The organism is Streptomyces sp. NPDC058086 (genome assembly GCF_042885015.1).
Taxonomy (GTDB): Bacteria; Actinomycetota; Actinomycetes; order Streptomycetales; family Streptomycetaceae; genus Streptomyces.
The window spans coordinates 56,385-113,744 of sequence record NZ_JBHVST010000027.1 but is presented as its reverse complement, the minus strand read 5'-3'; the positions used below and the strand labels follow the sequence as shown (position 1 = coordinate 113,744).

General features: G+C 68.9%; 47 protein-coding genes and 6 pseudogenes. 31 read left to right on the top strand and 22 right to left on the bottom strand.

Annotation, left to right across the window (positions count from 1 at the left end; translation table 11 throughout):
- Window positions 1-25 precede the first annotated feature (25 nt).
- From ACFVWD_RS22510 to ACFVWD_RS22495, 4 genes and pseudogenes are all read left to right on the top strand, one after another.
- Complete coding sequence (locus tag ACFVWD_RS22510) at window positions 26-1,039, top strand: NADP-dependent oxidoreductase (protein WP_389598374.1); 1,014 nt, start codon at window positions 26-28, stop codon at window positions 1,037-1,039.
- An 857-nt stretch (window positions 1,040-1,896) separates the two neighbouring features.
- A complete protein-coding gene (locus ACFVWD_RS22505) occupies window positions 1,897-3,072 on the top strand; it encodes a DUF6192 family protein (protein WP_389598372.1) in 1,176 nt (391 codons plus the stop codon).
- Between the two features lie 82 nt (window positions 3,073-3,154).
- Window positions 3,155-3,280, top strand: a complete 126-nt coding sequence (locus tag ACFVWD_RS22500) for a hypothetical protein (RefSeq protein ID WP_389598371.1) — start codon at window positions 3,155-3,157, stop codon at window positions 3,278-3,280.
- Window positions 3,281-3,379: 99 nt separating this feature from the next.
- A pseudogene (locus ACFVWD_RS22495) lies at window positions 3,380-4,306 on the top strand (IS5 family transposase).
- A gap of 120 nt (window positions 4,307-4,426) precedes the next feature.
- Here the strand turns inward: ACFVWD_RS22495 and ACFVWD_RS22490 are convergent.
- Together ACFVWD_RS22490 and ACFVWD_RS22485 are read right to left on the bottom strand one after the other, a co-directional pair.
- A complete protein-coding gene (locus ACFVWD_RS22490; RefSeq protein WP_389598369.1) occupies window positions 4,427-5,701 on the bottom strand; it encodes a M20 family metallo-hydrolase in 1,275 nt (424 codons plus the stop codon).
- 96 nt (window positions 5,702-5,797) lie between these two features.
- A complete protein-coding gene (locus ACFVWD_RS22485) occupies window positions 5,798-6,916 on the bottom strand; it encodes a diaminopropionate ammonia-lyase (RefSeq protein WP_389598367.1) in 1,119 nt (372 codons plus the stop codon).
- A 115-nt stretch (window positions 6,917-7,031) separates the two neighbouring features.
- Here ACFVWD_RS22485 and ACFVWD_RS22480 point away from each other — a divergent pair, with 115 nt between their 5' ends.
- Window positions 7,032-7,970, top strand: coding sequence for a LysR family transcriptional regulator (locus ACFVWD_RS22480; protein ID WP_389598365.1), 939 nt, complete (start codon window positions 7,032-7,034; stop codon window positions 7,968-7,970).
- Between the two features lie 80 nt (window positions 7,971-8,050).
- Here ACFVWD_RS22480 and ACFVWD_RS22475 read toward each other — a convergent pair whose 3' ends face one another.
- Genes ACFVWD_RS22475 through ACFVWD_RS22465 form a run of 3 tightly spaced genes read right to left on the bottom strand, consistent with a single transcriptional unit; the run spans window position 8,051 to window position 11,755 of the window.
- Complete coding sequence (locus ACFVWD_RS22475) at window positions 8,051-9,061, bottom strand: enoyl-CoA hydratase/isomerase family protein (protein ID WP_389598363.1); 1,011 nt, start codon at window positions 9,059-9,061, stop codon at window positions 8,051-8,053.
- Entirely contained in the window at window positions 9,054-10,571 is a 1,518-nt protein-coding gene (locus ACFVWD_RS22470; protein WP_389598361.1) for a CoA-acylating methylmalonate-semialdehyde dehydrogenase, read from the bottom strand. Before ACFVWD_RS22470 ends, ACFVWD_RS22475 begins: the two co-directional genes overlap by 8 nt.
- Before the next feature lie 23 nt (window positions 10,572-10,594).
- On the bottom strand, window positions 10,595-11,755 hold the full coding sequence (locus tag ACFVWD_RS22465; RefSeq protein ID WP_389598359.1) for an iron-containing alcohol dehydrogenase: 1,161 nt from the start codon (window positions 11,753-11,755) through the stop codon (window positions 10,595-10,597).
- 126 nt (window positions 11,756-11,881) lie between these two features.
- On the opposite strand from ACFVWD_RS22465, the gene ACFVWD_RS22460 reads away from it, so the two are divergent.
- From ACFVWD_RS22460 to ACFVWD_RS22430, 7 genes are all read left to right on the top strand, one after another.
- Complete coding sequence (locus ACFVWD_RS22460; protein WP_389598357.1) at window positions 11,882-12,844, top strand: LysR family transcriptional regulator; 963 nt, start codon at window positions 11,882-11,884, stop codon at window positions 12,842-12,844.
- A gap of 546 nt (window positions 12,845-13,390) precedes the next feature.
- The gene (locus tag ACFVWD_RS22455) at window positions 13,391-13,693 is read left to right on the top strand and encodes a DUF485 domain-containing protein (protein WP_389598356.1); all 303 of its coding nucleotides are present in this window, start codon (window positions 13,391-13,393) and stop codon (window positions 13,691-13,693) included.
- Between the two features lie 10 nt (window positions 13,694-13,703).
- On the top strand, window positions 13,704-15,341 hold the full coding sequence (locus ACFVWD_RS22450) for a transporter (RefSeq protein ID WP_389598354.1): 1,638 nt from the start codon (window positions 13,704-13,706) through the stop codon (window positions 15,339-15,341).
- Window positions 15,342-15,680: 339 nt separating this feature from the next.
- Window positions 15,681-16,592, top strand: a complete 912-nt coding sequence (locus tag ACFVWD_RS22445; RefSeq protein ID WP_389598352.1) for an alpha/beta hydrolase — start codon at window positions 15,681-15,683, stop codon at window positions 16,590-16,592.
- A 183-nt stretch (window positions 16,593-16,775) separates the two neighbouring features.
- Entirely contained in the window at window positions 16,776-18,668 is a 1,893-nt protein-coding gene (locus ACFVWD_RS22440; RefSeq protein WP_389598389.1) for a propionyl-CoA synthetase, read from the top strand.
- 294 nt (window positions 18,669-18,962) lie between these two features.
- On the top strand, window positions 18,963-20,030 hold the full coding sequence (locus ACFVWD_RS22435) for an alkene reductase (protein ID WP_389598351.1): 1,068 nt from the start codon (window positions 18,963-18,965) through the stop codon (window positions 20,028-20,030).
- Window positions 20,031-21,044: 1,014 nt separating this feature from the next.
- The gene (locus tag ACFVWD_RS22430) at window positions 21,045-21,617 is read left to right on the top strand and encodes a TetR/AcrR family transcriptional regulator (RefSeq protein ID WP_389598350.1); all 573 of its coding nucleotides are present in this window, start codon (window positions 21,045-21,047) and stop codon (window positions 21,615-21,617) included.
- Window positions 21,618-22,046: 429 nt separating this feature from the next.
- Here ACFVWD_RS22430 and ACFVWD_RS22425 read toward each other — a convergent pair whose 3' ends face one another.
- Window positions 22,047-22,916 (bottom strand): alpha/beta fold hydrolase, encoded by an 870-nt coding sequence (locus ACFVWD_RS22425; protein ID WP_389598348.1) that lies wholly within the window; start codon window positions 22,914-22,916, stop codon window positions 22,047-22,049.
- 690 nt (window positions 22,917-23,606) lie between these two features.
- Window positions 23,607-24,458 (bottom strand): alpha/beta hydrolase, encoded by an 852-nt coding sequence (locus ACFVWD_RS22420; protein WP_351426384.1) that lies wholly within the window; start codon window positions 24,456-24,458, stop codon window positions 23,607-23,609.
- 593 nt (window positions 24,459-25,051) lie between these two features.
- Here ACFVWD_RS22420 and ACFVWD_RS22415 point away from each other — a divergent pair.
- The 3 genes from ACFVWD_RS22415 to ACFVWD_RS22405 all read left to right on the top strand — a co-directional run bounded on the left by ACFVWD_RS22415 (window position 25,052) and on the right by ACFVWD_RS22405 (window position 28,047).
- Window positions 25,052-25,654, top strand: a complete 603-nt coding sequence (locus tag ACFVWD_RS22415; RefSeq protein ID WP_389598346.1) for a TetR family transcriptional regulator — start codon at window positions 25,052-25,054, stop codon at window positions 25,652-25,654.
- 416 nt (window positions 25,655-26,070) lie between these two features.
- Window positions 26,071-27,075, top strand: a complete 1,005-nt coding sequence (locus tag ACFVWD_RS22410) for an NADP-dependent oxidoreductase (RefSeq protein ID WP_389598344.1) — start codon at window positions 26,071-26,073, stop codon at window positions 27,073-27,075.
- A 102-nt stretch (window positions 27,076-27,177) separates the two neighbouring features.
- Window positions 27,178-28,047: an alpha/beta fold hydrolase gene (locus tag ACFVWD_RS22405; protein WP_389598343.1), complete on the top strand. Its 870-nt coding sequence runs from the start codon at window positions 27,178-27,180 to the stop codon at window positions 28,045-28,047.
- A gap of 888 nt (window positions 28,048-28,935) precedes the next feature.
- Here the strand turns inward: ACFVWD_RS22405 and ACFVWD_RS22400 are convergent.
- Window positions 28,936-29,505: a TetR/AcrR family transcriptional regulator gene (locus ACFVWD_RS22400; RefSeq protein ID WP_389598341.1), complete on the bottom strand. Its 570-nt coding sequence runs from the start codon at window positions 29,503-29,505 to the stop codon at window positions 28,936-28,938.
- Between the two features lie 457 nt (window positions 29,506-29,962).
- Here ACFVWD_RS22400 and ACFVWD_RS22395 point away from each other — a divergent pair.
- Window positions 29,963-30,714, top strand: a pseudogene (locus ACFVWD_RS22395) (transposase).
- Here ACFVWD_RS22395 and ACFVWD_RS22390 read toward each other — a convergent pair.
- Window positions 30,683-31,393 (bottom strand): annotated as a pseudogene (locus ACFVWD_RS22390) (3'-5' exonuclease); the annotation flags it as partial. The pseudogenes ACFVWD_RS22395 and ACFVWD_RS22390 sit on opposite strands and share 32 nt — an antisense overlap.
- A gap of 18 nt (window positions 31,394-31,411) precedes the next feature.
- On the opposite strand from ACFVWD_RS22390, the gene ACFVWD_RS22385 reads away from it, so the two are divergent.
- Window positions 31,412-31,615 (top strand): TetR/AcrR family transcriptional regulator C-terminal domain-containing protein, encoded by a 204-nt coding sequence (locus ACFVWD_RS22385; protein ID WP_389598340.1) that lies wholly within the window; start codon window positions 31,412-31,414, stop codon window positions 31,613-31,615.
- Window positions 31,616-32,108: 493 nt separating this feature from the next.
- Here the strand turns inward: ACFVWD_RS22385 and ACFVWD_RS22380 are convergent, their stop codons facing one another.
- Entirely contained in the window at window positions 32,109-32,837 is a 729-nt protein-coding gene (locus ACFVWD_RS22380) for a TetR/AcrR family transcriptional regulator C-terminal domain-containing protein (RefSeq protein ID WP_389598338.1), read from the bottom strand.
- Between the two features lie 111 nt (window positions 32,838-32,948).
- Here ACFVWD_RS22380 and ACFVWD_RS22375 point away from each other — a divergent pair, with 111 nt between their 5' ends.
- Entirely contained in the window at window positions 32,949-34,082 is a 1,134-nt protein-coding gene (locus ACFVWD_RS22375) for an FAD-dependent oxidoreductase (RefSeq protein WP_389598336.1), read from the top strand.
- A 52-nt stretch (window positions 34,083-34,134) separates the two neighbouring features.
- On the opposite strand, the pseudogene ACFVWD_RS22370 reads toward ACFVWD_RS22375, so the two are convergent.
- Window positions 34,135-34,518: pseudogene (locus ACFVWD_RS22370) on the bottom strand (phosphotransferase); the annotation flags it as partial.
- A gap of 111 nt (window positions 34,519-34,629) precedes the next feature.
- Here ACFVWD_RS22370 and ACFVWD_RS22365 point away from each other — a divergent pair.
- Window positions 34,630-35,511 (top strand): hypothetical protein, encoded by an 882-nt coding sequence (locus ACFVWD_RS22365; protein WP_389598334.1) that lies wholly within the window; start codon window positions 34,630-34,632, stop codon window positions 35,509-35,511.
- 92 nt (window positions 35,512-35,603) lie between these two features.
- Here the strand turns inward: ACFVWD_RS22365 and ACFVWD_RS22360 are convergent, their stop codons facing one another.
- Together ACFVWD_RS22360 and ACFVWD_RS22355 are read right to left on the bottom strand one after the other, a co-directional pair.
- Window positions 35,604-35,987, bottom strand: coding sequence for a hypothetical protein (locus tag ACFVWD_RS22360; RefSeq protein WP_389598333.1), 384 nt, complete (start codon window positions 35,985-35,987; stop codon window positions 35,604-35,606).
- A 144-nt stretch (window positions 35,988-36,131) separates the two neighbouring features.
- Window positions 36,132-36,397, bottom strand: a pseudogene (locus ACFVWD_RS22355) (LysR family transcriptional regulator); the annotation flags it as partial.
- A 139-nt stretch (window positions 36,398-36,536) separates the two neighbouring features.
- Here ACFVWD_RS22355 and ACFVWD_RS22350 point away from each other — a divergent pair.
- The 4 genes from ACFVWD_RS22350 (at window position 36,537) to ACFVWD_RS22335 (ending at window position 39,877) form a co-directional block, all read left to right on the top strand.
- A complete protein-coding gene (locus ACFVWD_RS22350; protein WP_389598331.1) occupies window positions 36,537-37,355 on the top strand; it encodes a 3'(2'),5'-bisphosphate nucleotidase CysQ in 819 nt (272 codons plus the stop codon).
- 42 nt (window positions 37,356-37,397) lie between these two features.
- Complete coding sequence (locus ACFVWD_RS22345) at window positions 37,398-37,994, top strand: NADPH-dependent F420 reductase (protein WP_389598329.1); 597 nt, start codon at window positions 37,398-37,400, stop codon at window positions 37,992-37,994.
- 840 nt (window positions 37,995-38,834) lie between these two features.
- On the top strand, window positions 38,835-39,404 hold the full coding sequence (locus ACFVWD_RS22340) for a TetR/AcrR family transcriptional regulator (RefSeq protein WP_389598327.1): 570 nt from the start codon (window positions 38,835-38,837) through the stop codon (window positions 39,402-39,404).
- Window positions 39,401-39,877, top strand: a complete 477-nt coding sequence (locus ACFVWD_RS22335) for an acyl-CoA thioesterase (protein WP_389598326.1) — start codon at window positions 39,401-39,403, stop codon at window positions 39,875-39,877. Before ACFVWD_RS22340 ends, ACFVWD_RS22335 begins: the two co-directional genes overlap by 4 nt.
- A 910-nt stretch (window positions 39,878-40,787) precedes the next feature.
- Here the strand turns inward: ACFVWD_RS22335 and ACFVWD_RS22330 are convergent.
- From ACFVWD_RS22330 to ACFVWD_RS22320, 3 genes are all read right to left on the bottom strand, one after another.
- Window positions 40,788-41,966: an acyl-CoA dehydrogenase family protein gene (locus tag ACFVWD_RS22330; RefSeq protein ID WP_212728019.1), complete on the bottom strand. Its 1,179-nt coding sequence runs from the start codon at window positions 41,964-41,966 to the stop codon at window positions 40,788-40,790.
- A 114-nt stretch (window positions 41,967-42,080) separates the two neighbouring features.
- Entirely contained in the window at window positions 42,081-42,863 is a 783-nt protein-coding gene (locus tag ACFVWD_RS22325) for a hypothetical protein (protein ID WP_389598325.1), read from the bottom strand.
- Window positions 42,864-42,939: 76 nt separating this feature from the next.
- A complete protein-coding gene (locus ACFVWD_RS22320) occupies window positions 42,940-43,311 on the bottom strand; it encodes a four-helix bundle copper-binding protein (RefSeq protein ID WP_389598323.1) in 372 nt (123 codons plus the stop codon).
- A 123-nt stretch (window positions 43,312-43,434) separates the two neighbouring features.
- Here ACFVWD_RS22320 and ACFVWD_RS22315 point away from each other — a divergent pair.
- Together ACFVWD_RS22315 and ACFVWD_RS22310 are read left to right on the top strand one after the other, a co-directional pair.
- Window positions 43,435-43,662 (top strand): annotated as a pseudogene (locus ACFVWD_RS22315) (DUF6479 family protein); the annotation flags it as partial.
- Window positions 43,663-43,664: 2 nt separating this feature from the next.
- Window positions 43,665-43,724 (top strand): hypothetical protein, encoded by a 60-nt coding sequence (locus tag ACFVWD_RS22310; RefSeq protein ID WP_389598387.1) that lies wholly within the window; start codon window positions 43,665-43,667, stop codon window positions 43,722-43,724.
- A 22-nt stretch (window positions 43,725-43,746) separates the two neighbouring features.
- Here ACFVWD_RS22310 and ACFVWD_RS22305 read toward each other — a convergent pair whose 3' ends face one another.
- Complete coding sequence (locus tag ACFVWD_RS22305; protein WP_389598321.1) at window positions 43,747-44,148, bottom strand: nuclear transport factor 2 family protein; 402 nt, start codon at window positions 44,146-44,148, stop codon at window positions 43,747-43,749.
- Between the two features lie 236 nt (window positions 44,149-44,384).
- On the opposite strand from ACFVWD_RS22305, the gene ACFVWD_RS22300 reads away from it, so the two are divergent.
- A complete protein-coding gene (locus ACFVWD_RS22300; protein ID WP_389598319.1) occupies window positions 44,385-45,080 on the top strand; it encodes a type 1 glutamine amidotransferase domain-containing protein in 696 nt (231 codons plus the stop codon).
- Between the two features lie 79 nt (window positions 45,081-45,159).
- Here the strand turns inward: ACFVWD_RS22300 and ACFVWD_RS22295 are convergent, their stop codons facing one another.
- From ACFVWD_RS22295 to ACFVWD_RS22280, 4 genes are read right to left on the bottom strand one after another with little or no spacing between them, the layout of a single operon-like run.
- Window positions 45,160-46,668, bottom strand: coding sequence for an ABC transporter ATP-binding protein (locus tag ACFVWD_RS22295; RefSeq protein ID WP_389598317.1), 1,509 nt, complete (start codon window positions 46,666-46,668; stop codon window positions 45,160-45,162).
- Window positions 46,665-47,504 carry an ABC transporter permease gene (locus ACFVWD_RS22290; protein ID WP_389598315.1) on the bottom strand — a complete coding sequence of 280 codons (840 nt, stop codon included), beginning with the start codon at window positions 47,502-47,504 and terminating at the stop codon, window positions 46,665-46,667. The genes ACFVWD_RS22295 and ACFVWD_RS22290 overlap by 4 nt, the downstream gene beginning before the upstream one ends.
- On the bottom strand, window positions 47,501-48,547 hold the full coding sequence (locus ACFVWD_RS22285; protein WP_389598313.1) for an ABC transporter permease: 1,047 nt from the start codon (window positions 48,545-48,547) through the stop codon (window positions 47,501-47,503). Before ACFVWD_RS22285 ends, ACFVWD_RS22290 begins: the two co-directional genes overlap by 4 nt.
- Window positions 48,535-50,082: an ABC transporter substrate-binding protein gene (locus tag ACFVWD_RS22280; RefSeq protein ID WP_389598311.1), complete on the bottom strand. Its 1,548-nt coding sequence runs from the start codon at window positions 50,080-50,082 to the stop codon at window positions 48,535-48,537. The genes ACFVWD_RS22285 and ACFVWD_RS22280 overlap by 13 nt, the downstream gene beginning before the upstream one ends.
- A gap of 277 nt (window positions 50,083-50,359) precedes the next feature.
- Between ACFVWD_RS22280 and ACFVWD_RS22275 the strand changes: the two genes are divergently transcribed.
- The 5 genes from ACFVWD_RS22275 to ACFVWD_RS22255 are packed head-to-tail and all read left to right on the top strand — an operon-like array spanning window position 50,360 to window position 56,298.
- A complete protein-coding gene (locus ACFVWD_RS22275) occupies window positions 50,360-51,382 on the top strand; it encodes a TauD/TfdA family dioxygenase (protein WP_389598309.1) in 1,023 nt (340 codons plus the stop codon).
- A gap of 46 nt (window positions 51,383-51,428) precedes the next feature.
- A complete protein-coding gene (locus ACFVWD_RS22270; RefSeq protein WP_389598307.1) occupies window positions 51,429-52,436 on the top strand; it encodes an ornithine cyclodeaminase family protein in 1,008 nt (335 codons plus the stop codon).
- Entirely contained in the window at window positions 52,427-53,812 is a 1,386-nt protein-coding gene (locus tag ACFVWD_RS22265; protein ID WP_389598305.1) for a Y4yA family PLP-dependent enzyme, read from the top strand. The genes ACFVWD_RS22270 and ACFVWD_RS22265 overlap by 10 nt, the downstream gene beginning before the upstream one ends.
- Before the next feature lie 54 nt (window positions 53,813-53,866).
- Window positions 53,867-54,898 carry a cysteine synthase family protein gene (locus ACFVWD_RS22260; RefSeq protein ID WP_389598303.1) on the top strand — a complete coding sequence of 344 codons (1,032 nt, stop codon included), beginning with the start codon at window positions 53,867-53,869 and terminating at the stop codon, window positions 54,896-54,898.
- A 5-nt stretch (window positions 54,899-54,903) separates the two neighbouring features.
- On the top strand, window positions 54,904-56,298 hold the full coding sequence (locus ACFVWD_RS22255; protein WP_389598302.1) for an MATE family efflux transporter: 1,395 nt from the start codon (window positions 54,904-54,906) through the stop codon (window positions 56,296-56,298).
- On the opposite strand, the gene ACFVWD_RS22250 is transcribed toward ACFVWD_RS22255, so the two are convergent.
- On the bottom strand, window positions 56,241-57,296 hold the full coding sequence (locus ACFVWD_RS22250; protein WP_389598385.1) for a LacI family DNA-binding transcriptional regulator: 1,056 nt from the start codon (window positions 57,294-57,296) through the stop codon (window positions 56,241-56,243). The two genes, ACFVWD_RS22255 and ACFVWD_RS22250, sit on opposite strands and share 58 nt — an antisense overlap.
- Between the last annotated feature and the right edge of the window lie 64 nt (window positions 57,297-57,360).

The following is a 57,360-nucleotide window of genomic DNA, read 5'->3' as shown; positions in this document are numbered from 1 at the left end:
AAGATCACGCAGAAGGGCAGCCGACATGAAGGCATTCGTCGTCGAGAAGTACGGCAAGGACGGCGCACGCGCCGCGCAGGTACCCGAACCCACTGTCGGGGACCGCGACGTCCTGGTCAGAGTGAGCGCCGCCAGCATCAACCCGCTGGACAAAATGGTCCGCAACGGGGAGTTCAAGCAACTCCTGAAGTACAAGCCTCCGTTCGTGCTCGGCCACGACCTGGCTGGCGTCGTGACGCGGGTCGGCTCCGCTGTACGCGGCTTCGAAGTCGGTGACGAGGTCTACGCCCGTCCGCGCGACCTGCGGGTAGGTGGCTTCGCGGAGTTCATCGCGATCGACCAGGACGATGTCGCGCCCAAGCCAGCCTCGCTCACCCTCGAAGAGGCGGCCGCGGTGCCGCTGGTGGCCTTGGCCGCCTGGCAGATCCTCGTCGACCGTGCCCGCGTGAAGCCGGGCCAGAAGGTGCTCATCCACGCCGGCGCCGGTGGCCTCGGGTCGACGGTCATCCAGCTCGCCAAGCACCTCGGCGCCACGGTGGCGACGACGACGGACACCAACACCGAGAAGTTGGTCAGGAGCCTCGGCGCCGATGTCGTCGTCGACTACACCAAGGAAGACTTCTCGAAGATGCTGTCCGGCTACGACCTGGTACTGGACTCCCTGGGCGGAGCGAACCTCGAGAAGTCTCTGACGGTGTTGAAGCCCGGCGGCCTGGCCATCGGTGTCGTCGGCCCGCCGGACGCCGGGTTCGCCAAGCAACTCGGCGCCCCCTCGTTCATGGGCGTGGTCATGAACACACTCAGTCGCAAGGTGCGCAAGCAGGCCAAGGCGCTTGACGTGCGCTACCAGTTCTTCTTCATGCAGGCCAACGGCTCCCAGCTGCGCAAGCTCAGTGCCCTCTACGACAGCGGGAAGCTCCGCCCGGTCATCGACAGGACCTTCCCGTTCGACCAGACGCTTGAGGCGATGGCGTACGTGGAGCAGGGCCGCACCAAGGCCGGCAAGGTCGTGGTCTCGATGGTGCCCGACAGCGACTGAGATCCGGGCTGCAGCAGGCCTTCCGCCCGGCGCGGTCAACGGAGGAGGCGACGACGCCGTCGGCGATCCAATGGCGACCACTTTCGTGGAGGGCCGCGCTGTATGGATTTCACCGCGTGGCCGACCGGGAGAGCGCAAGCCGACGACGAGGCGGTCAGTGGCGAGACCGCCCGAGCCGCGTAGGGCGAGACGGCATGGACAGCTCGCGGGGCTCGACGCCTATAACGTCTGCGCGGAGCGAACCGACGGAGCCTTCTACTCCGACTTCGAGTCCCAGCACGATCTCTTCGCTACGGCGATCGCCGAACAGCGTCACCAACAAAACGCAACGCGAGCGGCGTTGTCCGGGCTGTGGTGACTGGCTGAGGCCGGGTGCCGGGCCGCGGGCAGTGTTCTGCTCGGGCGTGTGTCGTTCCAGCCAGTGGCGTCGGCTGCGGCGGGTGAGGCTGCGGGTGGCCGCGCTGAAGCGGGACGAGGGCCGGCGGGTGTGCGGGGCGGTCTGGATGGCCGGGGTGGATCACCGCAGCAACACGGTGTACTGCTCGGCGAAATGTCGCCGGAGGGCCTGGGCGGCGCGGAAGGAACCGTTCGCCCAAGCGTCCGGATAGACGCTTCCGCGAACGGTTCATGTGTCCGATTTACTTTCGAGCAGTCATTTACTGCCATTGCTGGTGGTAGATCTAGAATGGATTGACTCTGGCTGGAGTTGGACCGGGGTGTTGTCGCCGGTGGTCCGGTCTGCCGGGCCCTTGCCCCTTGGGGGATGGTGACGGCCATGCCCACCACCGTGATCGGCCACATAACCCGCGAGCGCTACGAGCAGTTCATCGGCGCCGACCGGGAACTGGTCGGCGCCGATGCAGCGCATTCAGTTCACCATCGGGGACCACGCGCTGGAGATCGAACCGATGCAGCCGAACGGCGGCGCGCATCCGGCCGTCGGCGAGGACCTGGGCGGCGTCGATGCCTCGTTGCAGATCTACGCCGACGACCTCGGGCTGTCGCTGAGTACGGTCCGCAACTACCGGTTCGCCGCCCACCGCTGGCCCGGAGAGCGGCGTCGTCACGGCGTCTCCCACAAGGTCCACTGCATCCTCGCGTCCATCCCGGACGACACCGAGCGCTTCGAGACGATCTGCGCCCCGCCGCTGGATGAGCGCGCAAGGGTGCGGCGCTGGACGACGGACCTGGCCAAGAAGCACGTCGGGCAGCGCCCGGCCCATCCTGAGACGGTGCCGCAGAAGGTGGCGGCCATCCACCGCCTGGTCGACGACGACGAGGTCGCAGCCCAGGTGGCCGCGGACGTACTGCGCCGTCCGGCCGTGGCGGCCAAAGTCGTCGCGGACGACACCGCCCGGCACATGATCAACAAAGCGCAGACCACGCAGCACAAGACCGAGGTCGTCCACGACCTCATCGAGGACGACACGGTCGCGGCGCAGGTCGCCTCCGACGTGCTGCGCCGGCCGGACGGCGCGGCCAGAGTGGTCGCCGACAACACCGCCCGGCACGCGGTCAACCGAGCGCACACCGACCGTTTCCAACAGCAGGCGGACGACTTCCGCCGGGAGACACCGGACAGGCGGGCGGTGAAAAAGATCGAGCGGACCGAGGAGTTCCTGGACCTGGTCGGCGCCTGCCACCAGTTCGTGTCCGCCTGCGGGAAGACGGTTCCCCAACTGCGCGACCGGCAACTGTGGGACGACGAACGGGCCGTCCTCACGCAAAACGTTGCCCGATGCGGGGCCGTACTGGACTGGATCGAGACCGCCGCCGAGACCGGCGAGGTCGACGTGGACGAGGAACTCTCCCGCATCCTGCGGGCGAGTAACCGTGGCCAAGCGCTCCCCAGCAGCGGAGCGCCGCGCCGACCTGATACGCACCGCGCTGTTCGAGGTCGCGCCCGCCGGCATGGTGCTCACCCGGCTGATGGGTTCGTGCGAGCTCATCCGCTGCCAAATCAGACGGGGACTGGCCACCCTGCGCGACCTGTGCGCCGAACGCAGCTGGCCACCCGTTCTTTGGACCCGTGACCTGGGCTATCACTTCTGCGCGAGCGAGGCCGAGCTGGAGGAGCGGGCTTGGCTCAGCGAGAAGCTCACCCAGTTCCGCCGGATGATCACGGGCACGATCGGCCCGCACCTGGCCCTGTTCCCCAAGAGCACCTGGGCCGGCTACCTCAGCGACCAGATGAGGGCGATCGAGGCGAACCTCGCGATGGCCGCCCAGCCACCGCGCTGACCACCCTTCGCGGCCGGAACGCGCACCGCCACATCAGGAGACCGGGGTCCGGTCCACGCGTCCGCAGCGCTCCCCACACGGACCGGGCCCCACTCTCTGATGCGCGAACCCCGCTATCCCTCCGGCATGGCCGACGCCGAATGGGCCCTGATCGAGCCGCTGTTGCCCGTTCCCGCATGCCAGAAAGCGAGTAGCGGGCATCCCGAAGCCCACCCCTGGCGGGAGATCGTCGACGGCATCCGCTATCTGGTCGACAACGGCATAAAGTGATGCGCAATGCCCGCCGACCACCCTCCATGGCGGACGACTTACGGCTTTGCCCGGCGCTGGGCCGCTTCCAGGATCATCGGCATCCGCGACCAACTCCGTCGCAGGATCCGTCTCGCCAGCGGGAAGACACCCCGCGCGGCGTCGGCGATCGTCGACTCGCAGAGCATCAAGGGCTCCGAGACCGTCGGCAAGGACACCCGTGGATGGGACGAAGCCAACAGGATCAACGGCCGGAAGAGGCATCTGTTCTGCGACAACAGGGGCCTGGTGCTCCTAGTGATGGTCACCGCGCCCAACGTGACCGACCGCGAAGCGGCCAAGGAGCTGCTGTTCCGCGTCGCTCTCATGCACCCCGAGATCGCCATCGTCTGGGCCGACTCCGCCTACGCCGGGAAGCTGGTGACCTGGGCCAAGACCTACCTCGACATCACCACCAAGACAGTCCGCCGCCCACCGGACGCGAAGGGCTTCGTGGTCCTGCCGCGCAGGTGGGTGGTCGAGCAGTCGCGGTCGTGGATCATGAGGGCCCGCCGTCACTGCCGGGACCACGAACGCCTGCCCCAGGTGAGCGAAGCACTCATCACACGTAGGCAGCCATCACCCTGATGACAAGGCGCCTCACCCACCGCAAGGTCCGACCCGCCACCCGCCACGACATCAGCCCGTACTACCTGGTACAGGCCGCCTGACCCACGGCGGAGACAACCACGAGACGAACAGCAGCAACCTCCGCCCAGCCGCGTCGCTCCTGGCTGACCAACCAGAAGGGACAAACACTGACCTGCACAAGTCTCAGGGCAGGCACGGGCACACCTGATGCGGGGAGGGCCTGCTGGTCCTCCCCGCATCAGGTATGGGCCGCTCGGCCTTTGGCGGTCAGTTCTGGCCGGCCAGGCGGAGGAGAGTGGTCGCGAGGACGTTGACGCCGTGGGTGCATGCTTCGGGGGTGGAGTATTCGCGGGGGTTGTGGCTGATGCCGTCGTACTCACCGCGTACGAAGATCATGGCTGTGGGGCAGAGCGCGGCGATCTCCTGGGCGTCGTGCCCGGCGCCGGAGAGCAGGGAGATGTGCTCCAGACCGTGGTCGTCGGCGGCCTGAGCGATGACCTTCTGGACGCCTTCGTCGAAGGGGATACAGGAGGTCTGGGCCATTCGCCGGGTATGGAGGGACAGTCCTGGCTGGCTGTCTTCCAGGGTCCGCAGGAAGGCGGCGAGGTCCGCCTCGGCGCGGGCCATCCGGGCATCGTCGGGGTTGCGCAGGTCGACGGTCATCTCGGTGCGGGCCGGGACGATGTTGGTCAGGTCCGGGTGGACGTTCAGGTGGCCGACCGTCGCACGCAGGTCGCCGTAGTTCCCGGAGTCGACCATGGTCCGCAGGTGGACGATGATCTGGGCGGCGGCGAGGCCGGCGTCGGCGCGCAGGTGGGTGGGGGTGGTGCCGGCGTGGGCGGCGCGGCCGTGGATGGTGATCTCCTGCCAGGAGATGCCCTGAACGCCGGTGACGACGCCGACCGTGACTCCGTTCTCGGCGAGCACGGGGCCCTGTTCGATATGGCACTCGACGTAGGCGTGCGGCGGGTCGAGGCGTACGTCGGCGGGGCCGTTGAAGCCGGTGCGGGTAAGTTCGGCGCCGAGGGTGAGGCCGTCGCGGTCGGTCATGGCGTGGGCGTACTGAAGGGTGAGGCGTCCGGCGGCGACCGCGCTGCCGAGCATGTCGGTGCCGAAGCGGACGCCTTCTTCCTCGGTGAAGACGCCGACCTCGATGGGGTGGCGGGTGGTGATGCCGTGCTCGTTCAGCACCCGTACGACTTCGATGCCGCCCAGGACTCCGAGGCAGCCGTCGAAGGCGCCGGCGGTGGCGACGCTGTCGATGTGTGAGCCGGTCAGCACCGGGGCCGCGGTGGGGTCGGTGCCCTCGCGGCGGCCGTAGATGTTGCCCATGGCGTCGACGCGGACGTTCAGTCCGGCCTGTTCCATCCATGCGATGACCTTGCGCCGCCCGGCCGCGTCGGCGTCGGTCAGGGCCAGGCGGTTGACGCCGCGCAGACCGGTGCGCTCGTCGTCGTACGCGCCGATCTCGGCGAGGTCCATCAGGGACTGCCACAGGCGGTCGCCGTTGACAGTGATCTTGTCGGGGGCGGGGCTCGTCATGACCTGTCTCCCAGAAGTCGGCGGAAACGGTGGGGCGGTGGCTGCCTCCGCGGTGCGTCCGGCGGTGGCCGTGACCGGGGAGCGAAGTGGTGGGGATCAGTGGTCGGAGGTGCCGTGCGGGTTGGCGACGCTGCCCTCGGTGCTCAGCAGCACCACCGTTGAGGCGAGGCCGAGGCCCAGGGCGGCACGGCGCCCGCCGGCGCCGTCGCCGGTGAGCGCGGCGCGGACGCCGGCGAGCGAGGCGGCGCCGCAGGGGCCGGAGGAGACGCCGAGGGCGGCGAGGTCGCCTGCTGCACGGGCACTGTCGGCGTCGGCGATGGAGATGGCGGCGTTCAGCCCGCTGCGCAGGTAGGGCCAGGCGATGCTGGAGGGAGTACCGCAGTTCAGGCCGGCCATGGTGGTGTCACCCGTGGTGACGCTGACCGGTTCGCCGAGCGTAAGGCTCTCGATGACACAGGAAGCGGCCTGGGGTTCCACCGCCAGCAGCGCCGGTGCCTGGCCGGCCGCGCGGCTGCGGTAGTGGGTGACGACGGCTTGAGCCAGCGAGCCCACCCCCACCGGGACGGCGACGAGATCGGGTATCCCGGCGCCGCTGGCCGCAAGCTGCTCGTCGATTTCGGCGCAGAGGGTGGAGTAGCCCTCGACGATCCAGCCCGGGATCGTCTCGTAGCCCGGCCAGGCGGTGTCCTGGAGCAGCACCGCGTCCGGCGCGGCAGCCGCCTGGGCCGCTTGCCGCACGGCCTCGTCGTAGGATCCCGCGACCCGGGTGACCTCCGCCCCTTCGGCGGCGATGGCCCCCGCGGCCTTCGGATGCACCCCCTGCGGGACGAAGGCGTGGGCCCGCTGGCCGAGCAGGCGTGCCACACGGGCCACAGCGCGGCCGTGGTTGCCGTCGGTGGCGGTCACCAGCGTGAGCGGACCCAACTGCTCGCCGTGCGCCGCCCGCTCGGCAAGCGTGCGGTGCACCGCCCAGGATGCGCCCAACACCTTGAAGGCGGGCAGGCCCAGACGGGACGACTCGTCCTTGACGAACACCTTCCCGACCCCCAGCTCGGCGGCGAGCGAGGGGAGTTCGGGCAGTGGGGTGGGGGCGTACTCGGGCAGGGAGGCGTGGAAGGCACGCACCTGGGCGGGGGCGGGCGCGCAGGTCCAGGACCTGGCGGCGGGCCGCGCCCACCACCGCACCGCGCGGAGGACAGGAGTCTCTTGAGTCACGCAGACAGCGTGCTGCGCACGCATCCATTCGGTCCAGCGAATGTTTCCAACCTATATTCATCAGAGAAACCGACCAGTCAAGCTGCGTCGCGACTCCGAGGAGAACACTCCGCCGATGTTCGACCTGCACCGACTACGCCTACTGCGCGAGCTCAAACACCGCGGCACTCTCGCGGCCGTCGCCGCCGCCCTCTCCTACAGCCCCTCCTCCGTCTCCCAGCAGCTCTCCCAGCTGGAGGCAGAGGTCGGCGTGCGGCTGCTGGAACCGGTCGGGCGACGCGTGAGGCTGACCGCCCAGGCGGAGATCCTGGTCGCGCACACCGAGGCAGTGCTGGAGCGCCTGGAGCGCGCCGAGGCGGACCTGGCCACCTCCCTGACCGATCTGACCGGCACCCTGCGCATCGCCTCGTTCCAGACAGCCGCCCTCACCCTGGTGCCCAGCGCGCTGAGCCTGTTGCGCAGCCTCCACCCCGGCCTACGGATCCACGTCACGCAGATGCCACCGGAAATGGCCCTGCCGGCACTTCAGGCCCGCGACTTCGACCTGGTCATCGCCGAGGAGTACCCGGGCAACCCCAACCCCCGGCCGGCCGAATTGGAACAGGAAGACCTCCTCGACGACCCCCTCCACCTCGCGCAGCCCGCACCAGCGGGTGACACCGCCGGGAGCAGCCCCACGGCGTCACTGCGCTCACTCGCCGACCACCCGTGGGCCATGGAACCCGAAGGAACAGCTGCCCGGCACTGGGCCATGACCCTGTGCCGCACCGCCGGTTTCGAACCAGACGTACGGTTCGAAACCACCGACCTCCTGATCCATCTACGCCTCGTCGAGCTAGGTCACGCCGCTGCCCTGCTCCCCGACCTCATGTGGAACGAGCGGCCCCCGACCGTCGCGCTGCGCCCGCTCCCCACCGGGCAGCAAACACGCCGCATCTTCACCGCGGTACGCCGCGGCCGCAACCAACACCCCGCCATCCAGGCATGCCGCCACGCACTGCGGCGAGCGGCCACGCAAACCGCGGCCAACAGCGGCGGGGTGGAGCGGGCGTAAATGCGCGGCTGGCAGCCGCTCCGTCAGGGCGAGCCGCCACTCTCCCGCTGGCACGACGGCCAAGAAACTGGCGGAAGCACTCAGGTCGGCAGCACTGGTCCGCCGTATGACGCACGCCGCCAGTTGGGACTGCGGTCCTTGTCGACCAGAGCCGCACGGACGCCCTCAAGGAAGTCCGGCGTGCGGATGGTCGTGCGCGTGAGGGCGAGTTCGGTGCCAAGACACTCGCGCAGCGTGTGCTGCCTGCCCCGGGCCAGCAGGGCGTGGGTGATCTCCAGGCTCTGCGGCGAGGCGGACTCCAAGGCGACCAGCGTGGCTGCAGCCCAAGGGGTGTCGAGGTGACGCAGGCGCTTCTCGATCTCGCCGAGGGTTGGGGCGCCGAACGCCCAGTCCACGTCCCCGCGTGCCTTCGCCAGCCTGCTTTCCGCCACCGGGGAGCGGCCGGCGAGGCGGTTGAGGACGACGTCCACCGGGTCGCCGGGGTTGTCGGCCAGGACATCCGCGACCGCGTCGAGCCTGTCCGCGGGGACGAAGTGCGTGGCCAGTCCCGTGTACAGGGCGTCGGCCACGTCAAGCCGGTGCCCGGTCAGTCCCAGGTACATGCCGATCGCGCCCGGCAGCCTCGGCAGAAAGAAGCTGGCCCCGACGTCCGGAAAGAACCCGATCCCGGTCTCGGGCATCGCGAGCACCGCGCGCTCGGTGACGACGCGGAAGGTGCCGTGGACGGACAGGCCGAGGCCGCCGCCCATGCACAGGCCGTCGATGAGCGAGACGACCGGGACGGGGTACCCGGCAATCCGGGCGTTGAGCCGGTACTCGGAGGCGAAGAACCGCTCACTGGCCTCGGCATCCCCCGCGAGGCTGTGCTCGCGGATCGTGCGGATGTCTCCACCGGCGCAGAACGCCTTCGTGTTGGTGCTGCCCAGCACCACAGCGGACAGTGGTATGTGCTCCCATGCGGCGAGCACACGGTCGATGGCGGCGACCATGCCTGTCGTCAGGGCGTTGAGAGCCTTGGGCCGGTTCAGCAGGATCCGGCCGACGCCCCGGTGGACGTCGGCGAGAACCTCGGCCGTGGTGGTGTCAGCCATGGGTCGGCATCGCGTACTCCGCGCGCGCCTGGCTGTCGTTCGGCCAGCGGGTGGTCGCGGTCTTGTAGCGGGAGTAGAAACGCACGCCCTCGGGGCCATGGATGTGGTGGTCTCCGAACAGGGACCTCTTCCAGCCGCCGAAGGAGTGGAAGGCCATGGGGACCGGGATCGGCACGTTGACCCCGACCATTCCGGCCTTCACCTTGGCCAGGAAGGTGCGGGCGGTGTGCCCGTCGGCGGTGAAGATCGCCGTGCCGTTACCGAACTCGTGGTCGTTGACCAACTGCAGGGCTTCGGTGAACGACTGCGCCCGGACCATGGCGAGCACCGGACCGAAGATCTCCTCGCGGTAGATCCGCATGTGCGGGCCGACGTGGTCGAACAGCGATGCGCCGAGGAAGAATCCGCCTTCATGGCCGGGGACCGGGGTCCGACGGCCGTCGACGACCAACTCGGCGCCTTCGTCCGTACCCACCTCGAGGTAGTCGGCCACCTTGTCCCGGTGGGCCTTCGTGACCAGCGGTCCCATCTCGACCCCGTCCTGGGTGCCCGGGCCGACCTTGAGCTCGGCGAGGGCGGCGACGAGCCGCTCGCGCAGCGCGTTCGCGGTGTCCTCGCCCACGGGTACCGCGACCGAGATGGCCATGCATCGTTCGCCGGCGGAGCCGTAGGCGGCGCCCATCAGCGCGGCGACGGTCTGGTCGAGGTCGGCGTCGGGCATGACGACCATGTGGTTCTTGGCACCGCCGAGGGCCTGCACGCGCTTGCCGCCCGCGGTGGCGGTCCGGTGGACGTACTCGGCGATCGGGGTGGAGCCCACGAAACTCACCGCCTCGACGTCGTCGTGGGTGAGGAGGGCGTCCACGGCCGTCTTGTCGCCGTGCACCACGTTGAACACGCCCTTCGGCAGACCGGCTTCGGTGAGCAGCCGGGCGAGTTCGACGCTGAGTGTGGGGTCCTTCTCCGACGGCTTCATCACGAAGGTGTTTCCGCAGGCCAGGGCAACGGGGAACATCCACATCGGCACCATGGCGGGGAAGTTGAACGGCGAGATGCCGGCGACCACCCCGAGCGGCTGGCGCAGGGACACGGCGTCCACCTCGCGGGCGACGTTCTCGGAGAACTCACCCTTCAGTTGCTGCGGAATGCCGCACGCGAACTCGACGACCTCGAGCCCGCGGATGACCTCGCCCCTGGCATCGGAGAGCACCTTGCCGTGCTCGGCCGTGATGATCGAGGCGAGCCGGTCCGTGTCCCGTTCGACCAGGTCGCGGAACCGGAAGAGGATACGGGCACGGATGTGGGGCGGGGTGGCGGACCAGGTCTCGAACGCCTCGGACGCGGCCCGGACCGCAGCGTCCACGTCCTCGGCGGTCGCCAGCGCGACAAGGCCGGTCACCTGGCCGGTGGCGGGGTTGTAGACCTCGCTGCGGGTCTCGGCGCCGCGATCGTCGACGCGGCCGTCGATGTAGTGGTCGATGTGCGCCGGGGCGGCGGCTGTCGTGGTCATCAGGGTTCCTTGCTCGCCGAGTGTCAGGCGTAGATCTTCGCGTAGAGATCCTGGATCTCCTCCGCGGTGGGTACGACAGGGTTGTTGACGGGGGATCCGGACGCGAGCGCCTGCGCGGCCATGAGGGGTGACAGGCGGAACCACTCTGCCTTGTCGATGCCGTGGGCCTGAGGAGTGGGCACCTCCAGGTCCTGGCACAGGGTGCGGAGAGCCGCCACGAACTTCTCAGCGGCCATGGCATCGCTGTCGCCGTCGGTGGCGGCTCCGAGAGCGCGGGCGCAGTCTGCGTACCGGCTCTCGGCGGCGTGCACGGAGAACGCCGTCACCGCGGGGAAGAGCATCGCGTTCGAGAGACCGTGGGCGACGTGGAAGTGAGCGCCGATGGGGCGGCTCATGCCATGCACGAGCGCCACGCTGGAGTTGGAAAAGGCGATGCCGGCCTGGGTCGCGGCGAGCATCATCGCCTCGCGAGCCTCAGCGTCTTCCCCGTCGGCGTAGACACGGCGGAGGTGTTGGCCGATGGTCCGGATCGCGTTCAGCGCGAAGCCGTCGGAGAACGGATTGGCCTTGCGGCTCACGTATGCCTCAACGGCATGAGTGAGCGCGTCGACACCGGTGTCGGCGGTCAGCCGGGTCGGCATCGACAGGGTCAGTTCGAAGTCGACGACCGCGGCGACCGGCAGGAACGCCGGGCCCGGACAGAGCATCTTCTCGTCCGTGGCGCTGTCGGTGATGACGGTGAACTGGGTGGCTTCCGAGCCGCTGCCAGCTGTCGTCGGGACCGCGATCACCGGAAGCGCCGGACCGAGGTTGGTACGCGGGGCCTTGTAGTCACGCATCTGGCCGCCTTGGACGCCCAGCAGGCCGAGGGCCTTGGCGGTGTCCATCGGGCTGCCGCCGCCAAATCCGATCACCGAGTCCGCCCCGTGCTCCCGCAGCACGGTGAGGCCCTCGCCGAGCGAGTCGGTCGTCGGATCCGGGACGGTGCCGGCGAACAGGCGCGGCTGCAGCCCGGCATCCCTCAGCGTCTCCATCAGTCGTTGCGCCGCACCAGTCCCGGCGAGGAACGCGTCCGTCACCAGCAGGGGGCGGCGCAGGCCCAGCCCCGTGACGACGTCTCCCAGTTCACCGACGGCGCCGCGGCCGACGCGCAGGATCCGCGGGAGGGAAAGGCTGGCAACCATGGGGCCCTTTCAGCGAGAACGGCGGGCATGTGGCGCCCACTGCCTTGAATATGCGACCTCGCAATGTGTGCAATCAACCACCAATGGTGCACACCCGCTGTGCAGAAATGCAGATACGGTGGTGCCGTGCATTCCCGCTCGCCGGACGAGAGGCCCTCCCAGCCACCGGTCGGCTCCCGTCGCTCCGTCGATCCGCGCACACTCCGCGCGGACGATCTGCGCTACCTGCTCGCGGTATCCCGTACCGGGCGTCTGGTGACCGCCGCCGACGCACTCGGCGTGGATCACACCACCGTGTCACGCCGTATCACCGCATTGGAGAAGAGCATCGGCCTGCGCCTCATCGAGCGCGGCACGGAGGGATGGACGCTGACCGACATCGGAAGAGCCGTCTCGGAGAACGCGCGCACGATCGAGGAGGCCCTCAACCGCGTCGCCGACACTGTGGCAGGTCAGGACTCACCATCCCTGCACGGTACGGTGCGCGTCACCGCTCCCGACGGCTTCGGCACCGCCTTCGCCACGCCCGCCCTCGTGCGAGTACGACGCCTGCACCCCCGGCTCCAGGTCGAACTCATCACCGCGACACGGCAACTCGCCCTGCGCCCGACCGGCTTCGATCTCGCTCTCGTCATCGGCATTCCGTCGAGCAGCCGCCTGGTGACCGAGCACCTCACCGACTACGCGCTGGGGCTCTACGCCTCCGACGACTACCTCAATCAGTACGGCCGGCCGGAAACGGTGGCCGGGCTGCGGGAGCACGCGCTGATCTTCTACATCGAGTCAATGCTGCAGGTCGGCGATCTCGACATCGAGCGCCATCTTCCGGGCATGACCCCGGCATTCTCCTCGACGAACGTCTTCGCTCAGCTCGAAGCCACCCAGCAAGGGGCCGGTATCGGCGTCCTGCCGGCTTTTCTGGCCCAGCGGACACAGCTACGTCGGCTGCTCGCCGACGAGATCGACATTCGGCTTCCCATCACCCTGGCCGCCCGTCGCGAGGCGGTGTCACACCCCGCCGTACGCGCCCTGTGGGCCGCTCTGCGGCATGAGGTCGCCGAACGGTCCGCCGAACTGATCCCGGAATGAACCCCGGGTTGGGCCACGCTCCGACTCCGCGGGACGTGCAAGTACTCGGTTGGTTTCGGCACGCCGGAGTCTCGCTGCCACAGTGACTTACCGCACACATCTCACAGCCTGTTGACAGGCCATCACAGAGTCCGTGATTCTCCTGATCACAACATGGCGCATCACGGCAACAGCGGCTTGTGAGTACGCGCACGTTTTCGCGAGGTCCGGTTGGGGCTTCGCGGTCTGTGCCCAGCCTTCGTCCGCATCCCTCGCCAGGCCCTCGACACAGCACCCTGTGCATCGAGTGGCAACAGATGCCGGCAGCGCGGCCCGTGCTGCGTGTTGTGCTTCAACTGGGGCACCCACACCCGTTGACCCTTGCTGATCATCGCCCATTCCCTCGTCGGCCGGATCACCGCCCCGACGCCGGAACGCTGCGCGCTGCGCCGTTCCCGTTCCCCACCCTCACTGCCCGGAGGTTCCGTGCACTCGCACTTCCCCTCGACTCCCCCTGGTCGCCAACCAACGCCGCGCCCCACGTACGATGCCGCGCGGCTGCAACGCATGGACAGCCTCCGCGAGAGCGCGCATCGTGCGCAGCGCGCCTTCCTTGTCGTCAACGCGGTTCCCTTCGCCGTCGGCATCACGCTGTCCTGCTTCAGCGACGTTCCCGCAGTGCCGGTGTACGGGAAGCTCAATCTGGGCTTGGTGTGGGGCATCCTTCAGTGCGCACTCTTCGTCGCCACTGCCTGGGTGTACGAGAGTCGAAGTACGCGGTCGTCCGATCCCATCGAACAGTCCCTGACGTCCGGCATGCTCCACACCGAGATATCGGATGCCGCCGCCGTCAACGGGTCCCGGCGGTGAAGCGGTGAGCATGGACATCTTGAGCTCGGGCGTACTCGACCCCATCGGTTCGGACGCGAGACGCCCCGTGATGATTGCCTTCCTGGTCTTCATCGGAGTGGCTCTGCTGTGGCTCTTCACGCTCGCCACAGCGGAGGAGGAGAACCCGGAGGGGCTCTATGTCGCCGACCGGTCCCTCTCCCCGGTCTTCAACGGATTCGCCATGGCCGGCGAGCAGATCTCGGTCGTCACCTTGTTGGCGGTGTCCGGGGGTATAGCCCTGTTCGGTTACGACGGGTTCACGTACGCCCTCGACGGTCTGATCATGCTCGGTGTGCTGCTGCTCCTCGCGCAGCGGATACGCAACAGCGGTCGCTACACACTCGGCGACCTCTTCTCGTTGCGGGCGTCGGGTTCGGGGCCCCGAATCGCCGCGACCGCGGTGACGCTGGCCATCACGATTCCCCTCCTCATCATCCAACTGCGTGTCGCCGGCAGCAGTGCGGCCCTCCTGATCGGCATATCGACCGATGGGGCCCAGGTGGTGTGCACGATTCTGATGGGCTGTCTCGTCGCCTGTTTCGCCGCGGTGGCGGGTCTGAGGGGTAACAGTTTCATGCACGTCGCCAAGGTACCGATCACCTTGGTGACACTTGCGGTGATCACATTGATGGCCCTCAGGAAATTCGACTGGGATCCCGGATCTCTGCTCTCGACCGCGGTGGACAAGAGCATGGCGCCGGAGGACTATCTGAGGCCGGGGTTCTGGCCGTACACGGCGAGCCTCGGGTCACTCAACACATTCGGCAATCACATAGTCTTCATCCTCGGTACGGCCGTGATGCCTCACCAGCTCCTACGGATAGGCGCGTCCCGCACCGGGCGCGCGGCACGGCGATCCATGAGTATCGCCACGGGACTGGTCGGCGCCTTCGTCCTGCTCCTGATCACCACCGGCTTCGCATCAGCGGCCGTGGTGGGCGCGACCGGCATCGGCGCGGTCGACGCCGCTGGGCAGTCGTCCCCGATCCAGCTGGCCTCGGACGTACTCCGTGACGGCTCGACAGGACGCGTCGTGCTCATCACCGTCATGGCGTGCGTCGTCTTCCTCACCGTACTCACCACCGTGACCAGTGTGACGTTCGCTGCCGCCGTCTCCTTCGCACACGACGTGTTCGCGCGAGGCAAGCACCAACGCACCGAGACCGGAGAGATACGGGCACTGCGCGTCGCCGCCGTCATCGTGTGCGCGGTGGGCCTGTCACTGGCCGCTGCAATCCACCGGTATCCGACCGACTTCCTGGTCGCTTTCTCGATCAGCGTTGCGGCTTCATGCGTCTTCCCCGTGTTGATCTACTCGTTCTTCTGGCAACGATTCAACCGCAGAGGACTGCTGTGGTCCGTCTACGGGGGACTGCTGCTCTGCACCGTCCTCACGGTCTTCTCGCCCATCGTCTCGGGAACCGCGTTCGCGCTGTGGCCGGAAGCAAGTTTCGACTGGTATCCGTTCCAGACCCCAGGCCTGGTTTCCGTGCCTGCGGCGTTCGTCCTCGGGTGGCTCGGCAGCGTTACCTCGCCCGCAGAGTCCGAACTCGATTTTCGGCGCATGCAACACAGAATCCTGACGGGACAGACAGCCGGACCTCAGGCCACTGATCCGCAACGGTAGAGGTAAATGGACTGCCGGAGGACCCGGTGTTGTCGTCGTCAGCACCGGAGGCCGCTTTGTCCCCGTCCACCCTCTCGTCTGCATGCTCCTGAACACTGACGCCGCCTCACATCGGACCCACAGTGTTCCCTTCGACTGACTCCGGCCTTGTTGATCAAGGTCAGGAGTGATCCACGCAGGAGCAGCGCGGCCAACGTACTTCGGTCCATATACCCATGGAGTGATTCCAACCTCATCTGAGTTTACTTTCATATACTCAGCCAGTAGCGTCATGGCCACCACACCCACCCGGCCGCACACAACAAGCGGACCGGCACCGACCCGTGAAGGAGCGCCACCATGGGAACAAGCCCAGAGGCTCAGCAGTTCGCGCAGTTCCTCGAGAGCGTGAGCGCGAAGTCGTCGACACCGGGCCTCGACCTGGCCGTCATCCGTGACATCGTCGAGACGAACCACCGGGCCTCGACCGAACCAGAAGGCGTCACCTACGCCGAAGTCGACGCGAACGGCGTCCCCGCCCTCTGGTGCATCCCCGAAAACGCCCACCCCGACCGCGCACTCCTCCACTTCCACTTCGGCGGGTCGGTCACCGCCTCCATGCACTCGGACCGCAAGGCCGCCGGCCACATCGCCAAGGCGGCCGGCGCCCGCTCCCTCGTCGTCGACTTCCGCCTGGCGCCCGAACACCCCCACCCGGCACAGCTCGACGATGCCGAGACCGCCTACCGATGGCTGCTCTCCCAGGGCTACGAGCCGCGGAACATCGGCAGCACGGGCCACTCGATCGGCGGCACCCTCGCCGTGATGCTGCCGCTACGCCTCCTCGCCAAGGGCGAGGCCACCCCTGGTGCGATCGTCAGCGTCTCGCCGTGGACCGACCTCACCATCCAGCACCCGGCGGTCGACGAGAACGAGGACAACGACAAGATGCTCAGCCGCGCTACCCTCGAACTCTTCCGGGGAGCCTGGCTACAGGATCCCGCGGTGGACTTCGCCGCCCCCGAGATCAGCATCGCGAACGCCGATCTGACGAGCCTGCCGCCCACGATCGTCTACTACGGCGAGTACGAGACCCTCGCCGACGACGGCGCCGAGCTCGGCCGCCGGCTCGCGGACTTCAAGGTCACCTCCCAGGTCCACTCACTGCCCGAAGGACAGCACTCGTTCGTCCTGGGCGCGGGGCGCGTGCCCGAGGTGAACCAGGCGATCGGGCAGATGGGCCAGTGGCTGCGCCGGCATCTCGGCGCGTGAGCAGAACCTGAACCTGGCGACGGGGCCTGCCGGCCGGGCCCGCTGCACCACCGCGATGCCGGTGACCACGCCGATGGTCTCCGGCATCCTGCTCGACCATGTCGGCGGCATACGGTACTTGTGTCCGACACCGTTCAGCACGCCGCCACACCCCTGCCCCTCGATGCCACGAAGGAGTGCGCGATGGGAACGTACGAGGACGTCTTCCGCGCCAGTACCGAAGACCCGGAGAGCTTCTGGCTGAAGGCGGCCGAGGGCATCGACTGGGATGTCACTCCGCGACGCGCCCTGGACTCATCGGGCGCACCCTTCTACCGCTGGTTTCCCGACGGGCGGCTCAACGTCTGTTTCAACGCGCTCGACCGGCACGTCGAAGCCGGCCGCGGCGAACAGCCCGCACTCATCCACGACTCACCCGTGACCGGCACCCGGCGCACCTACACCTACGCGCAGCTGAGAAACGAGGTGGCGGCGTTCGCCGGAGCACTCGCGCAGCTCGGCGTGGAGCACGGCGACCGTGTGGTCATCTACATGCCGATGGTCCCCGAGGCCGCGATCGCGATGCTGGCCTGCGCACGCATCGGCGCTGTCCACTCGGTCGTCTTCGGGGGGTTCGCCCCGCACGAGCTCGCCCTCCGCATCGACGACGCGGCCCCCAAAGTGGTCGTCTCCGCATCCTGCGGCATCGAGGGCAAGCGCGTGATCCCGTACAAGCCGCTCCTCGACCGGGCGATCGAACTCGCCATCCACAAGCCGCAGAAGAGCGTGATCCTGCAACGCCCCCAGGAGCAGGCCGAGTTGGGGCCAGGCGATCTCGACTGGGCGGACCTGGTCGCCGCCGCACCGCCGGCCGACTGCGTTCCCGTCCCCGCCACCGACCCGCTCTACATCCTCTACACCTCCGGAACGACCGGAAAGCCCAAGGGAGTCGTGCGTGACTGCGGCGGCTACGCGGTCGCCCTCCACTGGTCGATGGGTGCCGTCTACAACGTGGGTCCGGGCGAGACGATGTTCACCGGCTCCGACGTCGGCTGGGTCGTGGGGCACTCGTACATCGTCTACGCACCCCTGCTGGTCGGCGCCACGACGGTCCTCTACGAAGGCAAGCCGGTGGGCACCCCGGACGCGGGCCAGTTCTGGCGCGTTGCCGCCGAGTACCGGGTCAAGACCATGTTCACGGCACCCACCGCCTTCCGGGCCATCCGCAAGGAGGACCCGCGGGGAACGCTCACCGCGGGCTACGACCTGACCGGCCTGCGCCACCTCTTCCTCGCCGGCGAGCGCCTCGACCCTGAGACCTATCACTGGGCGAGCGAGCTTCTGGGTATCCCGGTGATCGACCACTGGTGGCAGACCGAGACCGGCTGGCCCATCGTCGCCAACCCGGTGGGCATCGAGGCGGCTCCCCTCAAGCCCGGGTCCCCGACCCGCCCACTGCCGGGATGGGACGTCCGCGTCCTCGACGCGTCGGGCAGGCCGGTGCCCGCAGGCGTCGACGGTGCGATCGTCGTGAAGCTCCCCCTGCCGCCCGGCGCACTCCCCACGCTCTGGAAGGACGACGACCGCTACGTCGCCTCCTACCTGTCCGCCTTCGCCGGCTACTACCTGACCGGCGACAGCGGCCACATCGACGACGACGGCTACGTCTTCGTCATGGGCCGCACCGACGACGTCATCAACGTCGCCGGACACCGGCTGTCCACCGGCAGCATGGAAGAGGCTCTGGCCGCCCATCCCGACGTCGCCGAATGCGCCGTCATCGGTGTCGCCGACGCCCTGAAGGGGCAGGTGCCGCGCGGCTTCGTCGTTCTGAAAGCCGACATCGACCGTGAACCGAGCGTGATCGAGGCCGAACTCGTCCAGCTCGTACGCGAGCGCATCGGCGCCGTCGCCTCGCTCAAGGACGTCTCGGTCGTAGCCGCCCTGCCCAAGACCCGCTCGGGAAAGATCCTGCGCAAGACGATGCGCGGTATCGCCGACGGTCACGACGAGTCCATCCCCTCCACGGTGGACGACCCCGGCGTCATCGAGGTCCTGCGCCCTGTGCTCCGCCGCAGCCCCGGTCACACCCCGTGAACGGCTGACTCGCAGCCTGACCGACGGCGGGCTGGCCAGTCGACCGGGGTGTCGCTTCACATCGGAGCGGGCCGCCACCCCGGACTACCTGGCCTTGCGACTGCTCGCACACTCACATAGTATTATGAATGTAATTCTATGGATGGCGCCGGCGTAACTCGGTCGGCAGGGGTCATGGCGGGTGCGCCATCGGGCTCGGAAACAGGAATGCCCGGTCACCCCGGTCGATCACGCCCACACGGTGCCTGTCTATGCCTCTCAGCGATCCATCACCCATCATCTGAGGAATCACCCATGCCCAACGTCCTGTGGAACCCGACCGTCGTCGGAGAGATCTCCCTGCCGCACCGGCTCGCCATGGCCCCCTTGACCCGCAGCCGTGCCACCCCGGACGGCGTCCCGACGGAGCTGAACGCCGAGTACTACGCCCAGCGCGCCTCGCACGCGCTCATCATCACCGAGGGCACCCAGCCTTCCGCCGACGGCCAGGGCTACCCGGTAACCCCGGGCATCTACACCGAGGAACACATCGCCGGCTGGCGCAAGGTCGCCGACGCCGTACACGGGGCCGACGGGCGCATTGTCATCCAGTTGATGCACGCCGGGCGTATCGCCCACCCGGACAACACGCCCCACCACCGGCAGCCGGTGGCTCCCTCCGCGGTCAAGCCGGCGGGCCAGACGTTCACCGCATCCGGGCTCCAGGAGATGCCGGTGCCGCGTGAGCTGTCCACCGAGGAGGTCGCCGCGACGGTCGACGACTTCCGGCGCGCCGCCGCCGCGGCCATCGCGGCCGGCGCCGACGGCGTAGAGATCCACGGGGCCAACGGCTACCTGGTCAACCAGTTCCTCTTCCCCAGCGCCAACCAGCGCACCGACCAGTACGGGGGCTCCCTCGACAACCGCATCCGTTTCGCGGTGGAGGTCGCCACGGCAGTGGCCGACGAGATCGGCGCCGGCCGCACCGGCATCCGGATCTCTCCCGGCAACCCCTTCCAGCTCAACGACCTCGTGGAGAGCGACCCGCACGAGCTCTACCCGCACCTCCTGCACGCCCTCGCCCCGCTCAAGCTCGCCTACCTGCACATAGGACACGGCGGCGACGAGGAACTCCTCTTCACTCTCCGCAAGCTGTGGCCGACGACGCTGATCCTCAACCGGGCCGGTACTGACATCCCCACCCGTACCAAGGACATCGAGGACGGTCTGGCCGACGTCATCACCGTCGGCACCATGGCCCTCGCCAACCCCGACCTCGTCGAGCGCGTACGCGCCGGCGCACCCCTGAACACCCCCGACCCCAACACCTTCTACGGCGGCGGGGCAGAGGGATACACCGACTACCCCACCTACGAAGCCTGACGAAGGCCCCGGCGCCCGAGGGAACCACCGGCCTCGGGCGCCTCAACACAGCTGCGGCGCCCGGCGGCCCGAGGAGCCAGGGGCCGCCACCGACGTACGCCGCAGCCGTTTCGCCTCGCACCCGGCGTTTTACACACAGGACGAAGGAGTCCGGCATCACCGCACAGACATCACCGACGCCTCACCTTCGAGAGCGAGGCACCGGGAAGAGCACGCAGCTGCTGGTGGCGCGGGTGAACACACGGTCTTTCGCGTCGACCAACTGCGCCTGAGCAAAGTCGGCTTAACGACCTTGCTGACAACCGCGCCGATGGCGCGCACCGTACCCGCGTCCACGGTGACCCGCCGCAGAGTCGAGCCGGGTGGCGGAGATGACGACATGCACCTTGTCGATCGGGGCGTAGCGCTCCTCGCCCGGCGTCAGGGAGAAAACCGCTCTGCCGGGATCCACCTCGTCCAGGGTGAAGTGGATGGCGTAGTTGACGGGTAGCCCCGGCAGTCGCCCCGCCTGCAGCTCGCACAGGTAGTCAATGCCGACCCTACGTCCGGCGGCTTCCGCCGGGGCCGTGGGATCTTCCCAGTGATATGGAGTGGCTTGCGGCGAGCACAGAGAACCGTCCCGTCCAGCGCGCTCGACGTCGTCGCTCCCGCAACAGCCACCCCCTGACCAGCAAAGGCCGGGACCTGCGGCCTGTCCTGATGACGCTGAGCCGGCGGGGCGAGAGGCGCACTCTCGGCCCCGAGGGCCCCGTGCTGGACGCCCCACACCGACTGCGACGCCCCCGTCCGCGTCGTCGTCGAGTACTCAGCCGATCACCCCGTCCTCACGCCCGGGGAAGTCACCGCCTGACTGGGACCTGGCGCTCGCCTCCGGTCGTGGGCCATCGACCTCCAGTCCGTACGATCACGGATCAGCGGCCGAAATCACCTGCCGGTCATAATATTACGTATATCAGGCCATGGATTAGGCTTGAGTGCGAGGCAACGGCCTCAGGGAGCGAACGGAGGAAGCTCGTGGTGCGCTACACCAAGGAGCACAAGCTGGTGACGCGGCAAAGGATCATCGAGAAAGCCGGCCATCGGTTCAAGCAGGACGGCATCGACGGCTCGGGCATCTCCACGCTGATGTCGGATGCCGGGCTCACCAACGGAGCCTTCTACGCCCACTTCACGTCCAAAGACGACCTCGTCGCTCATGTCGTGACCGACGAACTACGCTCACAGGTCGCGAAGTACGGCACCCTGCGGCCCGGCCGCCCGGGACTCGAAGACCTCATTCGCGAGTATCTGTCCCCTGACCACCGGGACCACCCCGGCCTCGGATGCCCCTCCGCCGCCCTGCTCGACGAGATCGGCCGCTGCGGGGACGGGACCAAGCAGGCCTACACCGACGGCGCGCGGGACATCGTGGATGAGATCGCCGCCCGTCTGGTACCTGAGGATCCGAAGTCCGCCCGCGGCACAGCCATCGGGCTTTTCACCATGCTGGTGGGAACGCTGCAACTGTCCCGCGCCCTCTCCGACCCGAAGTTCGCCGATGAGGTCCTTGAGCAGGGGATCGAGAACGCCCTCGCATTCATGAGGTGAGGGGGACACCTACGGCTGCCCCACGGAGTGACCGGGAGGCAGCTCACAACCCGAACCACAATCATCACAAATGGCAGCCCCCGAACCCCGGCCTGGTCATCGCGTTGCGTCGGGAGCGCGACCGGGCCGAACGATCGGCTTGCGAGGGAGGGACAAAACCGCCCACGCGGCGCGCCCGTTCTTGCGTTGAGCACGCCTTCGCCCGGCTGGAGAGACTGGACCGATGCCCCGTCGTTGCCGCCGACCGTGAACGACGGAGACGTCCACCACGCCAGTCTTGGGTCCGCCTTCCCGCAGCGCCCCGCCATCGGCGAATCACCGGGAAGCAGGCGGGTCGGCAACTCCGAACGGACACTCAAGCCGCTCGCCCAAAGGGCGTCACGGCTTTGAGGCAACGTCCTCGACCCAGGCGACAACGGCGCTTCGCGCCTACTGCTGTTCGAGGAACTCGAGAGCCGTCTCCACGAACTGCCGGTGGTACTGGAAGATGCCGCCATGGCCGGCGTCCGGGTAGAGCACCAACTCGCCGTTTGGCACCCGCCGAGCCAGGTCGACCGAGTTCTGGGTCGGAACCATCCTGTCGTTCTCACCGTTCGCGACGAGCACAGGCTGATGGATGACGGAGAGATCGTGGCGCCGCTCCAGCCCCCAGCGGTGAATGGCCTTGAGCTGGTTGCTGTACGAAATCGGGGAGATCGCCTTGTCCCGGTCGACGGTGCGTTCCTTCAGGCGGGCCAGGAACTCCTTCCCGGCCCGACGCCCATTGGCCGTGCGGGTGAAGAAGAGGAACTGCTTCGGATCCTGAAAGGTGAACAGTCCCCGGACGGTGTCGAGATGGGACAGCCGGGTCACGTTCTTGATGCCCTCGCCACCCGCGGGACCGGTACCGGTGAGGATCAGCTTGCGGACGAGGTGCGGTTCGGTCTGCGCGATCACCTGGGCGATCATGCCGCCCATCGAGAAGCCATGGAGATCGACATACTCGAGGCCGAGCGCCCGGATGAAGGTGACGGCATCCTTCGCCATCGCCTGGATGGTGCGCGGCGTCGAACCACTGGAAGCACCAACACCCCTGTTGTCGAAAGTGATGACCTTGCGCTTCGCGGCGATGCCATCGACAACCCTGGGATCCCAGTTGTCGAGCACTGCGGCGAGGTGGGTGAGAAAGACCACCGGGACGCCGGACTGGGGACCGAGTTCGCGGTAGGCGAAGGTCACTCCCCCGGCGATGATGGTGCGGGTCGGTGCGTTCTTGTACGACGTCACGACGTCGCCCCGTACTTCCTGTGAGTCAGTCACGGTCGTGCCCTTCGGCATGGGGTTCCTGCAAAGGCGCCAACCCCTTCTTCACGGAGGGGGAGGGCGCGGAGCAGTTACCTGCGTCTCCCGGCTGCGGCTGCAGTCTGCGGGGTCGACGGTCAAGGGCCGTGGGCGTCGGAACCCTGAGCGGTTGAGCCCCTCAGCATCGCGTCGACGATTAAAGTATGACCGTAATTCCATGAGCCCGCAAGCCGATGCCCCGAACGAGCTGACGTCATCGCTGGAATCACGAATCGGCTCTCCTGGCAGTCTCGACTCGTCGCGTCAGGAAGCCGTGACTCACTCACTGGCGACCGCGGGCCGGACATGGGCGTCGTCAGCGGTCACCCAACAGCGGCTTGACCTCGACCCTCACGAGATCGCTGGGAGAACCGGTTGCAGAAGGCCCATCAGCCTGCACCGGAGCGAACCACCGCGGGCCCGTCGCAGGTCATACTCACCTGTTCAGCGCCTGCAGCCCTGAACAGGTGAGTATTCCGCTCAACCGCGCGGCCAAGCGGCATCTGGCGGTCATACGTCACGTCGAAGAGGACATCTCCGCGAAGTTCTCGACTGAAGTCACATCGACGGGACGCACCGACTGCCAACCAGGTCTCATGGTGGTGACGTTCGACCATCACGCGAGCGCCGCCCCCGCATCGTTCGGGGGCGGCGGTGGAATCGACGTGGTCAGGCGGCGAGGAAGTCGGCCACCTGCTTAGTGAAGGCCTTGGCGTACTGGAACAGGAACGCGTGGCCGGCGCCGGTGTAGAGCACGAGGGTGGCGTTGTCGAGGTGCTGGACCGCTACGTAGGAGTTGTGGGCGGGGATCATCACGTCGTTCAGGCCGTTGGCGTAGAGGACGGGCTGCTTGATGGCCTCCAGTTCCGCCTGTACCTGGTCGAAGGGGGCTGCGAGGAGCGCCGCCGCCGCGGCGAGCATGCCCTGCGCCGCCGTCTCGGAGACCGCGGGGCCGCCCGCGGCGAGCCGGGTCGAGACGTGCTCGAAGTGCTCGCGCCCGGAGGCACGGGCCGCCTCCGTCTCGGGGTAGAACAGGAACAGCATGTCCTCCAGGTCGGCATCGGGCTTGGCCATGATGCCCAGGACCTTCTCACTGAAGTCCGGTGCGCCGGGCACCCAGCCGGCCGGGCCGCTGCCCGCCACGACGAGCTTGCGCACCAGTTCGGGGCGTCGCAGGGCGACACGCTGGGCCACGATGCCACCCAGGGACCAGCCGAGCAGGTCGGCGTGCGTGAGGCCGAGTGCGTCGATGAACTCGATGGCGCCCTGGGCGAATCCTTCGAGGGAGTCGCGCGGCTCGCCGTCGGTGTAGCCGACGCCGACGTTGTCGAACACGATCACGTCGTGGTCGGCGGCCAGGTAGTCCAGGAACTCCGGGTCCCACCAGTCGATGGTGCCGCGGAAGCGGTTGAGCAGGACGAGCGGAACTCCGCCCTGCGGCCCCATCCGCCGGTAGGTGAACGTCGCGGAGGGGCCCTCGACGGTGAGGTCCTCGGCCTTGTCTGCCAGATACGTGCTCATGATGTGTCCTTCTCCTGTTGACGGGTGTGCGCGACCTCTCACGGGTCTGCTCACGCAGCACACCGAAGACGCGCTGGGCCTGCGGGACGGAGTTCTCTTCACCGGCGCCCGACGTACTGAGCTGGCGCTGTCGGCCAAGTCGCAGATCCGCCCGAACGGATCGATCACCTGCTCGACCACGTTGTTGACGTAGGCGTCACTGGCTGCTTCGAGGTGGATCAGCCGCCGCGACGGGTGACGCCCGTGTCTTCCGACTCGTTCCGACCACCTCGGAGTCCGCCTTGCCGAGCGCAAGGGCGGCACCTTCCGGGATGGAAAATTAAATTACGCTCATAATACTATGCATGGGAGACGACGGGCGCAAGTGAGTCCCGGCGACCATCCACACTCCGCGGCGCGCCGCGAACGCCCCCGAGCCGCCGACGAGATGACCCGCCACGAGGGGATGCGAGGCCCAGTCTCCAGGCACGACACCTCGCCGCCGACGGAGCAGCCGCCAAGGCCCTCAAGCCATTGAATTATGTTCGCAATACAATAGAGCGAGCGAGTCCGCGGAGAGCAAGCAACCCCTCCGGCGAGCGAAGGAGCGCACGGTGCGATACGGGAATGATCACAAGCAGGCAACCAGGCAACGGATCATCGAGGCGGCCGGACGCCGGTTCAAGCGGGACGGCATCGACGGCTCGGGCATCTCGACCCTCATGAAGGACGTGGGGCTCACCAACGGCGCCTTCTACACCCATTTCATATCGAAGGACGACCTCGTGGCGACCGCGGTCGCCGACCAGTTGCAGGCACAGAACGCGAGCATCGTCGCTCAGGCGGCACCCGGCCGCGCGGGACTTGAGCAGATCGTGCGGTGGTACCTTTCCGCCCAGCACCGGGACAGCTCCGACGACGGCTGCCCCTCCGCCGCCCTGCTCGACGAAATCCGGCGCTGCACAGATCCGACCAGGCAGGCGTACACCGACGGCATACTGATGGTCATCGACGGTATCGCCGCCCGCCTGGCACCCGACGATCCGCCCTCGGTCCGCACCAAGGCACTCAGCACCTACGCCATGATGGCCGGCACGCTGCAGCTCTCCCGAGCCCTCACCGACAGGCAGCTCGCCGATGAGCTGCTCGAACAGGGCATCCGCAACGCCTTCGCCCTGCTCGGCGTCGAGCATGAGCACGCGAGGACCTCGACCTGACGTACCCAGGGAACGCACGCATCCGCACCACAGATCTCACCCTCTTACACCCGGTCGGCACACCGCGGCAGCCCCGAGAGCAACGGGTCCCCTTGCGGTCCACCGACCCGCCACATAGCATTATGAATGTAATTCAATGAAGCTTGATCATCGCCCGCCACACGGTCCGACCGTGGCATCCACGACACGCGCAGGGCAACCGTGGAAGGTTCTACCGACCTCGGCAGATGCCGGACGCCACACCCTCGGATGCGCTCATCACCGAGGCCCCCCGAAAGTCAGCACCAAGAGCCCCGCCACCCGCAAAACCCGCTGCATAAAAGATCGCACACCAGCACGAACTACCGTCCACTACCCGGACCAGCCCGGGCCGAACAGCACCCCGGTCCGCTTGCGGACATGATACGGAGACGACGATGAGGGCATTCACGGTAGAGCGCTACGGCAACAAGGCCGGCGTGCGCGTCGGCGAGGTGCCGGACCCGAAGGCGGGCGCGGACGACGTGCTGATCCGGATCCAGGCCGCGAGCATCAACCCGCTCGACCGCATGATCCGGGACGGGAAGATGAAAGCGATCCTTCCTTACCGGGTCCCGTTCGTCCTGGGCAACGACCTGGCCGGAGTGGTGGTCGAAGTGGGTGCGGCCGTCACGCGGTTCGCCGTGGGCGACGAGGTCTTCGCGCGGCCCGACAAGGACCGGATCGGCACGTTCGCCGAACTCATCGCGGTGCACCAGGACGACGTGGCGATCAAGCCCGCCACACTCACCATGGAGGAGGCAGCGTCCCTTCCCCTGGTCGCCCTGACCTCGTGGCAGGTACTGGTCGAGCGGGCACGCATCCAGCCGGGCCAGAAGGTCCTCATCCACGCGGGTTCCGGCGGCCTGGGCACCATCGCCATCCAGCTTGCGAAGCAGTTGGGTGCGCACGTGGCGACGACCACGAGCACGGCCAACGTCGACCTGGTGAAGCGTCTGGGTGCGGACGTTGTCGTCGACTACAAGAAGCAGGCGTTCGAGACGGAGCTGCACGACTATGACGTCGTCCTGGACTCCCTCGGCGGCGAAACGCTCACGAAGTCCTTGAACGTGCTCAAGCCCGGCGGGAAGGTGATCAGTGTCGCGGGCCCTCCCGACGCCGCGTTCGCCAGGGAGTTGGGAGCGAATCCGGTCATCCGACTGGTGATGTCCGCGCTGAGTCTCCGGATCCGACGACGCGCCCGGCGCCGCAACGTGACGTACTCGTTCCTGTTCATGACGGCCAGTGGGGACCAGTTGCGCGAGCTCACCCCTCTCATCGAGTCCGGCACGATCCGACCCGTCATCGACACCGTCTTCCCGTTCGAGTCGACCCGAGAGGCGCTGGAGCACGTCGAAGCGGGGCGCGCGAAGGCTGGCAAGGTCGTCGTCAAGATGACGTGAGGGAGCAGTCCTGCCGGCCAGTCAAGGTCCTCCACGAGCACCCGAACGACGCCGCCCGCGGCAGCCAGAAGTGCCCTGAAACCGCTACAGAAAGACCCGGACATGACCACACCGCGAAATTCTCCTTCCCCCTCGATGCCGTCGTACAAGAACGCGCCGACCCGCTCCGTGTCCGTTCGCGGCGAGGACTTCGCCTACCGGGAACTCGGCCCCGAGGGCGGCGTGCCGCTGATCCTCCTGATGCACCTGGCCGGGGCCCTGGACAACTGGGACCCGCGCGTCGTCGACGGACTCGCCGCGCGACGTCGGGTCATCACCTTCGACAACCGCGGGGTGGGCGGATCGGGTGGCTCCACGCCGGACACGATCGAGGCGATGGCTCGTGACGCGGTCCTGTTCATCCGAGCCCTCGGGTTCGACCAGGTCGATCTGCTCGGCCTGTCGATGGGGGGCTTCATCACACAGGTCATCGCGGAAGAGGAACCGCACCTCGTCCGCAAGGTCATCCTCGCCGGCACGGGCCCCGCGGGAGGCCCCGGCATCGACAAGGTCCCGGCACTCACCATCCAGGCCACGCTCAAAGGCGCCTTGACCCGCCAGGATCCCAAGCTCTCCCTCTTCTTCACCGAAACCGCAGGCGGCCGACGGGCCGGACGCGCCTTCCTGGAACGGCTGAAGGAGCGCACACAGAACCGCGACAAAGACATCTCGCTGCCTTCGTTCCGCGCCCAGTTGAAGGCCATCAAACGGTGGGGCCGCCAGGCGCCGTCAGACCTGTCGGACATTCGTCAACCGGTACTCGTGGCAAACGGTGAGAACGATCGGATGGTGCCCAGCCGGAACACACTCGACCTGGCCGCACGTCTGCCCCAGAGCCAACTTGTCCCCCTCTACCCGGATGCCGGACACGGAGGAATCTTTCAGTACCACGATGAATTCGTGACAAGAGCGCTTGAATTCCTCGAGTCCTGAACCCGCGCGACTGTCGTTGGAGCGGATACTCAAGGCCGCCGAGTTGACGCCTGCCGACCAGTAGTGCGATGGGCCCTCCGGCGCCGAATGCTCGGCCGGTATGCGTGCCTACAGCACCGCCTCGCGCCCGTCGGGTACCTTGTCGCCTTCCGGTTCACCACCGTCCGACCGCCCTGACAGGCGCCTTGGGCATCGCCCGGTACGAGGACCAGTTGGTCTCTCGCGGCTGCCGAAGCGTCTGCCGCAGTCAAACAGCGTTGGACCCGCACGGCAACGCCATGCACCCTCGTTTCGGCAACTTCGTGCTCCTGGCCACCGTCCTCGTAGACGCCGAGGTGAGCGAGTACAGGACGCGCTGGACCTCACTCCCTGCGTGGAGTGCAAGTTGTGCATGGCCACCTGCCCTGTGGGGGCCGACAGGAAGGGGGGACTTCGACCTCCTCGTCTGCGTCACGCACAACTACCGTGAGTTCACGGGCGGGTTCACCGACTGGGCGCAGACCGTGGCCGACTGCGACGACGCCGTCGGCCTCCGCTCTCTGGTCACGAGGCAGAGGACGCCTCGATATAGCAGAGCCTGGCCTTCAGGCCGAACGGCAAGTCCGGCTGCCGCCTGGCCGTCTACCCCGTCGTCTAGGACGTCCTCGGCCCCTACCTCGCGACGACCGCAAACAGTTCATGGCCACGATGCTGCGCCCCCTGCAGGACAAAGCTGAGGCCTTGTCCGTCCTCCCGGACTCGGACGCTCAGCGCTACGCCGCACGCCGTTGCCCGCACAAGCCGGTCAGACAGATGACCGACGGCTGGCAACCGCCCGCTAAGCGAGGCCCTGATTCCGCTTCCGCCGGACGGCGGTCACGGCGTCGAGTGCAGACAGGGCACGTCGCCTCAGCACAGACCCGCCGCGTCGAGCAGCGCGTTGAGGGTGGGCGCGACGAGTCCCGACAGATCGTCGACCTTGATGCCCGCACGGGCGCTCGCGCCGTCGAAGACCAGAGTCAACTGCCTGGCCAACAGGTCAGGGTCGTTCGCCCCGCCTCGTGCGGCTTCGGAGCGGAAGAAGGCCATCAGGTTCCCCTTCACCTGTCGCGCGACCCGGCTCGCCGGATGTCCCTCGTCCTTGAGTTCGATCTGGACAGCGAGGTACGGACAGCCGAGGTACTCGGGCAGAGCCGCCTGCGACTCGACCCGCTCGAAGACATACAGGATCCGCTCGCGCGCAGAACGCTCGTCGTCCGGCCCGGGCAGGAAACGGACCACAAAGTCGGCACCGCGTCGCTCCAGGCTCGCCGCCAGCAGCCCGTCCTTGCTCTCGAAGAGCTGGTACATGGAGCGCTTGGACACGCCCGCCGCCTTGCACAGTGCTTCGACACCGACGCTCACGCCGTCGCGATAGGCCAGCGTGGCCGCCGCGTCCAGTAGCCGCTCCCGGGGGCGTGACCTCACCTGTGTGGTCATGCCGATAGGTTAACGCGGATTCCACGGATTGAAAACCGATCGGTTTACCAGTGAGGCATGCACGGCAGGACGCGGCCGCGCGAAGGCTCGGCACCGTCGTCCGCTCGGGAGAGACCGCGCCGAGCACCAAGCGGTGCGCACCACCTCCCGTCCCCACGGGATGCCTCACCACACCGAACTCCCCGGTAGCCTTGCCGACTTCACTCGGCACGGGGACACGATGCAATCCCTTACGGTCGTACAAGGCAGTGACACCGAAGCCGGAGACGGTAGCCACCGCGAGGTCGACGGCCAGCATCACCCAACCCCGCGCCAGGCCGGCGTCGCCTTGGGCGTCGCAGCAGCGAATCGCGCGCACGCCGGCGACGATCTGCCGCAGCGACTCAAGCTCCGCGAGGAAGCGTTAGAAACCGGGCAGCGCCCACAGTGCCGCATACCGGTCGCCGTGGGCACCGGGCTGTGGATCGTGTCGGATGAACTGTGGGCGCTGATCGAGCCGTTGTTGCCCGAGCCGACGCCAAAGCTGGTCGAGGGACGGCCTCGGGTGCCGGACCGGCAGGCCCTGTGCGGGATCCTGTTCGTCCTGCACACTGGCATCCAGTGGGACTACCTGCCGCAGGAGCTGGGCTTCGGCTCAGGGATGACCTGCTGGCGGCGGCCGGCCGCATGGAACGAGGCCGGCGTCTGGGACCAGCTCCATGTGATGCTGCTGGAGAACCTGCGGTCGAAGGACAAGCTGGACTGGTCCCGGGCGGTGATCGATTCCTCGCACGTCCGCGCGGCCCGGCAGCAAGCACCACCTCATCGTCGACGGGCAGGGCATCCCGCTCGCGGTGTCACTGCCCGGCGGAAACCGTGGGCGACGTCACCCAACTCCTGCCGTTGCCCGACAAGATCCCGGCCGTCGCGGGACGGGCCGGCAGGCCGCGCCGACGGCCGGATACGCTGCCGGCCGACCGCGGCTACGACCACGACAAGTACCGCCGTCTGCTCCGGCAGCGCGGGATCCGACCAGTGATCCCGGAGCGAGGTCAGCCCCATGGCACCGGCCTGGGCATCTTCGGCTACGTCGTCGAACGCACGATCTCCTGGCTCCACGGCTTCCGCCACCTGCTCATCCGCTGGGAACGCCGCGACGACATCCACGAAGCGTTCCTCGGTCTCACCGTCTGCCTGATCACCCGCCGCCACGTCCAACGGCTTTGTTAGGGCCCTTTAAATCCGCGGGATGTGCATCGATCCAGGCCAATCCCCCGAGGTCGAGTCGGCGGCGCGCACGCGTGACGGCGACGTATGCGAGGCGTGCGTCAGTGTCGTTGACGGGTTCCGGGATTGGGCGGCCCTCGGTGTCAAGTTGGTCGGTGTCCTTGGGTGGTAGGAAGTCGTCACCGATCCGGACAGTTGGCCATTCGCGGCCCTTGGCCTTGTGGGCGGTGGACACGGTTACGTCGGCATGTTCCTCGTCGACCGCTGCGAGGATGGCGTTGGGACCATGTGTGTCGACGAGGTCGACGAAGGGCTGGAGGTCGCCGCCGACGGGGTCGTAGGCCGCGTACCAGGAGCCGAAGAGGATTAGCTCCGCGTGGCTGGTGTGGCGGCCTTCTTTGAGGTCCCGGGCCGCCAGCGCCAGTGCGGCGAGCGTGTGTCCACTGCGAGCCAGGGCGACGCTGCGGCTTTCGGAGAGAAGCCGCATGACTTCGGCCATGGCTCCGATGTTGGTGCGGCACAGCACCGCGTCCGGGTTGGCGATGTCTCCGATCTCGGTGGGCGTCGTCTCGCTTCCGGTCAGGCGAATGGGTGCCTCTGCGAGTTCGAGCCAGCGGTTGGCCTGTTCTGCGAGGAGAGGGCCGAAGCGGAAGGAGCGGGTCAGCGTGAGAGCAGTGGCGTCAACGCGGCGTCGCAGGACTTGGCGGACCGCATCGCCCAATTCGCCGACGCCGGACTCCTGGACACGGACAACCCACGCCTGGCCGCCGACCACTTCAGCGCCCTGACCGTCCTGCTGGCCTACGAACGGCAACCGATCCCCGCCACCGCCGACCCGGAAAAGGTCGGCCAGACCATGGCCGACGGAGCCCACGCGTTCATCCGCGCGTACGCCGCGCGCTAGGAACGGGTGCCGTACCCGCGTGAGGACGGAGCCGGGAACGCGCTGGGCGGGACGCCGCTTCTGGATGTCTCCGAACCGGGTCTGTTCTCGTATGGCTGCGGCAAGGCGGCGTGCGTCTTGATCGTGACGGCGGACTCCGCGATTCCCGGCTCCATACCCGGGTCAACGCCGCCGCCCCCAAGACGACCCGGCCACCGGGCCCGGCGCGCTCGCTTGACCCAGATAGGTGAGTCAGCGCCGCGTATCGCCGGGCGCGAGGAGGCTGGTCAGCCCCGAGATCGCCTCGAGGGAGGGCTTGAAGTAGTGGATCGACTTCCCCCGGGGCTGGTTCGCCGAGCTGGCCACCAAGCAGATACGACGAGGCGTCCGCCGCTCCGTGCATGCCCTGGCGGGTCGTTTCGGGGAATCGCGTTGCGTCGGGGGTTCGGCGCGCGGAGGCCGGCGTCGGGGTGTGGAGTTCCCCGATGAACCGCCAGGTGACGCTGCCGGACCGTCAGGGCCGGACCGGGAGGTTGGCCTCCCATCCGTCGAGGAGTCGTTCGAGTCCCAATTCGAACCCGCGCTCGGCCCTGTCGGCCGCGTGGGGAAGCTCGGCATCACGAATGACCCGGGCGAGGAGTGGATGGCGCCCGCTCTTGACGACTTTGTCGAGGTAGGGCGCATGGGCGTCCATCCATTCCTGGATGCCGACTCCGGAGCGTCGGACGGCTTCCTGTTGGGCGAGCTCGCCGATGGAGTAACCGCGGACGAAGGCCTGCAGCGTGTCGACGACGGTGATCATGACGTCGATGTCGAAGCCGAGGGGATCGAGGGCGGCGAGTGCGTGTTCGATGGCATCGAGGGAGTTCGGTCCAAGTGATGGGCGGCCTGCTGCGAGGGAGGTCATCCAGGGATGCCGGTGGAAGGCGGCCCGGGAACGATGGGCCAGGCCTCGCAGGTCGCTGCGCCAGTCACCGGTGGGGGCAGGCGGGCCGCCGTCTTCGGCCGCTACGGCGTCGAGCATGAGGTCGAGCAGGTCGTCTTTGGACGCCAGGTAGCGGTAGAGCGAGGCTGTGCCCGTTCCCAGTTCCTTGGCGACGCGCCGCATGGACAGTGCCTCGATGCCCTCGGCGTCGGCGATCGCGATGGCGGCGGCGGTGATCTCCGCCCGGGTGCGTGAGGGTGCGGGGCCTTTCGCGGCCCGCTCCGGCCGGTTCCAGATCACCGTGTGAGCGTCGTCCATCGGTTTTCCTCCTCGCTACTGCGTCCACTGTTCGCAGTAGTGCTATCGTGATGCCGGTACTGCGAACACCGTATCGCAGTAGAGCGGTGTCCAAGCGAAAGGGAAACCACCATGACCACTCCCGTCACGATCGTCGGCGCCGGGCTCGGCGGCCTGACCCTCGCACGGGTCCTGCACCTGCACGGCATCCCCGCGACCATCTACGAAGCCGAGACATCGGCAGACACCCGCACGCAGGGCGGTCAGCTCGACATCCACGAGTACAACGGGCAGCTCGCCCTCGAAGCGGCCGACCTCACCGACGAGTTCCGCGCGATCATCCACGAAGGCGGCCAGGCCCTGCGCGTGCTCGACCAGCACGGCGCGGTACTGCTCGACCAGCCCGACGACGGCACAGGCGGTCGCCCTGAGGTGCTCCGCGGAGACCTGCGTCGGATCCTGATCAACTCGCTGCCCGACGAGATGATCCAGTGGGGACACAAGGTCACCGGTGTCCGCCCCCTCGGAGACGGTAGGCACGAGCTGACCTTCGCCGACGGGCCAACCGTGACGACCGGCCTCCTCGTCGGCGCGGACGGCGCCTGGTCGAGGATCCGGCCGCTGCTCTCCGACGCGAAGCCCGAGTACGTCGGCACGTCGTTCATCGAGACCTACCTGTACGACGCCGACCAACGCCACCCCGCAGCGTCCAAGGCCGCCGGCGACGGTTCCCTGTTCGCCGTCACAGCCGGCAAGGGAATCCTTGGCCACCGCGAGGCCGACGCCGTTCTTCACACCTACGTCGCGCTCAACAAGCCGCAGGAATGGATCGCCGCCATCCTCGCCAGTCCCGAAACGGCCGCAGCCCACGTCGCGGCAGAATTCACCGGATGGGCGCCTGAACTCACCGCACTCATCACTGACGGGGAAACCGCCCTCGCCCCGCGCCCGATCAACGCCCTGCCGATCGGCCACCGCTGGGACCGCGTTCCCGGAGTGACACTGCTGGGCGACGCCGCCCACCTCATGTCACCGTTCGCCGGAGAGGGCGCCAACCTCGCCATGTTCGACGGCGCCGAACTCGGCAAAGCCATCGCCGCACATCCCGACGACGTCGAAGCCGCCCTTGCGGAGTACGAGCAGGCCCTTTTCCCCCGCAGTGCCCAGTTCGCCGCCGAATCCGACAAGAACCACCGGCTCATCTTCGGCGACAACTCCCCCGCCAGCCTGCTCGACCTGCTCATCGGCCAGGAGTCGACCGAGTGAGCGCGATCGCCGGAGGGGAGAGGGAGTCAACGAGACGAAGTCAGTACTCTGCTTACGCCGGGCGACGCGCGTCGGTGACGTAGGCCGCCGAGCCGTGCTCACCAGGCCAGCGGACCGATGCGACGAGTCGTCGCAACGCGGCGGTGGCGGGTGGACCCCAGGTGGCCTTGCCGCCGGGGCGCCCGTGGACGCCGGCCTCCCCGATGAGGATGCCGCTCAGAGCGCGCAGCACCGCCCAGCCGCGGGCGCGGCGCAAGGTCGCGGCGTCCGGGGTCGGCTGGTAGGCGCCATAAAAGCGGTCGGCGGCACCGTCCGGCAGCAGGATCCACGCCGCGGCGAGGTCGAAGGCTGGATCGCCTGCGAAGAGGTCACCGAAGTCGATCACGCCGCAGAAAGTGCCGTCTGCGGTGAGAACGTCGGCCGGAAGCGGTTCCCCGGGTTGCGCCTCGCCGACCCCGCCGCCAGACCCGCCTTCAAGCACCGGGCACTGATCTACGGTCTGCGATCCCTGCCCAAAACCTGGTGACCATCCTGGAGGGAACAACCGTTGACCATCGACGAACAGTCCAACGCCGCGCTATTGGCCGAGGACGAGTTTCCTGACCACCAGCAGGTGGTGCAACGGTTCGGCGACCTCGCACCGGACGGCACGACAAGCACGGTGGCATTGTCGCGTCTGTTCGAGCATCCCCGGGTTGGTCTGCGCTTCTCGCGCTTCGACAAGCTCACGGCTGACGGCGGGTTCAAGCCGTACCAGATCCTGTTTGTCGGCCAGCGTGTTGAACGGCAGACGGCGTTCGGCAAGGTCGGCGCGACCGTCCGGATCGGCACCGGTATCCGCGCGATCGGACGGTCCTCGTACACCTACGGTCAAGGCATGTTCGTCGACGGGCACCTCGTCGCCACGGCTGAGGCCACCATCGTCCTCGCCGACAAGTCCGGGCCGATCACCTTGCCGGACGAACTGCGCGCCGACCTTGAGGAGCTGCAACTGCCTCAAACCAGTGCAGCAATCGCGTCGAAACCCGACCCGCGTCGCCGCGAGCGGCAGTACTACCTGGCCGCTGCCACCGTCCACAGCCGCGTCGGGGACGTCGACCTCAACCAGCACGTCAACTACATCGCCCAACTGGGCTGGTACGACGAGGCGATCACGTCTTATGCACACCGTCTGCTGGGAGACGACGCTGCCAGGGAGCTCCCCCGATACCTCCCTTGGCGCTACCGCGTGACCTACCTCGGCGAAGTCCTTCATCCTCGCTCCTACGACATCGCGATCGCCGTCAGCGGACACGACGAGCACACCGTGCACTACGAACTGGGACTGTTCGACGGCGGACAGTGCCTGGGGACCGCGGACGCCGCCGCACCACGCGGCAAGCTTGCCGCCACCGCACTCGCCTGGCCCCGCCAATGGATCAGCTCGTGAATTCGCCGTCGCTGATGACCGGTACGCGCTCACCGTTCCAGAACACAAGTCGATCAAGCCGCAGGCAAGAGAGATCGTCGCCGGCCAGCCGATCAGAAACGTCCTGTCATACCGCTGAGCACGCGACCGCCGAACGCACTCTCGTGCCGCGAACCGGTCGTTCGCCGACACGGCCTGGCCGCCGGGTCCGGTGGCCAGGCCGCAGGTTCGGACGAAGTGGAGCGTCGAGGTATGGGGATCGCGGTCGGATCGACGAGTTCGACCTCCAGGCCGGCGACGCGGCGGTCTTGGAAGCGCAGGTTGGAGCGAGCGGCCTTCAGGCGTTCCTCCAAGGTGCGGTTGTCGGTGGTGAGCTGACGAACGCGCTGCTTGAGGGTGGTGTTCTCCGCGGTGATCCGCTGCATCGCGAACACGTTGCCGAGGGCGCCGTCGCCAAGGCCGTCGACGACCTGATGGACTCCAGCGCCGGCTCTCATTTGGCCGGGCTGGCGGCCCCGAGCGGTGAACTCGTGCGTGACTTCGTCGATCTCTAGGAACAGCGTTGGTCGACTGGTTCCGGAGGCAGTTGGTGATCAGCAGAGGTGCGGATGTCGATGCCCAATGACGGCATCGTCGTGTACGAGATCGAGTTCACGGCTCGGCGCCAGCACCCCTGGACCTGGTGCAGCAGCTCGTGCACCTGTTCCCGGACGGCGATCGCATACGGCGTCGGGGTCATCGTGCGGCCGGTGCGCACCAGGATCTGATCCCCGGTCGTGCGCCGAATGCGGCCCAGACTCCGGCTCATCGCGGGGGCGGTGACATGCAGGCGCGCGGCCGCCCCGGCCACACTGCCCTCCTCCAGCAGCGCGTCGAGCGCGGCGAGCAGATTCAAATTCAATTGCATACGAGTAATCCTGACCGTGCTTGACATGCATTTGAAGTTAATGACGGGGCTGCATACCGTTGCGGCGAAAGCGCAAGAAGTAACGCGCAGTTCGGCCCTCGACCGGCCTCAGCACCCCTCCTCAGACGGGAGTACCACCATGTCCGAAACGCTTCAGACCACCGCAGTCGCCGCCTCCGACGCCGACCTGCTCGCCCAGACCTCGAACGCCGTGCGTGAGGCGGGTTCGGCGCTGCGCGAGCGCTTCGGCGAGGTGGTCCGCTACCAGACCCGCGAAGAGCTGATGCGCGCCCTCGCCGTCAACGACGAGATGGCCCTCGACATCCTGCGCCCCCGCCTCACGAGCCTGCGCCCGGACGCCGGCTGGGTGGAGGACGAGCTCGACGGCGGGGCGCTGCCGCCCGGCGAATGGTGGGTCGTGGATCCGGCCGAAGGCAACGTCAACCACCTGCAGGCCCTGCCCGAGTGGGCGGTGACCGCCACCCTCGTGCGCGACAACCAGCCGGTGCTCACCGCGGTCCACCTGCCGTTGACCGGCGAGACCTACACCGCGCTCACCGGCGCGGGCGCCCAGCTCGATGGCCGGCCGCTGCATGTCTCCCCCACTGCGGACCTCGGCCTGAGCATCGTGGCCACCAGCCAGGCCCGGCCGGACGAGGACGAGAAGGTCGTGCGGCGCGTCGGCTCCTCGATCACCGCGATGCTCTTCGACGCGCTCGTCGTCCGCGCCGCCGTGCCCGCGACCCTGCACCTGGTGAACGTGGCCGCCGGCCGGATCGACGCCTTCTGGCAGTTCGCCGGCGCCCGCGCGGACCTGCTGCCCGGGGCACTGCTCGTCACCGAGGCCGGCGGACGGATCTCCGACGCCGAGGGCCGCCCCTGGACCCCCAAGAGTGAAAGCTTCCTGGCCGCCGCGCCCGGTATCCACGCCGAAGCCGTCGCCACCCTCTCACACTGACCGCGCACCACAACCCGCACCCACGAGAGGACCCACATCACCATGACCACGATCGCCGTTCTCGGAAACGGCCGCGTCGGCGGCAACCTGGCCACCGCCCTCACCCGGGCCGGGCATGAGGTGACCGTCGCGGACCGCACGCCGGGCGCCGCCGCCGACGCCGCCCGCACAGCCCGCATCGTCATCAACGCCACCCCGGGCGCCGGCTCGCTGGACCGTCTCGCAGCTCTGCGCGAAGAACTCCGGGACAAGATCCTCGTCGACGTCTCCAACGCCACCACCGACGGACCGGACGGACTGCCCGCCGACCTGATCTACCCCGGCTCAAGCCTCGCCGAACAGCTCCAGGACGCACTCCCGGAAACGCATGTCGTCAAGACACTCAACACCATGCTCTTCCCGGTGATGACCGCGCCAGCCACGCTCACCCAGACGCCAACCGCGTTCCTCTCCGGCGAGGACCCCCAGGCCAAGCAGACCGTCCGCGAACTGCTCACCGACCTCGGCTGGCACAAGGACTGGATCAGCGACCTCGGCGGGATCCAGACCGCCCGCGCCACAGAGGCCGCGATCCTCTTCGTCCCGCACGTCATCCGGTCCACCGGATTCACACCCTTCGCGATCTCAATCGCCCGCTGACCCGTACCCAGCGCACCGCCCTGGGAGGAATCACCTCGCCGGATCCTCCACTGTGGGCCTGGGGCAAGAAGCTTGCCACCAAAGGCTCGTGGATCAAGTTGCGCCTCGGGCAGAGATCCCGGACCTGACTGCCCAAGAACTCCACGGGCTGAATAGCCAAGCGCCTGGCCTACGACTGGGTACCGATGGAGCTCGACTGACCCTGAAACACAAGATCTGCATCGCCTTCTTGATCCCGGCAGGCCAGAGGGCCACAGCGGTGGAGCTCACGCAGGGCTACTACAAGGAGCCCCTCGTATGGCCCGTGAAGAACTGACCGGACGCCCGCGCAACAGGTGCGAAGCGCAACACCTCTGGGGGAGGAAGAAGACCAGATGACGAGGAAGGGCGCTAGCTCGGAAGTCACTGATCAAAGCGGCACTTTTCCATCAGGAAGCCCCGAACGTACGCGAGAGCCCACACCTGCCGTGCCGCAATTGGCGGTTTCCTCGTTGCTGGTCAATCCCGCGCCACGGCCGATGACCACGCGCGCGAACCAGCTCCCGTTGACCCGAACCGCGCAGCTCCACGACCTTTACGAAGTCAATGCGATGCACCCGGTGTTCGTGGGAATCGCGCTTTGCCCGCTACCACGCTGCCCGGCAGACCGTGACGGCCCGCGAATGGCGGTATCTGTGTGACTGGTCCAACGGGACGACCTTGGCCACGGCCCCGCTCCATGAACCAACCCGCATCATCGCTGCATGCTCCGGGCGCGACCGGTCATTCGGGGGTTGACGTCGCGCGGTATAGGCGGCTGTTCCTGAACAGCCACATCACGCACTCCAACACAGAATGGGCATGCGCAAGCCGGCCGCCGAGCTGGGTACCGACTCCTCCAGCCTGTACCGCCACTTCCGCAACCGCACCGAGCTGATGCTCGCGAACGTTGACCATGTGCTGGTCCAGGCCATGCACGGCTACCGGCGGCAGGGGACCTGGCGTGCGCGGCTCGTCGACCTGATCCTGCGCTCATGGGATGCCTACGCCGCGCTGCCGCAGCTGGCGAAGGACGCCAGCCACTATCCGGGCACCGGGCCCGGCAGCCAGCTGGTGATCGAGGAGACCCTGCAGGCCCTCAGCGACGCCGGAGTGCCCGAGGAACTCATCCCCGAGTGGTACCACCGGCTGGTGACCTTGTCCGTGTCCCTGATCTCCGCGCACGCGGCCGGCCAATCCTCCAGCCTGACCGAGCAAAAGCGGAGACCGGAAACCTTCCGAGTGATCACGCTCGGCGCCGACCCGGCAGACGTCCGCAACGCGAACCCCGGCCGTCACCGCGCCATTTCCCGGACGTCGTCGGCCTGGTCCGCACCCGTATCCACCCCGTCAACTCGCCAATTGTGGCGAATCGTGAGGAGAGAAGCATGAACCATCTGCCGAGCACCGACGTTGGGGTCCTGGTCCCAGTGGATGTCCACTTCGACGATCTGGACCCGATGGGGATGCTGCACAACAGCCGGTATCAGGTCTGGGTCGAGCGAGCGTGGGTGGAGTTCGGCCGGGGGCAGGGCCTCGGCGGCGCGTCAGGCTTCGAAGGGGACGGCTTCCAGGCGGTGAAGGCGTTCACCATCACCTACGACGTCCCTGTGATGGGCCTTGGTCAGTGCGCGGTGCACCTGTGGACGGAGCACATGGGCAGCGCTTCGGCCACCGCAGGCTATCGGGTGTGTTCAGACGAGGGCAGGACCACGCACGCGCACGGTACTCGCACCGTCGTTCGTCTCGACAGCACCACGCTGCGGCCCACGCCGTGGTCTGACCGAGCCCGTGAGGTGTCCCGGACCATCGAACGACCGAAGAGCAGCGATCAGCTCCAGGTGGGGACGGGGCCCGCCTCTTGATGGCATAGCCATGTTGCTGCCTGACGGACGTCGTGCTGCCAGCCCCAAGCTGGCGGACGACTGTACCGCGGGACGTCCGGCCATCGACGATTCCGGTCATGAAGGTGGCCGCGGTGAGGCCGTTCAACGGGGGGCGCGAGGGGGGTGCCCCTAGTCTCTTCGGTCAAATTGTCTGGGCGTCCGCGGGGGTCATCGGTGCGAGCGTCAGTCGTCCGTGGCTGTGTCGGCCCCGGTGCATTCGTGGATCCATCCGGCGGGAGCATCGGCGGAACGGACGGGCGTGTAGATGTGCCAGGCGGCAGGGTTGCGTGGTCCCTGTCCCCGACTGCCGCGAGCACGGTGGCTATCCGTTCCTTGGCCTGCTGCGGCCGCCCGGAACGCTCGTGCGGGGCTGGAGCGGCATCACACCTTGGCCCTCAGTCGACGCCCGCGGCCCAGCTGGTGTGCCAGCGGTGTGAGTGACAGTCCTCTACCTAGTTCCAAACCACGTCCACAACACCGGGACAGGCTTCTGAGACTGCCGTGGGAGGCTGGGCCGGCCTCTCACCGGTCCGGCCCCGCGGTGTCGGCGTACAAGTGAACTCAGACGAGTACGCGGACACGCGGACACGTGGCCGTTTCCGGCGTCCGGCGTCCGGCCCACGCCATCCATCGATCTGGACACGGCCGCCACGCGAACACGCAGGTCGGCCTCAATCCTGACACTCCGGCGTTCGGTGAACTGGACGCAGGCATCTACTACAGCGATCCGCGTCGACCTCGTCAGATCCTCCGTCAACGCCTTGATCGCTACGCCTCGCTCCTGGCCAAGGCCTGACTGCCGAGGCATGTAATGCACCGGAGGAGTCAATTGATCATGATGCCGACCATCCTGCTTATGTGCCAACTATGAAGCCTGGTCACAGCCGGACTAACGCCGGACCCGCGGCATCCCCAGTCCGATCCACGAGATGATCTCGCGCTGGATCTCGTTGTTCCCGCCGCCGAAGGTGAAGATCACAGCCGAGCGGTAGCCGCGTTCCAGCTCGCCGTGCAGGACGGCGCCCGTCGAGCCCTCCTTGAGGACTCCGGGCGCGGCGACGATCTCCATGAGCCAGGCGTACGCGTCCCGGCGCGCCTCGGAGCCGTACACCTTGACCGCGGAGGCGTCCTGCGGGGTGAGGGTGCCCTCCTGGACGGCGTTCACCATCTGCCAGTTCAGGAGCTTCATCGCGTCGAGTCTGGTGTGGGTCTGGGCGAGGCGGCGGCGCACCCAGGGGAGGTCGGCGACGCGGCGGCCGTCGGCAAGCTTGGTGTCCATGGCCCAGCGCTGGACGTCGTGCAGGGCGCGGATCGCCATGGTGCCGTGTGCGGCGAGGGTGACGCGTTCGTGGTTGAGCTGGTTGGTGATCAGCCGCCAGCCCTTGTTCTCCTCGCCGACCCGGCGCGAGACGGGGACGCGGATGTTCTCGTAGTAGCTGGCTGTCGTGTCGTGCGAGGCGAGGGTGTCGATGAGGGTGCAGGAGTAGCCGGGGTCGGAGGTCGGCACGAGGAGCATGGTGATGCCCTTGTGGGGTGGGGCGTCCGGGTCGGTGCGGACGGCGAGCCAGACCCAGTCGGCGGTGTCGCCGTTCGTCGTCCAGATCTTCTGCCCGTTGACGACATAGGTGTCGCCGTCCCGTACGGCCTTGGTCTTGAGCGCCGCCAGGTCCGTCCCCGCGTCGGGCTCGCTGTAGCCGATCGCGAAGTCGATCTCGCCGGAGAGGATCCTGGGCAGGAAGTACTCCTTCTGCTCCGCGGTGCCGAACCGCATGATCGTCGGTCCGACCGTGTTCAGCGCCATCAGCGGCAGCGGTACGCCTGCCTGGGCGGCCTCGTCGAAGAAGATGAACTGCTCCATCGGGGTCAGCCCGCGCCCGCCGTACTCCGTGGGCCAGCCCACCCCGAGCCAGCCGTCCCTGCCGAGCCGCCGGATCGTCTCGCGGTAGAACCGTTTCTGGGCGGCCGGGTCGCCATATCGGGCGTAGGCGTGGTCGGGCACCAACTCGGCGAAGTAGCCGCGCAGTTCGGTCCGCAGCCGCTGCTGCTCTGGCGTGTATTCGAGATGCACGGCGCCTCCTGGCTCCCCAAGGCCGGACCTGACGGCGCACACCGTAGAACGTGTTTCAGAAATTGTGAATGCCGATGACACCGGCGCCCCGACCGCGACCCTCCCGGCGGCCCCTCACCCGGGGAACCCGTCCGAGGCGTCGGCCGGGCGGCCGTACTCCCAGACCCGGTCGAACTCGGCCTGGAAGTGCTGGTACCAGTGCCCGTCGCGGTCGGGGCGCAGAGTGAACACGGCGTCCCCACTGGCCGAGCTGTGGGAGTAGACGTCGACATGGATGATGCCGCCCGGCCGTCGCGGGTCCAGCAGCACCAGCCCGAAGGCCGGCACGAACGGCAGGAACCTCACCTCGACCCTGTCCCTCACCCCTGGATTCTCGAGCAGCTCGCGCAGGAGGTCGATCGAGGTGCGCAGTCGGTTCTGGTACACCTCGGGCCGGTGGGGGACGGTGCTGCGGCGCGCGGCCTCGGCGGGCGCCGTACCGGCGGGGTCGATGAGCGCGATCCTGATCACGGATCCGGCTACGGCTCGACATTCCAGCTCGTCGATCGAGTTGCGGAGGGTGCGGGCGAGGGTCACTCCAACGATGCTGATGTCCCGTGCCCCACGTATCTGTTGGACGAGTTCCGGCTTGTCGCCACTGAAGAAGTCCTCCGCCGAAATGTCGCCGGCGGCGCGGGCGCGTACCTCCGCCGCCAGCTCGGCGACCTGCCGACGGCTGCCCAGCAGCCCTCCGGCCAGCAGGGCGAGGGTCGCGAGGGTGGCCGCGGCCAGTACCTTGCCGCCGACCACATCGAGTGCACCGAGCGCCGCCAGGGTCAGCGAGAGCAGGGTCGTGACGTAGATTTCCAGGTTCTCGCCGGTGGCGAGGTCGTCCCGAACGCGCCGCAGAAGTCGCATGCGGGCCATCGTCCGCACCGCGGCGCCGGTGCGTCAACGAGGCCGTAGCCGAACTCCGCGGCGGAGTTTCGGGGATTCAGGCGCGGCCCAGTGTGGCGAGGAAGTCCATGCAGGCCTGGGCGCACTCCCGGCAGGCCTTGGCGCTGTCCTGGCCGCCAGGGTGCTCGTCGAAGACGTCCGCGCACTCGCGGCAGACGGTACGGCACCACTCGACCTGGACGCGGATGCCTGCCGTGTCCCGGCGGGCCTCCTCCGCCAGCACACGGCAGGTCGCGTCGCACACCTCCACGCACAGAAGGCCTTTGCGTCGTACGAGTTCCTGCTCCCTCGGCCCGTCCGGATCCACCACGCTCGCCCGCAGCGCACAGGCACGGGCGGCCTCGGCGCAGGCCTGCGCACACTCGAAGCGGTCCTCCAGGAATCGGATGAGTTCTTGCTGGGATGTCATTGTCGTCACCGCGAGCGGGTAGCCGCGGAAAGGCCCGCCAAACCCCGCACCTCAGGTCCCGGCGGCCGCTCTCCGGACCAGCGCCACCCGGTTCATGCGCACAACTCCGGGCACTCGGGACGCATGAGTGCCATGGATACGGAAGGGACAGTGCTCGCCGCGGCCCAGGGCCTGCTGGTCCTCGTGCCGCTCACCGTGGGCGTCGTGCTGGTGGCGATGCTGATCGGTGTCGTGTGGTGGGGCCGCCGCAAGCGGCAACAGCAACCGCCTCCGCCTCGACCCGGGGAAAACAGCCCCGGCAGCCGGACAGCAGCCCGGTCCACGAGGTCAGGGAGCACCGCGAACCCAACGAACTGCCCCCGAGCGAGCACCGATCGACACCCCACAAGTTGAAGCGAACGAACGGCTCCTAGGCCCTGTCCGGCGGATCATGTTCTAGCCGCCCATCGCCTCCGCCGCCTCGCGTGAGATCCGCTCGAACTCGGCACCCATCGCCTCGGAGAGCGCATGGGCGGCCGAGAGGGGGCGGACCATCACCATCAGGTCGTCGATCCGGCCGTCCTCGTCGAAGTGCAGGAAGTCGCAGCCGTTGAGCTCCTTGTCACCCACCTTCGCGGTGAAGACGAGCGCGTGGTCGCGACCGTCGGCACCGCCGAACTCGCGTACGTAGCGGAAATCGGTGAAGACACGGGAGACGCCGCGCAGGATGGCCGCGGTGATGGCCTTCCCCGGGTACGGCTTGAAGGCGACGGGGCTGGTGAACACCACGTCGTCGGCCAGCAGCTCCTCGATCGCGGTGTGGTCGCCCGCCTCTACGGCTTTCCGGAAGGGGTGCATCCGAGCCCCGCCTCTCGCACTCAACAAATTGATTAGGTTACGAACAGAGTAGTTGGGGTGGCGTCCAGCGTCCAGGTATTGCCATTTCTATGGCTCTGACCGCACTCCCTATTGGTCACCTATGCCAGAGCCGCATACGGTCGAGGACATCCCCGCCCTGACGATCTGGGTCCAGAGCGTCGGGGCGTAGGACAGGAACAACCGGCAACGCCCCCGCACCCTCGGAGAAACGCACCATGTCGAAGATTCTCTTCGTGATCACCGGCGTCGACCACTGGACGCTCGCCGACGGCACCCGCCACCCGAGCGGCTTCTGGGCCGAGGAGGCCGTCGCCCCGTACGAGGCGTTCCAGGCCGCGGGCCACGAGGTCGTCGTCGCCACGCCGGGCGGCGTCGTGCCGACCGTGGACAAGGGGAGCCTGGCTCCCGAGGTCAACGGCGGCCAGGAGGGCGCCGACCGCATCGCGCACGCCCTCGCGTCGATGACCGCGCTCCAGCGGCCGATCAAGCTGGCGGAGGCCGACCTCGCCGACTACGCGGCCGTGTTCTACCCCGGCGGCCACGGACCGATGGAGGACCTGGCGGTCGACGCGGACTCCGGCCGGCTGCTCACCCTCGCGCTGGAGTCGGGCAAGCCACTCGGTGTGGTGTGCCACGGCCCGGCCGCGCTGCTCGCCGCGACGAAGGAGGACAGCACCAACGCCTTCGCGGGCTACCGGGTCTCCGGGTTCACCAACGCCGAGGAGACGCAGGCCGGTCTCGCCGACAAGGCGAAGTGGCTGCTCCAGGACCGGCTCGTCGAGGCGGGCGTCGACTTCCAGGAGGGCGAGCCGTGGGCCCCCAAGGTGGTCGTCGACCGCAACCTGGTCACCGGCCAGAACCCGGCGTCCTCCGCCCCTCTCGCCGCCGAACTCCTGAAGCAGCTGCCCTGACCCTCATGGGCCTCGGGAGGCGGCGGCCGATCGCCGCGCCCCGCACACGGCCGAACTCTGCGCCGAGGAGGCCTCCGCGTCAGACGGACAGCAGCTCGGCGGTGGGGCCGTGGCGGACCAGGCGACCCGACTCCAGCAGATGCACCGTGTCCGTGTAGGCGGCCACCAGGTGCAGTTCGTGGCTGACCAGCGCGACCGCCAAGTTCCTTTCGGTGCGCAGCCGTCGCAGGAGTTCCATGACGGCGGTGGCCGTGTCCGGGTCGAGGGCCGAGGTGATCTCGTCGCAGAGCAGGAAGTCGGGCTCGGCGGCCAGCGCGCGGGCGATGGAGACGCGTTGCCGCTGGCCTCCCGACAGCTCCGCGGGACGGCGGCGGGCGAAGTCGGCGGGCAGCTCGACCTGTTCGAGGAGTTCCGCCACCCGGTCGGACACCTGGCTCTTGGCGAGGGCCCGGTGCAGTCGCAACGGGCGGGCCAGCGCGGCACCGACGGTGTGGGAGGGGTTGAGCGTACCCAGCGGGTTCTGCGGAACGAGTTGGATGCGCCGATGGTGCGTACGGCTGCGACGGCGTGCCGTGGCCCCGACCGGCTGCCCGTCCAGGGTGACGTTTCCCGCGTCGGGCCGGTGCAGGCCTGCCAGCACGCGCAGCAGCGTGGTCTTGCCGGAACCGGACGGCCCGACGATTCCGGTGGCGCTGCCAGGCGCGGCCGTGAAGTCCACCGCGTCCAGGGCGTGTTGGGCCTGTCCCCGGTGCCGGAAGGCGACGCTGATCCCGCGCGCCGTGATGCCCTCGGCGGTGGCAGGTGCCCGTTCGGTGGGGGGTGGCTCTGTCCTCGCCCGGGGCACCCGGGGCTGCGCGGGAGTCGGCAGATGGACGACCTGGTCGGCGCAGGCCGCGACGAGTTCGGGGTCGTGGCAGGCCATCACCACGGCGAGGCCGCGCCTGGTGGCGAGGTCGCGCAGCAGCTCGGCGATGTCGTCGCGCAGGGCGGAATCCAGTCCGGCGGTCGGCTCGTCCAGGAGCAGGACGTCCGGGGTGCGGGCCAGCGCGCGGGCGAGGGCGACGCGGCGCTGCTGGCCGCCCGAGAGCGCGGTGGGGCGCCGGTCGGGCAGCCCGTCGTCGGTGGGCAGCCGGCATTCGCGCAGCAGCGCGAGCACCGCCTCGTCACCGCGGTCCGTGGCGGTCTCGGCCACCAGACGGCGTACCTTCATCCGCGGGTTGAGTGCGGAGCCGGGGTCCTGCCCGACGTAGGCGATCCGGGTGCGGCGCATTTCGCGCAGTGCCGGGGCCGGCAGCGTCGAGGGGTCGTGGCCCAGGACGTCCAGGGTTCCGGCGGACACGGTGGCGCCCGGCGGGAGGTGGCCGACGAGGGCGCGCAGCAGGGTCGTCTTGCCGGAGCCCGAGGCGCCGGTGAGGGCGGTGATCTCCCGGGGGCGTACGACCAGGCTGGTCGGGCGGAGCAGGAACGGGCCGTCGGGGAGGCGGACTTCGAGGTCGGTGACCGTCACCAGGGGAGCCGGGGGCTCGGCGGTGGGTGCCGGGGCCGGCTCGTCGTCGGGGACGTCTTGCGTGGTGGCCGGGTGGCTCACGAGGTGGTCACCGCCTTCCGTACGGGGCGTGGGGCGAGGGAGGAGGAGGCGAGGTTGACGCTGATCGCGAGCAGGGCGATGGCCAGGCCGGGGGCCACCACGGCCCAGGGGTTGAGGAGGATGCCCGGGGCGTTCTCCCGGACCATCAGCGCCCAGTCGGAGGCCGGGGGTTGGGGACCTATCTGGAGGAACCCGGCCATGGAGATGACGTAGACCGCCTCCACGAAGCGCAGGCCGAACAGGGCGAGCACGGTGGCGCGGAGGTTGGGCAGCAGTTCGCGCAGGGTGAGGTACCAGAGCCTCTCGCCGCGGGCGGTGGCGGCCTCGATGTAGCCGGACTGCGCGAGGGGGGCCGCGGCGCCGGCGACGACCCGTACGGCGTAGGGGACTCCGAGGACGATGGCCGCGGTGTTGACCGCCAGGCGTCCGCCGTCCGGCCAGGCGAGCGCGATGAGCATGATGCCGAGGACCGGTGGCAGCAGGATGGCCACGTCGGCCGTCCGCTCCACCGCCCTGCCGAGCACGGGGCGCAGCACGGCGACGCAGCCGATCAGGGTGGCGAGGCCGGTCACGACCACGGCGATCAGAAGGGCGCTGCCGATGAGCGCCGTACCGCCGTGCAGGAGTCGGCTCAGGACGTCGCGTCCCAGCTGGTCGCCACCGAGCGGTGCGCCGTCCCCGGCCGGGGCGTACGGGGCGGTCACGGGCTTGTCGATCGCGTGCGGGGCGAGGAACGGGCCGGTCAGGGCCGCCAGGACGAGCAGCAGGCCCGGTGCGACGCGCCGCAGGACATGGGACGGGACGCGGCGGGGTGCCGCGGTGGCAGGCGTGCTCACGGGCGTGCTCCCAGCATCCGGGCGCGGACGAGATCGGCGGTGAGCAGGACGACACTGATGGTGGCGCCCGCGCAGATCACGACCCCGGCGATCAGCGGGGCGTCGCGACCGGCCACGGCGCCCGCCAGTACGGTGCCGATGCCCGGGTAGTTGAACAGTGTCTCCACGGCCACCGCGCCGCCCAGCAGCATGCCGGTGGAGGTGGCGACGCCGATGGCGATCGCGGGCAGCGCGCCGGGCAGCGCGTGCAGCAGCACGACCCGGTGGACGGGCAGTCCGTCCAGGTGGGCGGCTTCGACGTGCGGCGTCGCGGCCTGGTCGGCGAGCGCGCCGCGCACGATCCGGGTGTTCCATCCGGTCTGCGGGATGGCCAGGGCGAGTACCGGCATGATCAGCATGGTCCAGGTGGTGGGGTCGCCGTCGGCGCCGGTGAGTGTGACGGCCGGCAGCCAGCCCGTCCACAGCGACAGGACGAGCAACAGGCCGACGGAGACGACGAATTCGGGCACGGCGAACGCGGCGGTGGCCGCGTGGCCGATGATCCGGTCGACCGGCCGGCCGGGGCGGCAGGCCGCCCAGCAGCCCAGCGCGAGCGCGGCGGCGACGGTGAGGACGAAGGCGACCGAGCCGAGCAGCAGTGTGTTGGGGAACGGGTCGGCGAGCAGGTCGGTGACCTTCTGGCCGCGCGCGGACGTGCCCAGGTCGCCGGTGGGCAGGGCCGTCATCCAGTCCCAGAAGCGCTCCCACAACGGCCGGTCGAGGCCGAGGAGATGGCGCCGGGCCGCCACGTCGGCGGCGCTGTCCCCGCGTTCCGAGGTCGCCGTGGCGGCGTCGCCGGGCAGCGCCTCCACCGCGACGAACACCACGGCGAGGAGCACCGCGAGCATCAGGGCCCGCCGTGCCACGGCCGCCGCGATCCGCACGGCGATCCGCACGGCGACGCGCACGGCGAGCGGGCCCCCGCGACGCGGCGCGGTGGCCGCCTCCGAGGGGGCGGGGGCGGCCACCGTGTCGTCCTCGGCCGCGCGGCTCAACTCAGCCACACGTTCTCGAGCTGGACGCGGCCGTAGCCCGGGAGCTTGGGCAGGTTGCGCACCTTGGCGACCGCGAGGTCGATGCCGTCGGCCATGCCCCACAGCAGATAGCCGGACTTCTCGAACTCGATCTGCTGCAGCCCGTGCAGGGCCGTGGCGCGTGCCGTCTCGTCGGCGGTGCCGATGACCTTGCGGTACGAGGTGTCGAAGGCCTTGTCGTCGAAGCCTGCCTCGTTCTGTCCGGCCTCGCTGACCAGGGTCTTGGAGGCGAAGAAGACCACGGAGTCGTTGGTGCCCCAGTATGTGGTGTACAGGTCGCCCTTGAGCCAGGTCTTCTCGTAGAACGCGCCGGACTCCTGCTTGACGACCTTGAGCTTGATGCCGGCCTCGCGCGCCTGGGAGGCGAGCAGCGTGGCGGACTCGGCGAGGCCCGAGATGTCCTCGGTGGTCACCAGGTCGTAGGTCTTGGAGAGGTCGAACTTCGCGTCGGCGAGCAGCTGCCTGGCTTTGGCGAGGTCGCGCCCCCGCTGCGGGATGTCCTTGGCGTAGTGCGGGTCTCCGGTGCCCATGATGTCGTTGGCGACAGTGCCGTATCCGGACAGGACCTGCTTGACCATGGCGTCGCGGTCGACGGCCAGGCGCAGCGCCTCGCGCACGCGCACGTCGGCGAACGGGCCGCTCTTGGTGCGCATGACGAGGGGCATCGACATGTCGTTGGGGCGGCGGACGACCTGGACATCCTTGCGGGACTCGGCGGTACGGGCGGCGACGGCGCCGACGTTCGAGGCGACGTCGATCTGGCCGGCGAGCAGCGCGCTGGACATCGCCTGCGGGGTCTCGAACATGGTCACCTCGACGGCGTCGAGGTGGACCGTGCCGCCGTACCACTTGTCGTTGCGGACCAGGCGGGCGTTGCCTCCGCGGTACCAGTCGAGCTTGAACGGGCCGGTGCCCGGCGCCTTCTCCAGCTCCTTGTCGGAGGTGTCCTTCTTCAGGACGAACGTCGTGAGGCGGGTCAGCAGGGGCAGTTCGGCGTTGGCGTAGTCGGAGACGAGGACGACCGTGTCCTCACTTTCGGCCTTGATGTTCTTCGCCTCGATGCCGGGCAGCCGCGCGGCGCCGGAGGGGGTGTTGCGCAGCCGCTGGAGCGACCAGACGACATCGGGTGCGGTGACCGGGGTGCCGTCGTGGAAGGCGGCACCCTTGGCGATCTTGAAACGCCAGGTCTTCAGGTCCTCGGAGTGCTCCCACGAAGCGGCCAGGCGGGGCTTGGTGTTGGGCCCCGCGCCGGGCACGGTGAGCGTGTCGTACACCAGGGCCAGGATCAGGTAGTCGCTCTCGTTGCCCTGCGTTCCGTGCGGGTCGCGGGTGATGGCACCGGCCCGTCCCAGGGCTCCGATGCGTAGGGTGCCGCCCTTTTCGGGCTTGTCGCCTGCGGCGGCCGGCTCGGCCGAGGTGTCGTCGCCTCCCGAACAAGCGGCCAGCAGTGCTGTCGCGCCTGTCGCTCCGCCGGCCCACAGCACTTGGCGCCTGGTGATGTTCACGTACGTCCTCGATCCGGTCTCACAGGAAACGAAAAGTTCTTAGGGTTGCCTACCCTAACGACAGCCGTTTCCGCAAGATGGCGTAGCGCCGGTTCACCAGGCAAACCGCAGGCCCGCCGTCGACAACTGGCCCAGACCGGTGGGGTGATGACGGCGTTTCAGCCATGGAAAAGTAAGTAAGGTTTGCCTTACCTAAGTTAAGTGCTAGCGTTCCGCCCGTTCACAGCGCAGGCACAGCCAACCCCCACACACACCCAGAGAACGGGATCTCTTTGCCATGAGCACGGCAGCCGCACCTGTCCGCACGCTCGATGCCCACTCCGTGGGCGAACTCCGCCGGGCAGCGGAGAAAATACTGGCCGAATTCGGTACATCCGCCACGTCCGAAGCCCTGTTGGAACGAGTCGCCCAGGCCGCCGACGCCTGCGGCGACACCCTCCGCCACCACTGCCGCCCCGTCGACACGGCCGACGGCCTGTACGTCCTCGGGGGACTGGACGTCGACGACCACGACCTCGGCCCCACGCCCACCAGTTGGGCCGGCGCGGGCGACAGCGGCGCCCTGCACGACATCACCCTGCTCCTGCTGGCCACCCTGATGGGTAACCCCATCGCCTGGGAGGGGCAGCAGGACGGCCGCTACGTCCACAACATCGTCCCCTCCCCCGGGCACGAGGACGAACAGACCGGCGCCAGCAGCACGGTGCTGCTCAGCCCGCACACCGAGGACGCCTTCCACCCCGGCCGCGCGCATCTGCTGATGCTCAGCTGCATGCGCAATCACGACAACATCGCGACCACCGCCGCCAGCATCCGCCAGGTCGAGCTGGACGAGGCCGACATCAGCCTGCTGACCCGGCCGTCGCTGCCGATCCTGCCGGACGACGCCTACGCCGAGGCCCAGGGCTTCGACGGCGCCGCCCCGCCCCGCGTACCCACGCTGTTCCACGCCCGGGACGGGCTGACGCTGCGTTTCGACCCGGCGTACACCCCGCTGGAGGACGCCTCCCCGGCGCACCGGGCCGCCTATGCGCGCCTGGCGGCCGAACTCTCCCGCGTCTCCCGCGCGGTGAGCCTGAACCCCGGTGAGGTCCTGGTCGTCGACAACGACCTGGTGGTGCACGGCCGGGTCCCCTTCGGGGCGCGTTACGACGGCACCGACCGCTGGCTCAAGCGCGCCTCCGTACGGGTGCCCGGGCGCCGCTCCCGCCCGCTGGCCGAGGCCCACGAACACGGCTACGGCCAGGCGGCCCTGGAAGCGCACGGCGACCGTGCCGCCCGTCGAGCGCACGCGAGCTGAGCACCCGGCCACCGCCCGGCCCCCCACGCCCAGGAGGAACACGACCATGACCGACCTCACCGCCGTCCCCGGCGACGACCGGAGCCTGCGCATCCTGTCCACCGGCGACCTGGCCGGAATCGACATATCCCTGGCCGATGTCGTCGAGACCGTCGAAGGCGCCAACCGCACCCTGCACGCCGGACAGTCCGACAACCCCCGCAAACTGACGGTCAAGCCCGCGGACGGGCACTCGGTCGCCTACGCGATGCTCGGCCGGGACGGCTCCCGCGATGTCGTCGCGATCAAGACCTCGTACAAGCACGGCCTGGACAAGGGCCGCGACGAGCAGCACTACTACACCTCCCTGACCGTCTACGACGACGTCACGGGACTGCCGGTGGCGATGATGGACTGCTCCCGCATCGGATCGCTGCGCACCCCGGCGGTCTCCGCGCTGCTCGCCCGTGAGTGCGCGGCGCCCGGCGCACGCAGCGCCCTGGTCATCGGCACCGGGACGCAGGGGCGGCTCGCGCTGCCGTTCCTGCTCACCACCCTGCCGGACCTCGACCGGCTGATGCTGTCCGGCACCCACCCCGAGGGCATCGCCACGGTGCGCGAGCAGTTGCGGTCGTACTTCCCCGACCGTGAGGTGGAGGTCGTCACCGATCTGCGGGCCGCCGCCGGGGACGCCGACGTCATCGTGGCGACAGCCGGCGGCCACACCCCGGCCGCCGTCGAGGCGGACTGGCTCAAGCCCGGCGCGCTGTCCGTCCTCGTCGGTCACGGTCTCGCACCGTCCACCCTGCACCGCGCCGACCGGGTCATCGCCACCAGCGAGGCCCAGATGAACGTCACCGGCACCGACATGGCGGACGCCGACGGCAAACTCCCCGCGGTCGACGCTGAGTTCCCGCAGATACTGGCGGGCGCGACCGCGGCACGCGGCTCGGCGACGGAGCGGATCTTCGCGTACAACAGCGGTCTGGTCGTCACCGACATCGCCCTCGGCCACCGGTTCGCGCAGCTCGCGCTGGCACAGGGGCTCGGTACGGAGGTGGCGCTGTGGCGCTGAGCGATGCCCCCTCCACCGGTCCCTCGCTGCCCTCACTGCCCGCACTGCCCGATGCCGCGACCGACGCGGTGCTGGGCAGCGGGCTGCTCGAAGAGCTCTCGTACGCCTTCGGCGGGCCTTTCCACTTCCTGCTGCCCGACGCCTTCGACGCGAACCTGCGGGCGATGCGCGCGGCTCTGGACGAGGCGGGCGTGGACGGGTTCGTGTACTTCGCGAAGAAGGCGAACAAGGCCGCGGTGTGGGTGGAGCGCGCCGCGGCCGGGGGCGCGGGAGTCGACGTGGCGTCCCTCGGCGAGTTGAGGGAGGCGCTCGGGCACGGGATGCGCGGCGAGCACCTCGTCGTCACCGGACCGGCCAAGGACGCCCTGCTGCTGCGCCTCGCGGTCCAGCAGGGCGCGTTGATCGCCGTGGACACGCTGGACGAACTCGACGCGCTCGTCACCACCGTGGTGAGCGGGCGGGTCCGGCCGGCCCGGGTGCTGCTGCGATGCCTGCCGGGCACCCAGCGGCACAGCCGGTTCGGCATGGACGACGCCGAGCTTGCCACCGCCCTCAACCGGTGCGCCCAGGCGGGCGAGGCGGTACGGATGGAGGGCTTCAGCTTCCATCTGTCCGGATACGCCGTCCAGGCGCGGGCCGATCTCGCCGGGCGACTGCTCGAACTGTGCCTCAAGGCCCGCGTGCTGGGCCTGGAGGCCAGCCGGATCAGCGTCGGCGGCGGGCTGCCGATCGCCTACACCGACGCCGACAGCTGGGGCACCTTCCTCGGCGAGCAGCACGGCGGGCAGTACCACGCGGGCCGGACCTTCGACCCCGCCGACTTCTACCCGTACCACTCCCCCGTCGCCGGAGCGGACGCGCTGCGCGCCCTGCTCGCCGCCCGCCCCGAGGGATACGACCAGAGCCTCGCCGCCTTGCTGAACGACTCCGGAGTGGTGCTGCTGCTGGAGCCCGGACGGGCGCTGCTCGACAAGGCGGGCGCGAGCGTCTTCCGGATCCAGGGCGTCAAGGAACGCGACGGGTACCGGCTGCTGACCGTGGACGGCACGAGCCTGAGTCTGTCCGAGCAGTGGTTCAACAGCGAGTACCTGCCCGAGCCGCACCTGCTCTCGCTCGGCGCGGTCGCCCCCGTGGGCACCTACCCGGCGGCCGTGGGCGCGGCCACCTGTCTGGAGTCGGACATGCTCACCTGGCGGAAGATCCCCTTCCCCCGACGGCCACGCGCCGGCGACCTGCTCGTCTACCCGAACACGGCCGGCTACCAGATGGACTCCAACGAGTCGCCCTTCCACGACCTGCCCCTGCCGCCCAAGGTCGTCATCGACCGGACCGAGCATCCCCGTCCGCGCTGGCGCCTCGACCGCCACTTCGCCTGACCTCCCCACATGCCCGACACCCCCACGTCGCCCGACTCCCCCAGGAGCCTTCGCATGCCCGGAGCACTTCAGCGCCCCGCCGTGGTCTCCCGCGTCTCCGACCTCATTGGATACACCCCTCTCCTCGAACTCGCCGCCACCGAGACCGGCAGCCGACTGCTGCTGAAGCTGGAGATGTTCAACCCGACCGGCACCGCCAAGATCCGGATGGCCCGGCAGATGATCACCGACGCCGAGGCACGCGGCGAACTGCGCCCCGGCGGCCGGATCATCGAGTCGACCTCCGGCAACACGGGCCTCGGACTCGCCGTCGTCGCCGCCGAGCGCGGCTACACCTTCACCGCCGTCGTCGACCACCACGCCAGCGCCGACAAACTGCGCGCCATGAAGGCCATGGGCACGGAGCTCGTCTACGTCGACGACGACGGCGGCTCCGAGGAACTGGCCACCGCCGCGCGCGAGGAACACGCCGAGGAGATGGCACGCGGCCAGGACAACACGATCTTCACCGAGCAGCACAACAACCCCAGCAACGGCGTGGGTTACTTCCCCGTCGCCCACGAGCTCCACGAGGCGCTCGACGGCAGGCTGGACGTACTCGTCGGCGCGGTCGGCACCGGCGGCGGTCTCTGCGGCACGGCACGTGAACTGCGTACGCTCATACCCGACTTCACGACGATAGGCGTCGAGCCCAAGGGATCGATCGCGTTCGGCGGGCCCGCGCACGACTACTACCAGTCCGGCACCGGCACCCCCGAGGGCGCCGAGATCGGTGCGCTCGTCGACTTCGGGCTCATCGACGAGGGCGTCAAGGTCGGCGACGTCGAGGCGTTCGCGACGTGCCGTGCCGTGGCCCGGACCGGACTGCTCATCGGCGGTTCGGCGGGCGGTGTCGTGCACGAGGCACTGACCCGGCTCGCCGCGCTGCCGCCGGGCACGACCATGGTCGCGCTCGTCAACGACGGCGGGGAGAAGTACCTGGACACGGTGTTCAACGACGACTGGATGCACGCCCGCGAACTGCTCGCTCCCGCGACCGAACGGGAGATCGACGAGCTCCTCACCAAACTCCGCAGGAACCGATGACCCTCATGCCGACCACTCTCCTCCGTGACAGCCGCGCGCTCGCCACCCTCGCCGTGCCGCTCGTCCTCACCCAGCTCGCCCAGGTCGCGCTGACCACCACCGACACCGTGATGATGGGCCTGCTCGGCACCCGGGAACTCGCGGCCGGCGGCCTGGCCATCGTGATCTTCAACCAGGTGCGGACCATGGGCGTCGGCCTGGTCACCTCCGTGGGCAACCAGATCGCCGCCGCGGCGGCCCGCGCGGAGAACGCCACCGAGGCCGAGCAGCGCAAGGCGCGCGAGGACGTCCGCGGGATCGTCCGGGCGAGTCTGGCCGTGGCCACGCTCGCCGGTGTCGCCGGGGCCGTCCTCATGATCCTCGTCGGCCAGTGTCTGGGCCTGCTCGGGCAGGACGCGGCGGTCGTCGACAGCGCCCGGACGATGCTGTTCGCGCTGGCGCCCGGACTGCTGCCCTGTCTGTGGTTCCAGGCGATCCGCCAGTTCACCGTCGGGATGCGGCGCCCGCAGGCGCTGCTCCAGATCACCGTGGCGTCCATCGCCGTCAACGCGGGCCTCAACTGGGTGCTGATCCACGGCACCTGGGGCTTGCCGAAGCTCGGCCTCACGGGCATCGGCGTCGCCACATCCACCGTGTACCTGCTGTCCTTCCTCGCCCTGTACGTCTCGGCGCGGCGGGACGCCGAGCTGGCACCGCTGCTCAGCCTGAACGTCACCGAGGCCGACCAGGCCACGGTCGGGCGCCTGGTCGGCCTCGGCGTCCCGATCGCGGCCACCTACGGCTCGGAGGCCGGGTTCTTCTCGCTCACCGCGCTGATGGCCGGTTCCTTCGGCCCGGCCGCGCTGGCCGCGCACACGGCCGTCAACCAACTCGTCTACATCGTCTTCCAGGTGGCGGTCGGCCTCTCCCACGCCGCGTCCATCAACGTCAGCCGCGAGCTCGCCCTCGGCCGTATCGGCGACGCCCGGCGCATCAAGAACACCGCGCTCGCCTGCGCGGCGGCCGTGATGACGGTCGTCGGCGTCGTCTACGTCACGCTGCCGGGGCTGGTGCTGGCCCCGTTCCTCGAATCGGGCTCCGACCGGGCGCTCGACATCGCCACGCATCTGCTGGTCGTCACCGCGTTCCTGCAGTTCTTCGACTGCGCGCAGAACATCGGCGTCGGACTGCTGCGCGGCCTCGACGACACCAGGAGCGGCTTCCGGATCACGCTGATCGGCTACTGGGCCGTCGGGCTGCCCGCCGCCTGGCTGGGGGCCTACCCACTCGGCCTCGACACCGTCGGTATCTGGCTCGGTCTGCTCACCGGCCTCGCCACCACCGCCGTACTCCTGCTGCGCCGCTACTCGGCGTCCCTCACCGCCCGCACCGCCGTCGCTGCGGCGCCGGCTCCCGCCTGACCGAGTGGGGGCGCCGTCGTGCCGCGGACCTCGAGGGCCGGGGCGGTGAGGACGACCTCGCCGGGGCGGGCGGGGTCGGCGATCCGGTCGAGCAGGCACTGCGCGGCACGGCGGCCGACGTCATGGCCGGCGCTGTCCACGGTGGTGAGCCACAGGTGCCGCAGCCGTGAGAGGTAGGTGTTGTCGTAGCCGACGAGGGAGAGGTCGCGCGGCACCTGGAGGCCGAGTTCCTCCGCGGCCGAGAGGGCGCCGACGCAGGCGATGTCGTTGAACGCGAAGACGGCGGTGGGCCGTTCGCGGGCGCTGAGCAGCCGTACCGTGGCACGGTAGCCGCCCTCCTCGGTCAGGTCGCCCTGCTCCACGACCGCCTCCGCGGCCAGTCCGTGCTCGCGCATGACCGCCTCGAAGCTGCGGCGGCGCAGCTCACCGACCATCCCCTGCCCCGCGATGTGCGCGATCCGGCGGTGGCCGAGGCCGATGAGATGTTCGGTGGCAAGGCGGGCGCCGCGTTCGTCGTCGTTGGCGACCACGTCGACACCGGGCAGCTCGGGCTCCCGGGCGCCCGCGACCACGGTGGGGATCTGCCCGGCCGCCGTCCGCAGCGCCTCGGCGGCCGGGAGGGTGCCGACGGCGATCAGACCGTCGACACGCAGGTCCACGAAGGTACGGGTGAGGTCCTCGCCCAGACGCCGGTTGAGATGGCCGTCGGCGAGCAGCATGTGCAGACCTGAGTCGTGCAGCCGGGAGTTCAGACCGTCCAGCAGCTCCACGAACCAGGGGTTGCGCATGTCGTTGAGAAGCACCCCGACCGTGCGGGTGCGCCGCTCACTGAGGCTGCGCGCCGCGGCGTTGGGCCGGTAGCCGAGCTCCTCGACGGCGGCCAGAACGGCCTGCCGCTTCTCGTCACGGACCTGGTCGGAGCCGCGCAGCACGAGGGAGACCAGCGACTTCGACACTCCGGCCCGCTCGGCGACGTCGCGAATCGTCGGTGCTCTCATGGTCTGCATGGCTCCATTCCTGGACCGTTCCATACGGTGGGTGAGCTTGTCAAAGGGGTTGACA

Bases quoted from the DNA above. Each gene is read 5' to 3' on its own strand.
- ACFVWD_RS22510 (WP_389598374.1), top strand. From the start codon at position 26: ATGAAGGCATTCGTCGTCGAGAAGTACGGCAAGGACGGCGCACGCGCC.
- ACFVWD_RS22505 (WP_389598372.1), top strand. From the start codon at position 1,897: ATGCAGCGCATTCAGTTCACCATCGGGGACCACGCGCTGGAGATCGAA.
- ACFVWD_RS22500 (WP_389598371.1), top strand. From the start codon at position 3,155: ATGATCACGGGCACGATCGGCCCGCACCTGGCCCTGTTCCCCAAGAGC.
- ACFVWD_RS22490 (WP_389598369.1), bottom strand. From the start codon at position 5,701: ATGACGAGCCCCGCCCCCGACAAGATCACTGTCAACGGCGACCGCCTG.
- ACFVWD_RS22480 (WP_389598365.1), top strand. From the start codon at position 7,032: ATGTTCGACCTGCACCGACTACGCCTACTGCGCGAGCTCAAACACCGC.
- ACFVWD_RS22475 (WP_389598363.1), bottom strand. From the start codon at position 9,061: ATGGCTGACACCACCACGGCCGAGGTTCTCGCCGACGTCCACCGGGGC.
- ACFVWD_RS22470 (WP_389598361.1), bottom strand. From the start codon at position 10,571: ATGACCACGACAGCCGCCGCCCCGGCGCACATCGACCACTACATCGAC.
- ACFVWD_RS22465 (WP_389598359.1), bottom strand. From the start codon at position 11,755: ATGGTTGCCAGCCTTTCCCTCCCGCGGATCCTGCGCGTCGGCCGCGGC.
- ACFVWD_RS22455 (WP_389598356.1), top strand. From the start codon at position 13,391: ATGGACAGCCTCCGCGAGAGCGCGCATCGTGCGCAGCGCGCCTTCCTT.
- ACFVWD_RS22450 (WP_389598354.1), top strand. From the start codon at position 13,704: ATGGACATCTTGAGCTCGGGCGTACTCGACCCCATCGGTTCGGACGCG.
- ACFVWD_RS22445 (WP_389598352.1), top strand. From the start codon at position 15,681: ATGGGAACAAGCCCAGAGGCTCAGCAGTTCGCGCAGTTCCTCGAGAGC.
- ACFVWD_RS22440 (WP_389598389.1), top strand. From the start codon at position 16,776: ATGGGAACGTACGAGGACGTCTTCCGCGCCAGTACCGAAGACCCGGAG.
- ACFVWD_RS22435 (WP_389598351.1), top strand. From the start codon at position 18,963: ATGCCCAACGTCCTGTGGAACCCGACCGTCGTCGGAGAGATCTCCCTG.
- ACFVWD_RS22420 (WP_351426384.1), bottom strand. From the start codon at position 24,458: ATGAGCACGTATCTGGCAGACAAGGCCGAGGACCTCACCGTCGAGGGC.
- ACFVWD_RS22410 (WP_389598344.1), top strand. From the start codon at position 26,071: ATGAGGGCATTCACGGTAGAGCGCTACGGCAACAAGGCCGGCGTGCGC.
- ACFVWD_RS22405 (WP_389598343.1), top strand. From the start codon at position 27,178: ATGACCACACCGCGAAATTCTCCTTCCCCCTCGATGCCGTCGTACAAG.
- ACFVWD_RS22400 (WP_389598341.1), bottom strand. From the start codon at position 29,505: ATGACCACACAGGTGAGGTCACGCCCCCGGGAGCGGCTACTGGACGCG.
- ACFVWD_RS22380 (WP_389598338.1), bottom strand. From the start codon at position 32,837: ATGGACGACGCTCACACGGTGATCTGGAACCGGCCGGAGCGGGCCGCG.
- ACFVWD_RS22375 (WP_389598336.1), top strand. From the start codon at position 32,949: ATGACCACTCCCGTCACGATCGTCGGCGCCGGGCTCGGCGGCCTGACC.
- ACFVWD_RS22360 (WP_389598333.1), bottom strand. From the start codon at position 35,987: ATGAGAGCCGGCGCTGGAGTCCATCAGGTCGTCGACGGCCTTGGCGAC.
- ACFVWD_RS22350 (WP_389598331.1), top strand. From the start codon at position 36,537: ATGTCCGAAACGCTTCAGACCACCGCAGTCGCCGCCTCCGACGCCGAC.
- ACFVWD_RS22345 (WP_389598329.1), top strand. From the start codon at position 37,398: ATGACCACGATCGCCGTTCTCGGAAACGGCCGCGTCGGCGGCAACCTG.
- ACFVWD_RS22340 (WP_389598327.1), top strand. From the start codon at position 38,835: ATGCGCAAGCCGGCCGCCGAGCTGGGTACCGACTCCTCCAGCCTGTAC.
- ACFVWD_RS22335 (WP_389598326.1), top strand. From the start codon at position 39,401: ATGAACCATCTGCCGAGCACCGACGTTGGGGTCCTGGTCCCAGTGGAT.
- ACFVWD_RS22325 (WP_389598325.1), bottom strand. From the start codon at position 42,863: ATGCGACTTCTGCGGCGCGTTCGGGACGACCTCGCCACCGGCGAGAAC.
- ACFVWD_RS22320 (WP_389598323.1), bottom strand. From the start codon at position 43,311: ATGACATCCCAGCAAGAACTCATCCGATTCCTGGAGGACCGCTTCGAG.
- ACFVWD_RS22305 (WP_389598321.1), bottom strand. From the start codon at position 44,148: ATGCACCCCTTCCGGAAAGCCGTAGAGGCGGGCGACCACACCGCGATC.
- ACFVWD_RS22300 (WP_389598319.1), top strand. From the start codon at position 44,385: ATGTCGAAGATTCTCTTCGTGATCACCGGCGTCGACCACTGGACGCTC.
- ACFVWD_RS22275 (WP_389598309.1), top strand. From the start codon at position 50,360: ATGAGCACGGCAGCCGCACCTGTCCGCACGCTCGATGCCCACTCCGTG.
- ACFVWD_RS22270 (WP_389598307.1), top strand. From the start codon at position 51,429: ATGACCGACCTCACCGCCGTCCCCGGCGACGACCGGAGCCTGCGCATC.
- ACFVWD_RS22260 (WP_389598303.1), top strand. From the start codon at position 53,867: ATGCCCGGAGCACTTCAGCGCCCCGCCGTGGTCTCCCGCGTCTCCGAC.
- ACFVWD_RS22255 (WP_389598302.1), top strand. From the start codon at position 54,904: ATGCCGACCACTCTCCTCCGTGACAGCCGCGCGCTCGCCACCCTCGCC.
- ACFVWD_RS22250 (WP_389598385.1), bottom strand. From the start codon at position 57,296: ATGAGAGCACCGACGATTCGCGACGTCGCCGAGCGGGCCGGAGTGTCG.